This is a genomic window from Paraburkholderia sp. BL23I1N1 (assembly GCF_003610295.1).
Taxonomy (GTDB): Bacteria; Pseudomonadota; Gammaproteobacteria; order Burkholderiales; family Burkholderiaceae; genus Paraburkholderia.
Window position 1 is genome coordinate 172,054 of sequence record NZ_RAPV01000003.1, and the last position, 57,671, is coordinate 229,724.

The window sequence follows — 57,671 nt, forward strand, 5'->3', positions numbered from 1 at the left end:
CGCGATAGGCACCAGCACGGCCGTTTCTGCGCCGCGACGGGTCACTACCTGTGGCCCCTCACTGACACAGGCATCAAGTAGCTCGCTGAAACGGGCTTTCGCGTCTTGTACAGGCCAAGTGTGCATGACGAACCTCCAATAACTAGTCATATAACTAGTTTATTCGTGTGATCGCCAAAACGCAAGGGTTACGGAAGTCTCAGTTCGCAGAATGTTTTTGTCGAACACGACAGCGTGAACTAGCCTCGCCGCATCCTGCTGGCTGGGCCGAATCACGGCCTACCGAATGGCCAGAACCATCGTTGCGCAAATCAGCGTTCCAAAAAAAGGCCGCCAGCACGGAGGGAGTGCCCGGCGGGCGAGGGCCGAGGCCTGATCGCGCGGTCGCATCGCGCCATTGCGGGTGATCGGCCAGCGCCAGCGCAACGATGCTTTTGCCCACGCCGCCTTTGCTTCCGCCTATCAGATAGACGGGGTTGAGAGTTGTTGCCATTGCCGTCCTTTACAGGTCGTCGGTATCTGGTTTGATCGCAAATGCAAGCGAACCCTGCACCGGCATGGGTTGCGGTTTGACTTCTGCCTCTCCCCCATGCGGACGCGCTTCATTGCGGCCTTCCGTGCGCCCCTCGGTACGTCCGCCTGTATGCCCCTCAGTGTGTGGGCTGTTCACGCGCAACGCACCGCCCTGCGCCACTCCATGTGCGCGGGACAATGCCATAACCGTGCCCTGCGCAGGCGTCTTTGTCGCCGGATGTGCCGTATTGCCTGCGCTGTGTCCCTTTCCCGCAGGACGCAGCGCGTAACGGATCGTTCCAGCCGTGATATCGATGCCCGCCTGCCTTGCCTGCTCCGCGATCTGCTCCAGCGTGTAGCCCTTTGTCTGTGCCGTACGGATATGGCCACGCATATCTTTCATCGCGTCGCGAACACTCAGGCCGCGTTCGGCCTCCGGTTTTTCCCGCAGCGCATCGAGCGTCCGGGCCAACACCTCCCATCGCGATTTCGCATAGACCCTGGCAACAGGCATCGCCACCTCCAGCGCATATATCGGCACACACCGCCTGCGCACCATCCTGCTCACGCATAACGCACCTGTCAACGCCGTCCTGGTGCGCCGCAAGGCACCGTAGGAACTCAAGAGACACATGGGAACACGGGGGAATAACGCACTTTTTCCACATGTCGCAGGCACGCAACGCTTCCGCCCCGACGCATTGCCATTCATCGTCATTGCGCAGGCGATCTGCGCTAATCGTGGAGAGCTTGTCGCCGCGAGGCCGACGCCGTTAGGACAACCTGCTTGCACGTCCTTGTGACACCCTAAACGCGTGAGGTTTGCCAATCGTTCGCCATCTTTACGTGCGCATCACGCTTTTCTTTCGCCTTGTGTTACGCACGGCGCTAGCCACGTCCTCGTATCCGCCGTGCGCCGGCGATGCACTTTCGCCTGTTCTCCGGCTCGCAGGTGGAGCGCATTTCATTGGTCCACCAAAGTGCATTTCTAACGCGCGCAGTTTGCGCTTCATGTGACCACCTTGACGCACGCCGGTACGCACGAGGTAAGCATCCGAATTCCGATCGCAGCAGCATAAGCCAAATGCGCGTTTTGGCATCTCACAAATCAATCTCGATACTCGCCGCTTTTACGCTTGCGCAGTCGGCAACAAGGCAGGAGGCACAGGGCAAAAAAAATGTGCTGCCAAGGCAGCACATTTTTCAATCACAAGCGTCAAAGCGACGCCGGTCAAAGCTCAATTCGATACGCGAAAACTCAGCCCGCACGCATCAGCAACAACGCGTTGGTACGCTTCACAAAGCTCGCCGGATCTTCCAGCGCGCCGCCTTCAGCAAGCAGTGCCTGATCGAACAGCAGATGGCACCAATCGTCGAAGTTCGCGCTCTCCGCATGCAGGCCCTTGACCAGCGCGTGCTCCGGATTCACTTCAAGGATCGGATGGAACGACGGCGCGCTCTGGCCGGCGGCCTTCAGCATACGTTGCAGATAGCCGCTCATTTCGCCGTCGTCAGCCACGAGGCAAGACGGTGAGTCGGTCAGGCGGAACGTCAAACGCACGTCTTTGGCCTTGTCCTTCAGCGCTTCTTTCATCTTCTCAACGAGCGGCTTGAACTCCTCGCTGACCTTTTCTTGCGCCTGCTTTTCTTCGTCGTTCAGCGCGCCCAGATCGAGATCGCCGCGCGCGACGCTTTGCAGCAGCTTGCCGTCGAATTCGTTCAGGAACGACAGCATCCATTCATCGACGCGGTCTGTCAGCAGCAGCACTTCCACGCCCTTCTTGCGGAACACTTCCAGGTGCGGGCTGTGGGTCGCGGCCTGCCAGGTGTCGGCGGTCACGTAGTAGATCTTCGATTGCTCGGGCTTCATCCGCGCGACGTAGTCGGCGAGCGACACGGTCTGCTCCGGCGATTCCGTATGGGTCGACGCAAAACGCACCAGCTTTGCAATACGCTCGCGATTGGCGAAGTCTTCGCCGATGCCTTCCTTCAGCGCCTGACCGAATTCCTTCCAGAAGCCGGCGTACTTTTCGCGGTCGGCGTCGTTCTCCGAGTTGGCCAGCTCTTCGAGCATCGATAGCGACCGCTTGGTCACGCCTTCGCGGATCGCCTTCACATCGCGGCTTTCCTGCAGGATTTCACGCGACACGTTCAACGGCAGATCCGCCGAATCGACCACACCCTTCACGAAACGCAGATACCCCGGCAGCAGCTGTTCGGCGTCGTCCATGATGAACACGCGCTTCACGTACAGCTTCAGCCCCGCGCGATGATCGCGGTTGAACATGTCGAACGGCGCATGCGTCGGCACGTACAGCAGTTGCGTATATTCGCTGCGGCCTTCGACGCGGTTATGCGTCCACGTCAGCGGATCCTGGTGGTCATGCGAAAGGTGCTGGTAGAACTGCTTGTACTGTTCTTCCGTGATGTCGTTCTTCGAACGGGTCCACAGCGCGCTCGCCTGGTTGACGGTCTCGTCTTCGTCCTTCGTGACCATCTCGCTCTTTTCGGCGTCCCACTCTTCCTTCGCCATCAGAATGGGCAGCGCGACGTGATCCGAATACTTCTGGATGATCGACTTCAGACGGTGCGACGACAGCAGTTCGTCTTCATCGGCACGCAGATGCAGCGTGATGGTCGTGCCGCGCGCGGCGCGCTCAATCTGCTCCACCGCGAAATCGCCCTCGCCCGCGCTTTCCCAGCGGACACCTTCCGAGGCCGGCAAACCGGCGCGGCGCGTCTCGACCGTGATCTTGTCCGCGACGATAAAGCCCGAGTAAAAACCCACGCCGAACTGGCCGATCAGTGCCGCATCTTTCTGCTGGTCGCCGGAGAGCTTGCCGAAGAATTCCTTGGTGCCCGAGCGCGCGATCGTACCGAGGTTGGCGATCGCTTCGTCGCGGCTCATGCCAATGCCGTTGTCGTCGAGCGTGATGGTGCGCGCGGCCTTGTCGTACGAGACGCGAATCCGCAGATTCGGATCGTTTTCGTACAGCGCGCTGTTTTCGATCGCCTCGAAGCGCAGCTTGTCGGCCGCGTCGGACGCATTCGAAATCAGCTCGCGCAGAAAGATTTCCTTGTTGCTGTACAGCGAATGGATCATCAGGTGCAGAAGTTGTTTAACTTCTGCCTGAAAGCTCATGGTTTCTTGTGCCATGGTCGGACTTCCTCTCTGTTACGAATGACGAATAGGGTTAAACATCGCCCGCGTAATTTGGGGCAAAGCGGCGCGGTTTCAAGAGGCGCGTCTTGCGATGCTGTCCAGATAACGGCACAGGAACGTCGACAGTTCAGGATCGCCGCAATTGGCGATATTGAAGCGCATCCACGTAGTGGGCGATTGCTGCGGAGAAAACAGGCTCCCGGGCGTCAGCAGGAAGCCGTCTTCGTGGCCCGCAGCCGCGAGCGCGCTTGCGTCGACGCCGGTGTCGGCCCACAGGAACATGCCGGCGGTGGGCGTCAGGAACAGCTTCATGCCGGTCTTCTCGAGCATCCGCACGGATTTTTCGCGCACGCCGTCCAGCCGCGCGCGCAGCCGCTCGACATGCCGGCGATAGTGGCCCTCGGTGAGAATCTTGTAGAGCACACGCTCGTTCAGTTCGGGACTCGTCATGCCGACCAGCATTTTCTGATCACTGACGGCTCTCGCCACCTCCGGCGCGCAGGCGATAAAACCCACGCGCAGATTGGGCGCGAGCGTTTTCGAAAAGCTGCTTAGATAGATCACGCGCTTCAACTGGTCGAGGCTCGCGAGCCGCGCGCCCGGGTGGGCCGGCGGGCACAGATCGCCGTAAATATCGTCTTCGACGACGATGAAGTCATACGCTTCGGCAAGCCGCAAAATGCGGAACGCCTGCGCGGCCGTGAGCGACGTGCCGGTCGGATTTTGCAGCACCGAATTGATCACCAGCATTTTCGGCCGCCAGGTCTCGACGAGCGACTCGAGCGCGTCGAGGTCCGGCCCATCCGGCGTGTACGGCATGCCGACCAGCCGCGCGCCTTGCGACGCGAAACGCCCGAACATCTGGAACCAGGCCGGATCGCCGACGATCACCGCGTCGCCCGGCTTCACGTAAATCCGCGAAATCAGGTCAATGGCCTGGGTAATGCCGGAGACCATGACGATCTGATCCGGCGACGCGCCGATTTCCAACTCCTCCAGCCGCGTCTGCAACTGCTGGCGCAGCGGCAAAAAGCCCTGCGGCGTGCCGATGCCGAGCATCTGCGCCCCGCTTTGCCGGCCGAGCGTACGCAGCGCGTTGGTGATCAGGTCGCCGTCGAGCCAACGTCCCGGCAGGTAGCCCAGACCCGGGCTGCGCTCGGGGCGCGCGCCCGTATGCAGCATATTGCGCAGCAGCCACACGACGTCGATCGTGGCCGGCGCGGGCGCCGCGGCGGCAATGGTGCGGATCTCAGCCGTCGGCGCACCGCCCAATCGTTCGCGCACATAGAAACCGGAACCGCGCCGCGACTCCAGATAGCCCTGCGCCACCAGCCGCTCGTACGCCTCGACCACGGTGAAACGCGACACGCCCTTGTCCAATGCCAGTTTGCGGATCGACGGCATGCGCATGCCGGGACGGAACACGCGCTCCTCAATGCGGCGGCATGCCCACTGAACAAGCTGCTCGACCAGCGTCAGCGACGCCGTATCGTGAGGAGTGGGAATCTGGGCAAGCGGGACGGACATAACGGGCTCCAACTGTACCGAACGGTATCGAGTCGATTGTACCGTTACTGTGCAGGTCGTCGCCGTTACATTTAAGACTGCATCTAAGATAAGCAACGGATGGTTAAACGGCTCGGGGCGGCATGCACCGCACACGAGCGACCTTGGGAAAGACCTGCCCAAACACCATCCACCTGGCCCGCCGACCCGGCAAACGGTTATGCTTACGACCCCGGCCACGCTGCTGCCGCATCCGGCGCGCGTTCCGGCTTACCGCAGAAACCGCTTTCCTGATCCGCCATGAATGCCCATTCGCTCCGCCTCGATCACCTCGTGATTTCCGCCCGCACCCTCGACGAGGGCACGCAGTATGTCGCCGACACGCTTGGCGTCGCACCGACCGGCGGCGGCGCCCATCCGCTGATGCGCACGCACAATCGCCTGTTGAATCTGTGGGGCGGCGTGTACCTGGAGGTGATCGCGGTCGATCCGCAGGCTGCGGAACCCGCGGATGGCGCCGCGCCCCGTGCCCGCCTGTTCGCCCTCGACGACCCGGCGACGCACGCGCGGCTCGAAAAAGGGCCGTACCTGTCGCACTGGGTCGCCCGAGTCGACCGTCCGAAGCAGCTCGCGGCTTGGCAGGCGCAGTATCCGCAGCGCATTGCGCCGATCGTGCCGATGACACGCGGCGATTTCAGCTGGAGTCTGTCGGTACCCGAAAACGGCGCGTTCCCCGCATGGCAAGGTGCCGGCGACGGCGTGCTGCCGTCGCTGATCCAGTGGGATACGGCGCGGCATCCATCCACCGCGTTGCCGGAAACGGACATCGCACTGAAAGCTTTGAAAGCAGCCCATCCGCAAGCCGACGCGATTGCCGCGCAATTGCACTGGCTGGGCGCGGCGCGCCTGATCGCACTCGAGCCCGCGGAAGGCGCCGCGGCGCTCGTCGCCGAGTTTGAAACACCCGAGGGTCTACGGACCCTTAAATAAGCAGCGCGCGTGGGTCACCAACTCGCGCGATAATTGAAGTTTTGACCGGTTCCAGAGATACCAGCAGAGGAGACCATGGACCAAAGCGACTTGAAAGCCCCCACGTGGCAACTGTCCGAACGCGCACGCAAGCTCACGAGCTCGGCGATTCGCGAGATCCTGAAGGTCACGGAGCGGCCCGAAGTCATTTCGTTCGCAGGCGGCCTGCCCTCACCGGCAACCTTCCCGGCCGAACGCATGCGCGAAGCCTCCGACCGCATTCTGCGCGACGCACCCGCCGCGGCTTTGCAATACAGCGCGACTGAAGGCTACCTGCCGCTGCGCGAATGGGTCGCCCAACGCTATTCGGTGAACGGCGCGCAGATTCGCCCTTCGCAGGTCCTGATCACCACCGGCTCGCAACAGGCGCTCGACCTGCTCGGCAAAGTGCTGGTGTGCCCGGAGAGCCCCGTACTGGTCGAAACGCCTACTTACCTCGGCGCGCTGCAGTCGTTCTCGATGTACGAACCGCGCTACGTGCAGGTGCCAACCGATGAGCAAGGCCTGATTCCCGAGGCGCTCACGCCCGAACTGACGGCCGGCGCGCGCCTCCTGTACGCACAGCCGAACTTCCAGAATCCGACGGGGCGCCGCCTGCCGGTCGAACGCCGCCGCGCACTGGCTGCGTTTGCAAAGACCGCTCCATTCCCGGTGATCGAAGACGATCCCTACGGCGCGCTCGACTACGCGGGTGAGCCGCTGCCCACCATGCTGTCGATGGCGCCGGATCACATCGTCCATCTCGGCTCGTTCTCGAAAGTGCTGGCGCCGGGCCTGCGGGTCGGCTACATCATTGCGCCCGAAGAATTGATCTTCAAGCTCGTGCAGGCCAAGCAAGCCACCGATCTGCACACGCCGAGCTTCACGCAGCGTATCGTGTACGAAGTGATCAAGGACGGCTTCCTCGACACGCACGTGCCAACCATTCGCGAGCTGTATCGCGATCAATGCGCGGCGATGCTCGCCTCGCTCGAACGCTACATGCCTGAAGGCGTGAGCTGGAACCGTCCGGAAGGCGGCATGTTCGTGTGGGTGAATCTGCCCGCGCAGATCGACAGCATGAAACTGCTCGAAGAAGCCGTCGCACAAAATGTAGCGTTCGTGCCGGGCGGTCCGTTCTTTGCGAACGAAGCCCAGCACAACACGCTGCGCCTCTCGTTCGTCACGGTGCCGCCTGCCAAAATTGACGAAGGCGTGTCGCGGCTCGCCGCACTGATCCGCGCGAAGGTCTAAGCGCGAACGTTTAAGCGCCCCCGGCCGCCGCGCCGGGTTACCGATTTCCACTACCGATCGAGGACACACCATGGCTCAAACGAACGTGTACGACAAGCTTAAGGAACTGGGCATCGAACTGCCGAGCGCAGGCGCGCCCGCAGCCGCCTATGTAATGAGCGCGCAAAGCGGCAACACGGTGTACCTGTCCGGCCACATCGCCAAGAAGGACGGCAAGGTGTGGGCCGGCAAGCTCGGCGCCACGCTCACCACCGAAGAAGGCAAGGTCGCCGCACGCTCGATCGCGATCGACCTGCTCGCCACGCTGCACGCGCATGTGGGCGATCTGAACCGCGTCACGCGCATCGTCAAGCTGATGAGCCTCGTCAACTCGACGCTCGAGTTCACCGAGCAGCATCTGGTCACCAACGGCGCGTCCGAACTGATCGCGGACGTGTTCGGCGAGCGCGGCAAGCATGCGCGTTCGGCATTTGGCGTGGCGCAGATTCCGCTCGGCGCATGTGTCGAGATCGAAATGATCGCAGAGGTCGAATAACGCGCGTCAACAGGGTCGGCCGCCGGGTTCACTGGCAAGCCGTCCTGAACGCACTGAACGCGTCGCGAGGTGTCTGTCACCTGCGGCGCGTTTTGCCTTTGTGGCGAGGTGGATCGTTCCTTTGCCACCAGATAGAATCCGCGAACCCTATCCCTCCACTGGATTCGCCGGATCGCGCCCAATGCCCGCCAACATCGTTCGTTTTAAACAGGTCGACGTGTTCACGTCGGTGCCGTTCAAAGGCAATCCGCTTGCTGTCGTGTTCGACGCCGATGCGCTCGATGCGGATCAGATGCAGGCGATCGCGCACTGGACCAATCTGTCCGAAACCACCTTCCTGCTGGAGCCGACCGACCCGGCCGCCGACTATCGCGTGCGGATCTTCACGACGCATGGCGAATTGCCGTTCGCCGGTCATCCGACACTCGGCACCGCGCATGCGTTGCTCGAAAGCGGCTATCAGCCGAAGCAGGCCGGCAAGCTCGTGCAGCAATGCGGCGTGGGGCTCGTCGAATTGCAAGCGCTTACTGAATCCGGACCAGCCGGCAAGGCACAAGGCGGATGGGCTTTCGCCGCGCCGCCCGCGCGCGTTACGGCGCTTCCCCAAGATCAGTACGCAGCGCTGGCTACGGCATTGCGTAGCGACGCGATCGACTTCAGTGCTACGCCCTGCGCGGTCGACAATGGGGCGCCATGGCTCGTGGTACGCGTCAATTCAGCGCGCGACTGTCTCGCGCTCGAACCCGATGCCGCAGCGCTTGCCGGCATCGTGCATGCAATGAACACCCACGGTCTCGCCGTCTACGGACCCCACGGCGCAGGCCGCCCGGCCACCTTCGAGGTGCGCTGCCTGATGGCGGGCGGCCGCTTCGGCGTCAGCGAAGATCCGGTAACGGGCAGTGCGAACGCCGCGCTCGCGGGCCTCCTGAGCGCCCAGCAGCTACGTCCGGGCTCACACTACACGGCTCGCCAGGGTACCGTCCTGGGCCGCGCCGGCGACGTTTCGGTGCACTACGACGACGCAGCCGGCAAGACATGGATCGGGGGGCTGTCGGTGACGATCGTCGACGGCACGTTCCGGTTGGCATGAACCGCGCGGTGCTCGATTGCATGCCAGCAACGGCCTGCTTGCCGCTGAATGCCGCCTGTGTCTTGCCGCTTCGGGCCGCGCTTGAGCATAAAAGCCCTACCGTTCGCACGATTAATGCGCCATGCATTGCGAGAGGCCTGGCACACCTGAATTCCGGATCCCGATGAAATATTCGAAAACGAGTGCCAGGCTGCGGCCCCAAGGCTGGCCGCGCCGGCTGCGAATTCAGCCTGCCGGAGCGGTCTGTCGCGCCCGCGTATACCCGATGCGCGGACTCTTCCTTAATCCACTGGCATTAAGTAATATCGAAACGTACCCGATGACCTGCGGATGGTCAGGCACGACGCCACGCTCCCTTCCCCTGCGCAGCAGTTCCGGCACCTTGGTCACCATGCAGCCACCCATGAAATTAGCGCAGTCGATGCTCGCGCAGTTGCAACTGGCCGGCACCAGGGAACGGGCCGCCCGATGAGCCAGTCCCGCTTCTCCGACCAGCGCGAAGCCAAACCCCGTCGCGATCCTGCCGTGTCGCGCCGTCGTGCCTTGCTTGCCATTCCCGCGCTCGGCGTGCTGGTGCTGATCCTGCTTTGGACCGTGATCTTCGCGCGTTTGTCGGTTGAGAAAGAAGCCACGAATCGCGAAGCAATGGCCTCCGCCGCGATTCTCTCCGCAGCGCTGGAGCAGCATACGGTCAAGGCGATTCACCAGGTCGACCAGATCACCCGTTTCGTCAAATACGAATTCGAAAAAACGCCGAATCATTTCGATCTCGCCAGCACGGTCGAAAAAGGCGTGGTGCAAAGCGAAACACTGGTGCAGGTGTCGCTGATCGACGAGCACGGCACGCTGATCGCCAATACGGCCGAACTCAATCCCAAACACATCGACCTGTCGGACCGCGAACACTTCAAGGTCCACGAACACGAAAACGACGACCAGCTGTATATCAGCAAGCCGGTGCTCGGCCGTGTGTCCGGCCACTGGACCTTGCAGATGACGCGGCGTCTGAATCATCCCGACGGCTCGTTCGCGGGCGTCGTGGTGGTCTCCGAAGACCCAAGCTATTTCACCAGCGACTTCTACAACAACGCGGCCATTGGCCGTGAAGGCGTGATCGCGGTGATCTCCGACAACGGCACGGTATTGGCGCGCCGCACGGGCAGCACCGACACTGCCAGCGGCTCGTTCTCGGCGAGCGGCTCGTATCCGACCTCTGAACACGTGTCGGGCACCTACGTCGATTCGATCGACAACGTCACGCGCATCGTGTCGTACCGGCATATCGACGGCTATCCGCTCGGCGTGCTGGTGGGCCTGTCGCAAGCCGAAGAATTCGCCGACTACAACCACACGCGCAACGTCTATCTGCTGATGGCCGGCTTCATCTCGCTCGCGATGTTGAGCTTCTTCGCGGTGGCCACCGGTTTGATCGGCAAGCTGCTCGGGCGCGAGCGCGAGATGACGCATCTGGTCGAGTACGATCTGCTGACCGGTTTGCGCAATCGCTATGCGACGCTGCAAACTTTGCGGCACGACGTGGCGCAGCCCTCCAATCTCGGCCGCCTCGCGATTCTTTTCATCGACCTCGACAACTTCAAGACCGTCAATGACACGCTGGGCCACAACGCCGGCGACATCGTGTTGCAAATGACGGCCTCGCGCCTCGCCACCGCGGTTGGCGACGGCGGCACGTTGAGCCGCATCGGCGGCGACGAGTTCGTCGTGGTGATCAAAGGCGACGACGTCGAGAAGCGCGCGGTCACACTCGCCGAAGCGGCGGCCGACGCGTTCGCCAAGCCTTTCGAAGTGCGCGGCAGTTCGTTCGTATTGCACGCAAGCATCGGCATCGCGCTCTATTCGGTCGCCAACGAGAGCGAAATCGACCTACTGAAAAAAGCCGACCTCGCGATGTACAGCGCGAAGGACGCGGGCAAGAATTGCTACCAGTTCTATTCGCCGCAGCTGTCGCACCGCGCGGACCATTTGATGAAGTGGGAACAGCAATTGCGTGTCGCGCTCGCCGAAGGCCAGCTGTTTCTCGCCTATCAGCCGAAGATCGATCTGACGCGCCGCTGCATCGCCGGTTTTGAAGCGCTGGTGCGCTGGAACCATCCGCAACACGGCCTGATTCCGGCCAACGAATTCATTCCGGTCGCCGAATCGACCGGCCTGATCGTGCCGATCGGCGACTTCGTGATCGAAACCGCATGCCGCCAGTTGGCGGTGTGGCAGCAGCAGGGCTACGACACGCTGTCGCTCGCGGTGAACATCTCCGCGGTGCAGTTCTGGCGTGGCGATCTGTACGAAACCATCTCGCATGCGATCGAGGAAAGCGGCATCTCCGCGCGCCGCCTCGAACTCGAAATCACCGAGACGGCGATGATGGAATACCCCGAACTCGTTTCGGAGAAGATCGTCGCGTTGAAGCGCCTCGGCGTGCGCATCGCGCTCGACGACTTCGGCACGGGCTATTCGTCGCTCTCCTACCTGAACCGCTTCTCGGTCGACACACTGAAGGTGGACCGTTCGTTCGTCCAGGCGATACCCGGCGACCGCAGTGTCTGCGTGATGGTCACCGCCATCGTCAACCTCGCGCGCTCGCTCGGGCTCACGGTGGTGGTCGAAGGCACCGAGACCGAAGAGCAGATTGCGTGGCTCGCCGCACTCGGCCATATCGAGGCACAGGGCTTCCTGTTCTCGCGCCCGGTGCCGGTCGACGCGATTCCGGCGCTGCTCGAACGCTTCGGCGTATGCGGTGTAAAGGGTCACCACCCCGCGCTTGAAACCGACAGTACCAGCAGCTTGTCCAGCACAAGCACCAATAGCTGAGTGCACTGCGCCGGTGCGGCGCTTGTCACGCATCGGCGCGCTCCATACAGCCTATCAGCGTGCAAGCGGCGCCCCACGCTTATCCAACCGCGGCATCGCAAAACCGGCTACATTCACGCTGTACCGAGTGACAGCGCGAAGCCGGTTGCCGATCGCGCAAGCACACACAACGATGATCCAAAGGGCGGGCCGCCCGCGTACCGGCGCCCGCGGCGCGATGCAGACGATCACAAGCCAGAATGCCGCCAGACGAGGGACACGGGAACCGCTATGGACGCTGTTCCGGGTCGTGTTCGGCCTGTCGGCGCTGTCGTGGGGCGGCCTCGCGCTGATGGCGCAACTTGAAAACCATTACGTGGAGCGCGAGGGACGGCTCTCGCGCGTGGCCTTTTCCGATCTGATCGCGCTGGCCTGGATGGTGCCCGGCCCGGTGGGTTGCAATGTCGCCGTGCAACTCGGCCATGCGTTGCGTGGACGCGCCGGCGCCTGGGTGGCGGGCGTCGCAAGCGTGCTGCCCTTTTTCACGCTGATGACGCTGTTCGCCATCTTCTATCGCACGCCGCTCGTGCGCGCTGCCGCCTCTCAAACTTTGCTCAATCATTTCAGCGTGGTGCTGGCCACGCTGATCGCGATCACCTGGTACAAACAAACACGCGCACTGGTGCGCGGCAAGCTCGAATGGACCGCGGCGGTGCTCGGCTGTGTGGCGCTCTTCTACGCGCACAGTCCCGCGGCCTACGTGGTGATGCTTGGCGGGGCTTTCGGCGCCGGCTGGCTGGTCAGTCCGGTTCGCGATACGCGCATCGTCGTGTCGATCGCTCGCGGCGACCGGCATATGCTGGCGGCGTTGTGCGTGCCGCTGGTGATATTCGCACTGCCGTTGCCGCATCGTTATGAACTGGCGCTGCTATGGCCGCGGCTGGCCGGTGCGGGCATGACGTTATTCGGCGGTGGCTTCTCGGCGTTGCCGGTACTCAAGACGCTGTTCGTCACGCCGGCGATCGGTGTGTCGGATAACGACTTCACCCTGGCCTTTTCGCTATCGCCGTTATCGCCGGGACCGCTGTTGAACGTGGTGCCGTTCTTCGGCTATCTGGTGGATGGTTGGGTGGGCGCGCTGATTGCGACGCTTGCGTTGTTCGTGCCGTCGGGCTGCCTCGTGGTGCTGGCGCAGCGGCATCTGCATCAGTTGAAGGCCAATCCGCGTTTCGAGCACGGCATGCGGATGCTGCGCGCGGTCACCACCGCGTTTCTGGCGGTGGCCGTAATACGCATCGCCGGGCATGTGCCGTTCCAACCGGTCTACCTGGTGACGGCGCTGTTCTCCGGCATGTGCTTCGCCAAACTCAAGACGCCGGTGTACGTGGTGTACGGGACTGTGGCGATCGTGTGTGGACTGTGGCTTGCCTACGGCGCTACGCCCTAGACAAGCCGCACCCTGGATTCACAGGGGCGATGTCAGAACCCGCGCGACAGCACCGCCACACCGATCGTCACCACGCCCAGCACGATATTCACCAGCACCAGACGCCGGATCGTGCCGACCGCCTGCGCGCCATCCGGCCACTTCTGCGCCTGCACCGCACGGCGAATGCGCGGGAACACGGCGAAGCGGATGTGTCCGAAGATCAGCGTCATCACGACGCCGAGGCCGGCCATGGCATGCAACGGCCAGGTGGCGTGACCGCCGCCGAATTGCATCAGCAGAAAACCACCCGTGAGGAGAATCACCAGCACGGCTGCGGCGACCCAATTGAAGAAACGGCTGAACACCGATTCCCACAAAGGCAAGCGCAGTTGCGGCGAAAGATCGGCAATGGCCGGGCGCAGACAGAAATGCGCGAACACCATTCCACCCACCCACACGGCGACCGCGAGCAGATGCAAAAAGAGTGCGAGTTCGATAGCTTTGTTCATGTTGTTTTCCTCTCCCGACGACACCACACCGCTTATGACGAGTGATATTAGTAGCGGCTATTGAGCGCATTCGACCGCGCGCTATGCGTGCAGTTCCATGTACTGGCGGCGTCTTAACATTCTTTGTAGTTCTTATTGCAACGCGCCCAATGCCGCGACGACGTTACACCCCGGATTTTTTGCTACGCGCGGCGTGCGCTTTAACGCACACGCCGCGTTCATGCCTGGCCCTACCCTACTTCCATTTCCTTCTTTTTGCTATTACGCGGCGAGCACCGGACGCATACCGTCGAGCTTCATCTTGCTCTCAGGCGCACGCCCCTTGCGCGCCCGTTTGCCGATATGCGGGGTGAGTGTGGCGCCGCTCAGCTTCTCTTCGTCGACACGGCCGCCGCGACGCGTGCCGATCAGCACCACGCCTGCCTTGTCGATGGACAGCGCTTGCAGCAGCGTTTCGTTGTCGTCGAGCGCCATTAGCGTGACGCCACGTCCACCACCCGAAAGCGTCTTCATCTCGTCGATGCCGAACACCAGCAGGCGTCCACCTGAGGACAGACACGCAATGTGCGTCGCGGCCGGCAGCATCGGCATCGGCGCGAGCGGCGCAGCGCCCGCGTCGATCGTCATGAACGACTTGCCGGCCTTCACGCGGCTCACCATGTCGCCGACCTTGGCGATAAAGCCAAAACCGTTGCTCGATGCGAGCAGCAATGCCTGATCCGCGGAAGCCGCGTAGTAATGCATCAGATGGCTGCCCGATTCGAGCTCGATCAACGACGTGACCGGCACGCCATCGCCCCGCCCGCCCGGCAGCATCGCAACCGCCACCGAATAGACGCGGCCATTGCTGCCCCACGCAACCAGCGTATCCGGCGTGCGGCACTGGAACGCCGCGTAGAGACCGTCGCCGGCCTTGAACGTGAAGCCCGCCACATCCAGACCGTGGCCCTTCAGCGCGCGTACCCAGCCCTTCTGCGACACCACCACCGTTACCGGTTCGTCGACCACGCGCGCTTCGAACGTGGCGCGCTTTTCCTGCTGGATCAGCGTGCGGCGCTCGTCGCCGTATTGCTTCGCGTCGCCTTCGATTTCCTTGATGAGCAGACGCTTCATCGCGGATTCGCTGCCGAGCAGTTCTTCGAGCTTGGCCTTCTCGTCGCGCAGTTCGGACAGTTCCTTCTCGATCTTGATCTTCTCGAGCCGCGCCAACTGACGCAAACGGATTTCGAGAATGTCTTCGGTCTGGCGATCGGAAAGACCGAACGCGGCCATCAGTGCGGCCTTCGGTTCGTCCGATTCGCGGATGATGCGGATGACTTCGTCGATGTTCAGGAAGACGATCATCCGGCCTTCGAGAATATGAATCCGGTCGTCGACCTTGCTCAAGCGATGACGCGTGCGGCGCGTGACCGTCGCGAAACGGAATGCGATCCACTCGTGGACGATCTCGCTCAAGCCCTTCTGACGCGGCCGGCCGTCGCCGCCCACCATCACCATATTGAGCGATGCGTTCGACTCGAGGCTCGTATGTGCGAGCAACGTGTTGACGAAATCGGTCTGATCGATGCGGCTCGACTTCGGCTCGAACACGAGACGCACCGGTGCATCCCGGCCCGACTCGTCGCGCACGGCGTCGAGCAGTGCGAGCATGGTCTGCTTGGTCTGCAACTGTTCGGGCGTGAGCGCCTTCTTGCCGAGCTTGATCTTCGGGTTGGTCTGCTCTTCGATTTCTTCGAGCACCTTCTGCGCGGCCGTGTTTGGCGGCAGTTCGGTGATCACGAGCTGCCACTGGCCGCGCGCGAGCTCTTCGATCTTCCAGCGGGCGCGCACCTTCAGGCTGCCGCGGCCGCTTTCGTAGGCTGCGGAAATCTCGGCGTCGCTCGAAATGATCTGGCCGCCGCCCGGGAAGTCCGGCCCGGCGATGTGTTGCATCAACTCGGCGTGTTCGATCTTCGGATTGCGGATCATCGCGACGGCCGCTGCCGCCACTTCGCGCAGGTTGTGCGACGGGATTTCCGTGGCAAGGCCCACGGCAATGCCGGATGCGCCGTTCAGTAGCACGAAGGGCAGGCGCGCGGGTAACAGCTTCGGCTCTTCGAACTCACCGTCGTAGTTCTTCATGAAGTCGACCGTGCCCTGGTCGATCTCATCGAGCAACAGCTTCGCGATCGGTGTCAGGCGCGCTTCGGTGTACCGCATCGCCGCTGCGCCGTCGCCGTCGCGCGAACCGAAGTTGCCCTGGCCGTCGATCAGCGGATAGCGCATCGAGAAGTCTTGCGCGAGACGCACCAACGCGTCGTACGCCGACTGGTCGCCGTGCGGGTGGTACTTACCCAGCACGTCGCCGACCACGCGCGCCGACTTGACGGGCTTGGCGTTGTCGCCGAGACCCATGTCGTTCATGGCGAACAGGATGCGGCGTTGCACCGGCTTCTGGCCGTCGCATACGTCCGGCAGCGCGCGGCCCTTGACCACGCTCACCGCGTAGTCGAGGTACTGGCGTTCCGCGTAATTGCCGAGCGTCAGGAAGTCGCCTTCCGGGGGCGGCGGCTCGGTGAAAAGGTCGAGAGTGTTATCGTCGTCCATCTAGATTCCGTATCCGTGTTTGGCGTGAAGTTTTCGTGCGAAACGTGAGCGCTTTAAAAGACGCTCAGATATCCGCTTCCACTTCGTTGCCCTTTTCTTCCAGCCAGCTGCGCCGCGACGCCGCTTCGCCCTTACCCATCAGCATCGTCATGCGCGCCACCGTAGCGTCATAGTCGAGCGCGCCGAGCGCCACCGGCGTCAGGCGCCGCGTGTCGGGATTCATCGTGGTGTCCCACAACTGCTCCGCGCTCATTTCGCCCAGGCCTTTGAAGCGGCTGATGGACCATTGCGTGTCTCGCACGCCATCTTTGCGCAACTTGTCGAGAATCGCTTCGAGCTCGCCTTCGTCGAGCGCGTAGAGCTTCTGCGCCGGCTTCTTGCCGCGCGCGGGCGCATCGACCCGGAACAGCGGCGGACGCGCCACGCACACATGCCCACGTTCGATCAGCTGCGGGAAATGCTTGAAGAACAGCGTGAGCAGCAGCACCTGGATGTGCGAACCGTCGACGTCAGCGTCCGACAAGATGCAGATCTTGCCGTAGCGCAGATTCGACAGATCGACCTTGTCGTCCGGGCTATGCGGATCGACGCCGATCGCCACCGAAATGTCGTGCACTTCGTTGTTGGCAAACAGGCGATCGCGCTCGGTTTCCCACGTGTTCAGCACCTTGCCGCGCAACGGCAAGATCGCCTGGTACTCCTTGTCGCGGCCCATCTTCGCCGAGCCGCCCGCCGAGTCGCCCTCGACGAGGAACAGCTCGTTGCGGCCGATTTCCGTCGATTCGCAATCGGTCAGCTTGCCCGGCAGCACGGCTACGCCCGAGCTTTTGCGCTTCTCGACCTTCTGGCCGGCACGCGTACGCGCCTGGGCCTGTTTGATGACGAGGTCAGCGAGTTTCTTGCCATGCTCGACGTGCTGATTCAGCCACAGCTCCAAAGCCGGCCGCGAATAGGACGACACCAGCTTCACCGCGTCGCGGCTATTCAGGCGCTCCTTGATCTGCCCTTGGAATTGCGGATCGAGCACCTTCGCCGACAGCACGAACGAGACACGCGCGAACACGTCTTCCGCCAGCAGCTTCACGCCCTTCGGCTGCAGGTTATGCAGCTCGACGAAGCTCTTCACCGCCTGGAACAGACCGTCGCGCAAACCGGATTCGTGCGTGCCGCCCGCGGGCGTCGGAATCAGATTGACGTACGACTCGCGCATCAGCGTGCCTTCTTCGCTCCACGCGACGACCCACGCGGCGCCTTCGCCTTCGGCAAACGTCTCTTCGGTGGCACGCGCGTTTTCGACATAGCGCTCGCCTTCGAACAGCGGAATCAGCAGATCGCTGCCGTTCATGCCTTCGAGCAGGTAGCCGCGCAAACCGTCTTCGTATTTCCAGGTTTGCTGCTCGCCGGTTTTCTCGTTGATCAGCGTGACTTCGACGCCCGGCAACAGCACCGCTTTCGAGCGCAGCAGACGTTGCAATTCGCCGAGTGGCAGGTTCGGCGAATCGAAGTATTTCGGATTGGCCCACGCGGTGACGCGCGTGCCCGACTTCTTGTCGCCCTTCGTGGCGGGCCGCACTTCGAGTTCCTTGGCGACGTCGCCATTGGCGAAACTCAATTCGGCGATCTTGCCCTCGCGCCACACGGTGACGTCGAGGCGCGTGGACAGCGCGTTGGTGACCGACACGCCGACGCCGTGCAGGCCGCCCGAGAACGTGTAGGCGCCGCCGGCGGCTTTATCGAACTTGCCGCCCGCGTGCAGGCGCGTGAAAACGATTTCGACGACCGGCACGCCCTCTTCCGGATGCATGCCGAACGGAATGCCGCGGCCGTCGTCTTCGACCGAGACGGAATGGTCCGCGTGCAGCGTAACCGTAATTTGCCGGCCGTGGCCGCCGAGGGCCTCGTCCGATGCGTTGTCGATAACTTCCTGAATGATGTGCAGCGGATTTTCGGTGCGGGTGTACATCCCGGGCCGTTGCTTGACCGGCTCCAGGCCCTTCAACACCTTGATCGACGCTTCGCTATACGCGGCGTTTGGCTTTTTCGTAGACATGGTTGACTCGGGTGCGTCGGTTCATCGTTGTCCACAGGTCCTGTGGACAGGTCCGTGGACAATGCGTTGAGTTTTCAAAAAAAGCGAAACGAAACAACGGGGTTAGGTGGGGTGCCCGCAGTGCGGGCAAGCTGTTTTTATCGCCTGGCTTCCCGCAGGCGCGCTCGAAGGCGGCTCGACGCCGGTTCTACAGTCCGGCAACGGCCAGCCGGTGCGAACGCCGGGGGAAGCCTATTCGCGGGGTATTTTACTGATTTCGATACAGGCGGCAATTCACGTTGTGCGGAAGTGGCCGTTTGGATAAGGGCCGGCGCTCGGGTGCGGTCTATTATGAGACCGCGATAAGACCGTTGCGGGACCGTGAAAAAGCCGCGACGGGACCGCTGTGCAGCCGCGGCCCCCGACCTCGGCGTGAGATCGGCGCAACCTCTCGGATCGCGCCGCCCCATCCGTCACCTGCGTTTGTTTTCCAGCTCGTCCCAGCGTTCCAGCGCGATCAGCAGTTCCTCGTCGATCGCGGCGTAGCGCGCGGTCAGACGCGTGCCTTCCTGCGCGTCTTTCGCGAAAATCGAACCATCTTCCAACTGAGCGCCAATGGTTTTCTGCTCGGCTTCGAGTGCGGCAATTTTGGCTGGCAACGCCTCGAGTTCGCGCTGATCCTTGAACGACAACTTCGCGGCGCGCTGCGTATTGCGTGCCGCCGCGGCACCGCTGTCTTTCGACGCCACCTCCTTGGCGGCTTCTTTTTGCGCGTCCTGCGCCATCTGCTGCGAACGGTCGCGCTGAATCTGCCAGTCGGTAAAGCCGCCAACGTACTCGCGCCACTTGCCGCCGCCTTCCGAAGCGATCACCGAGGTCGCGACGTTGTCCAGAAACGCGCGATCGTGGCTGACCAGCAGTACGGTGCCGTCGTATTCGGTGAGCAGCTCTTCGAGCAGTTCGAGCGTCGGAATGTCGAGGTCGTTGGTGGGCTCATCGAGCACCAGCACATTGGCCGGACGCGCGAACAGACGCGCCAGCAGCAGGCGATTCCGCTCGCCGCCCGACAGCGACTTGACAGGCGAACGCGCGCGCTCCGGCGCGAACAGGAAGTCGCCGAGATAGCTCATTACGTGCTTCTTCTGGCCGTTGACTTCGACCCACTCGCTACCCGGGCTGATCGTATCGGCCAGGCTCTTTTCCAGATCGAGCTGCGCGCGCATCTGGTCGAAATACGCGACCTGCAGATTAGTGCCGATCCGCACCGTGCCTTCGTCCGGCGGCAACTCGCCGAGAATCATCTTCAGCAGCGTGGTCTTGCCTGCACCGTTCGGACCGACGAAACCGATCTTGTCGCCACGCATGACCGTGGCCGTGAACGTGTCGACCACCGTGCGCGAACCGTAGCGCTTGGTGACGTCGGTCAGTTCGGCGACGATCTTGCCGGACTTCTCGCCCTGGCCCACGTCGAGCTTGACGTTGCCCTGCACATTGCGGCGTTCGGCGCGTTCATTGCGCATCTCCACGAGCCGTGCGATCCTGCCGACGCTACGCGTACGGCGCGCTTCCACGCCCTTGCGAATCCACACTTCTTCCTGGGCGAGCAGCTTGTCGAACTTGGCCGCTTCCACTTGCTCGATCTCGAGCTGCTGCGCCTTTCTGGTCTGATAGGCGCTGAAATTGCCCGGATACGACAGCAAACGCCCGCGATCCAGTTCGACGATGCGCGTGGCGACGCGGTCGAGAAACGCGCGATCGTGGGTGATAAAGAGCAGACCCGCGCGCAGCGAAACCAGCAGTTCCTCGAGCCAGCGGATGCCGTCGAAATCGAGGTGATTGGTTGGCTCGTCGAGCAGCAGCACGTCCGGCTGCACAACCAGCGCGCGCGCCAGCGCAACGCGCTTTTGCATCCCACCCGAGAGTGAGCCGACCCGCGCCTCGCCATTCAGACCGATCTGCTGCAGCGTGGTGGCCACGCGCGTGCTCCAGTTCCAGGCGTCCGAATGGTCGAGCTCAGATTGCAGCGTGTTCATGCGCGACATCAGCGCGTCGTGCTCCGGGCCTTCCGGTTCGTCGGCAAGCTGATTGGCGACCGCGTCGTATTGATCCAGCAGCTCGCGGGCGTGGGTCAGGCCGGCGGCGACCGCTTCGAACACCGTGTCGTCCGTATCGAACTCCGGCTCCTGCGGCACGTAGACCGAGGTCAGACCCTGCTGGCGCGTGACGAGGCCATCGTCCGGCTTGGATAGATCGGCGACGATTTTCAGCAGCGACGACTTGCCCGCGCCGTTACGGCCGATCAGCCCAACGCGCTCGCCCGCTTCGAGAGAGAAATCCGCGTGATCGAGCAACGCGACGTGACCGAACGCCAGTTGCGCCCCGGTAATGGTGTAAAGCGACATGGAGAATTGGAGAAGACAGCGATGAGTCGGAACTGCTCATTGTACCGGGCGCACGGGCGGGTGCCTGTATGCCGGAAGAGATAGGACGAATGGCCGGCTTGCAAAACGGATTCAGAGCGGCTTCTGGACAGACTGTAAGCAGACTCCGAGCGGGTATCGAGCAGCAAAGCGCGGCCGGGCGGTGCGTGCACACACCCGACCGGCCCTTCAGCCGTGCGACGTGCTTACTTCACGTGCACCGTGATGGTCTTGCTCATTGCCGGACCGTACGAGCGATGCGCGCCGTCGCCGAATTGCAGCGTTAGCGTATGGTCGCCTGGCGGTAGCGTCAGATCGGTTTCGGTCTGGCCCTTGCCGAAGTGAAGCGATTTGTCGGTGGCGGGAATCACTTCGCCCTTGGGAAGCGGCTTGCCGTCGATCAGCAGATGATGATGGCCCGTGTCTTCCGTCATCGTGCCGGCCGGCGCGACCGTCATACCGTCGACGCCGAACACGACGTGCACCGGATTGCTGACGGTTGCACCGTCCGCGGGCTGCACGAAAGACACGCCTGCGGCTTGCGCCGCGCCCGATACGGCGAGCAACCCGGCCAGTACCGTTCCGGCCAACCATTTGTTCCTAAACATCGTTTTTCTCCTTTTTGGGGAAACGAAAGTCATGCGCGGGCCATGCAGGCGTCGATGGAGGCATCAGTCGCCTGAGGCCGATCGTCGCAACGCATGCCAGGTGCCCGCTGCGCCTGTCCAAAAAATGAGCTGCGGATCAAAGCATACACGCTGTGTATGACGGGGTCCGTCATGCGGGTGCGGACGCGTCTGACACGCATTGCGGTGCTGCCGCATCGGTAATTGGCGGTCCGTTTGACAAATTCCGGTAATATTGCGGGTCGCCGCCGTGCCCAAAAAAGGGGCAGACTGGGCGGATCATTGCATTGGACCAAAGAAGAGTACGTCGTGAGCGAAGTAATTGAAGTGACTGAATATAAGAGCTGGGTCTGCCTGATTTGCGGGTGGATCTACAACGAAGAAGAAGGCCTTCCCGAAGAAGGTATCGCCCCGGGCACGCGCTTCGCCGCGATTCCGGACGACTGGCGCTGCCCGCTGTGCGATGTAGGCAAAGCGGAATTTGCGGTGGTGGAATTCTGAGTGAGCTCGATTGAACCGGAGGGGCGCTGCCTGATGTAATGCGGTAGTGCGCCGTGCGGTTCGCGCGGCCCAGCGGGTGATGCCCGCTGGGCCGTTTGCTTTGTGGGACGTGCGTTGCAGCCCTCCTCGCGGCTGGGCGTGTTTGATATACTCTGCGCCTCGCTGGCGAATTTGGACTCGCCGGGTCCCGGCCGGGGCTGTTCGTCGGTGGGACTGCAGCGATTGTTGTGGTTTGGTCCTCTCCCCGTAGTTCAGGGGGTGGAATGACAGGCGCAAGGCCCGTCAAATATGGATTGCTACCAATGCTGTAGCAAATCTGTAGCACACAAAATTTCCCTCTTAGAGCATCAGCCGGCAGTTACACAGTTCGGCTAGCGCGCTCATCTGACGACAATCGGCCAGTCTGAGACGTTCGACAGAGCCGCATAGATCGTCAACAATGCAATGGCTGTCTGGACGCTACCTATTGCATTCAACTTGATGTAACCGATGGCGTCGTCGATTTGCTTCAGTGTCGATATCAGGATTCACGTATGTCCCGCTCCGAACGACTCCTTCATCTCCTGCAAGTGTTACATCGTTATCGACGTCCTGTGCGTGGCCAAGCCCTGGCCGAGGAGCTCGGCGTGAGCATCCGCACGCTATACCGGGACATCGCCAGTTTGCAGGCGCAAGGAGCAATGATCGAGGGGGAACCGGGCGTTGGTTACGTTATGAAACCGGGTTTCATGCTGCCGCCCATGATGTTTCGCTCAGAGGAACTCGACGCCCTGGTTCTTGGCATGCGCTGGGTGGCCGATCGCTGCGACAAGCCGCTATCATCCGGTGCGCTGAGCGCGCTTGCGAAGATAGCCGCCATACTGCCCACTGAACTGCGTCGCGAATTGGAAGAGTCTTCGCTGCTGGTCGGCGCGCCGTTGAAGAGACCTGCCCACAAAGTCTCGCCTGACCTTCTGCGTGCCGCAGTCCGAGAAGAGCAGAAGCTCAATATTACCTACGTGGACGCCAGTGGTATTCACTCGCAGCGTGTCGTTTGGCCCTTTGCCCTGGTGTATTTCGACCAGGCGCGGGTCCTGATGTGTTGGTGCGAGCTTCGAGCTGATTTTCGGAATTTCCGTTCGGACCGGATCTCGAACGTCGAGCAATTGGAAGAGCGCTACCCCAAAAGACGGTCAACACTGCTTCGTGAGTGGCGCAGGCTCAATCACGTCGCGAGCCGCACAATACTGCCAGAATCTGACAGTATCGACCATTAGACTGAGCTTCCTTTCTTGGCGAGGAGCTCAAAATGAAGTTCGCATCGGTTCGTGTTGTTACCCGGGATATCGATGGGCTGGTGGAGTTTTATCAAAGGCTTTCAGGTATCGAGGCTGTACGTCCGGCTGATGGATTTGCCGAAATGCGGTTCGACGGAGCGACGCTTGCGATTTCGTCTGAGCACCTGATTAAGCTTTTTAATGTCGGTGCTGCCACAGCGGCTGCGAATCAGTCGGCGATCCTGGAGTTTGAAGTGGAGGACGTTGACGCGGTGTTCGAACGGATGAATGCGTCCGGGACAAACATCGTGATGCCGACGGCGGTGATGCCGTGGGGCAATCGCTCGCTCCTGCTGCGCGACCCTGACGGGAATCTCGTCAACATATTTTCTCGCCCCAAGCGTTGAGAAAACCCGTCGTCACGGCTGCCCGCCGCGTCGTTGTTCGTTCGCGAACGGCCGCATCGGGAAGACCCGGGCGGCTCCTTCGGGTCGGCAACGTATCCGTCAGCGTAACCCGTTAGAAGTGGGGATTTAGTACGAGACCAACAACGCCGCGAGATATCAGGACGAGGTGAGCGAGATCCCGCTGCGACAGTGCGACGGCTCTCTGGATGTCAGAACGCGTAACCTTGATCGTGCCAGTAGTGCCAGTCAGCGACGGCGAGTCGTGTCGGTTTGTCGCTGTTCACCGGGACGATCTGAGCCAGGGGTGCCACCACGTCACGTTGGCCCCACCGGGCCCAAACGAAGATGCCAACCCGACATAGGTCTTCATGAGCGAGTCCGGCGACCGAGACGTGTTCACCCGGGTGCAGTGGTGAAGAGGCCATTGCCTGGCGAATGCCGGCCTCGAATGGAAACGTGAGCTGCTCTTCCAGATAGCAGTACCACGACGTCGCCCGCTCTTCCTCGGTATAGGCGTCGACCACCACTTCCATCTCAATGCGATGTTCACGTTTTGCGTCGATCTTGGGCTTGGCCATGATGTTGTCTTCCGACCAGAGTTGATAGGGCTATAGATCAACGATACGCCGCAGCAGACCATAGGAAACGCGCCAGTGACCCTCGGAATCTGTCACAGCAATCGAGGCCGTTTTCGAGTTGAGTCTGACGATGGTGCCGACACGCTCACTCAGGTGTTTGTCGGTGAAACCGACGGTGTCGCCGACGAGGAACTCTTCGCGTTGTGCGCGCGGTGGTGGCGGTGCCGGTTCAGAATGAATCGGGGCTGCGCTATCGGGAACGATCGCCGCGTACGGTAGCGCCCAGCGGCGCCGGCTCGCATTGTCCTGAACGACCGCCTGTGTTTGCCGAAGCTCAACGACGGTTCCCTGCAATGGAGGGGCCAGCGGGTTGTCTGCGATATAACTGATAGCCATGCCGAGGTGCAGGCGCTGCCGTACTTCCAGGATGCGTCGGGGATCATCGAGCATTTTTCCGACGGCGAGATAAAGGCGATAGAGTTCGGCGCTGGGCGCCTGCCGAAGTGAGTCGAGAATGTCCATGAATGTGATGTCGTTTAACGGGCGAGCGGCAACAGTTCGTGCACGCGATTGACAGGATACGATGGCAGCTTCTCGAGCGTGTCCTTGAGCCACGCGTACGGCTCGAAACCGTTCAGGCGAGCCGTGCCGAGCAGCGAATACATCGTGGCGGTCGCGCGGGCGCCGCGCGGGGAGCCCGCGAAGAGCCAGTTCGCCCTTCCGAGGGCAATGGGTCTGATTTGCCGCTCGAGAGCGTTGTTGTCCGGCAGCAGGATACCGCTCTCAGTGTAGCGAACGAGCGCCGGCCAGTGACGTAACGCATAGCCGAAGGCCTTTGCAAGCGGCGCCTGAGCCGGCAAACCGATGACGTTGCCTTCCAGCCATTGCCGGAACAGCACGAGTAGCGGCAGTGCCTCAGTTTGCCGCGCCGCATATTTGAGGTCAGGCGTCTGGTCCTTGATCCGCGACTCGATCGCATACAACTGCGTGATCCACTGCAGCGCCTGCGCCGCAAGTCCCGGTTTGCTTTGCGCCTTCGCGATTTCGAAGAAGCGTCGGCGGCAATGCGCCCAACATCCGACCTCGACGATATCTCCGGTTTCGTAGAGTGCGCCATGTCCACTGTATGCGTCCGCCTGCAGATAGCCTTTGTACTTTTGCAGGTAGCGCAGCGGATGCGAACCGGAGCGCGACTCAGCGAATTCGAACACGACCGCCGGCGGGTGGTCAACCCAGACCCCGTTCTCCTCGCGCTGCCCCGCACCCAGGTATCCCCATAATCGTGCGGTGCGCGTCGCCGTGCGACCCTTCTCGAGTAACGGCAGCGTTGTATCGTCCACGTGCATGCGCGGGGCCTGCAACTGGTGAGCCCGTAGCGGCGGCAGCAGCACTTCGAGCAGCTCGGCTGCCGCCAGCTTCCATTCACACAGCGTTGCCCGGGGCAGGTACACACCACGGCGCGCGTAGCGCGTCTCCTGGCGGTTCAAGGGAAGATGATCGACGTAGGTATTGACCAGGATGTTAGGCAGCAGGCTCGCGCTCGCATTGCTCTTCGGCAGCGGTGAAGGCTGGGCGCTCGCCGTCACGATGGTCGACTCACCATCCTTCTTCGCCGCGTATCTGAGGCGGATATGCTCAATGACGGTGAGCCTGGATGGCTCGTAGTGCAGCGTCTCGCTGCGCTCTTCGCCGATGCATTCGAGTGAATCGAATGCCGCCTTCTGTTCGTCGCTCAGATCGTATTCAATGCGCGTGCGCGGCAGGTCCTTCGGCAGGGCAGGACGTCCCTTCCGGGTGTGGCCCGCAACCGGAACCTCGTCCGGCTCGGGCGGAACCGGTAACTCCGTAGCGGCATCGAATAGTTCCGCCTGGGCCGCCAGCCGCTCGGAGCTGACCCCGAAGCGCGCGCGGTTCGCCTGGGCAATCTGGTGCTGCAGGATTTCCAGCTGCTCCCACAGCACGCATGCCAGCCTGTTCTGTTCGAGCGCGAAGGCTTGCAGCGCATCGGGCTCGACCGGCAAATCCGCGACAGTGATGGCGGTGGGCGGCATGGCTATCATGATGCCCAACTCGCGCGACGTTTACAAGCTCGGAGAGCGTTGTATCTGCGCAGGCAATAGCCAGTTCAGCTAACGCGCTTCACTGCGACGGCACGATGCGGCTCGCGCGCCGGGATCTCGATGCCCTCCAGCCAGGCGTTGAGTTCAGCGAGCGTGAAGCCACGTTGGGCGAGTGACGACGGTGATGGAAAATGTCCGTGTTCAAGCCGCTTGTACCAGAGCGCGAAACCGGTGCGGTCCCAATATAAGCACTTGACCTTCGTGCGGTCCCGACCAACGAACACGAACAGATTGCCAGAGGCCGGCTTCTGGGCTAGAAGCGGTTCGACCAGATACGACAGGGTGTCGATCGACTTGCGCATGTCGACCGGATCACGGCAGATGTAGGCACGAACGTCGGCGGCGATCAGCAACGCGCACCTCCAAGCTGCCCGAGCACGAAGCGCACGATGCGCTCGGCGTGCGCGCCCGTCAGTTCGATGCGAACGCCGGCGAGGGACAGCGTCACCCGATCACGCGTAGACGACGTGTCCACTGTCGGTGATGGCACCGCTGGCGGCGCCCCGATGCCCGCATGGGAAACGACGAACGCCGCGTCAGGGGTGACCGCCAGCGGACGCTCGGTTTCATCCTCCACGTTCGATAGTTTCGTGCGCCACAGATCGAACGTACTGACCGCAAGTCCCTGCTCACGGCAGAAGTGACGCTCGCCAAGTCCGCTTCCTTTCCATGCCATGAACATCTCTCGCCAGAACGCCTCGCCCCGCCGAGGCCGCCGCGTGCCCGTCGATACAGTCTCTCCCGTGGTGTTCTCCATCGCATGTGCTCCGTCGTTACGATGGCTACACCTTCGCACCGCGCGTATGTGCGTTCAAGACGGGATGCGCTGACGGATACTCGGCAACGGTCTCCGTTGAATCGCCGAGATCGGTGTTCGTTAACGCCGGTCTCGGCGATCGCGTTGCCGATCCGGTTGATCGCATTCGGCCAAATCCGTAATTTGATGGACATCCACCACGTTTGACGTCCATTATTTATGTCTCAAGAATGGACAGGATGCCGATATGAGCAGCCCGACAGCAGGGGCTGCTCAGCCTGTCCATTTTCTCCAACTTTAGGGTACGGCCCAAAGTGGAAATGCACAAACGAATGCTCAAAAAGGGATCGTTTGAGGTGCCGTTGATCGTGCCACGCGGAAGCGATCTGCATTGGATCGAAGGCTTCCATCAAGTCAACGCCGCGATTGAGGAAGGCATCACGGTTGTGCCTATTGGGACTTCGGTATCGCTTGCGCCGCAACTAAAGACGCTTGTTGGCGTGGCCCACCAGAACACGGACCCCAGCCCGTACGATTTCTCAGAGTGCGCAGCCATCGTGGTGTGAAGGTCCGTTGCTCCCGGCCGGTTAACAGGGGGCTGTAGTCAAGCTAATAGGATTGCGGGCAGGCCTTGCTGACCGATGAATCCTGAGCTGGAATCAGGATATTGGTGCCAGCCAGATACGCACATACAGCCCAACTCAGGACCTCTTGGTATCTTTTCTTGTGTGCCAAAGCGGAACGCTGCGGCTTTCCCAAATCGGGATAGGGGCAGGCCTCGCGGCCCGACCCCTCCCACACCACCGTGCGTACGGGTCCGTACACGGCGGTTCGGATCGGTTAATCGACTATGGCCTTAGTGATGGAAGCCCCAGCGAGCGAAGGTAGCGGTTTGACAAGGCGATGCCCAGCGCGGGACTGCAACTCAGCCGCCACGCATCGTGTGGCGAACCGACCGTCTGGGCAGCAAGGTTTCGGCTGACGCCGCGTACTGTCAGCTCCCGGAATCTTGTGCGGCCCCGTTTCCACTGCTTCCAGAAGAAGCAGCGGATGCGGCGGCGTATCCATTCATCCAGGCGTTGCAGAACGCTGGGCGTTTCGCAGAAACCGAAGTAGCCCCGCCACCCTGCCAGATAACGTTTCAGCGCGCCGATCATCTGGTCGACGCTGACCCCGCGCGTGCGTTGAGTCAGTTCCCGGACCCGATCCTTGAAGCGAGCCAGTGCCTTGGGCGCAATGCGCCGTTTGATCTGCTCCCGCCCCGAGAAGGTGAAGCCCAGAAACTTCCGCGTGTGTGGCCGTGCGACGGCGCTCTTCGCTTCATTGACCTTCAGCTTCAGCTTGCCGGTGAGGAAGGCTTTCAGCCCCGCCATCACCCGCTGGCCCGCGCGTTCGCTGCGTACATAGACGTTACAATCGTCGGCGTACCTCACGAAACGCAGCCCGCGTCGCTCAAGCTCCCGGTCAAGATCGTCGAGCATCAGATTGGATAACAACGGCGACAGGGGACCACCCTGGGGGGTGCCCTCGTCCGTCGCACCAACCAGCCCGTGCTCCATCACGCCCGCCGTCAGGAAGGAGCGAATCAGCTTCAGAACGCGTCTGTCACTAACCCGTTTTGCCACCCGACTCATCAAGATGTCGTGGCTCACGCGATCGAAGAATTTCTCCAGATCCAAATCTACAACCCATCGATACCCCGACTGGATGTAGCTTTGCGCCTGCGCCACTGCCTGATGCGCCGAGCGTCCCGGACGGAAACCGTAGCTGGAGTCCGAGAACGTCGGGTCCCACTGCCTTTGCAACACCTGCAAGACCGCCTGCTGGACGAATCGGTCAAGCGCAGAAGGGATGCCGAGCTTGCGCACGCCACCGCCATCCGGCTTGGGTATCTCGACCCGTCTCACAGGTTGAGGCTGGTATGTGCCGTTCAGCAGCGTGGCCCGTATCGACGGCCAATGCTCCCGCAGGTACGCCGGTAATGCCTGAACGGTCATCCCGTCCACGCCCGGTGCGCCCTTGTTAGCTTTCACACGCTTCAACGCCTGCTTCAGGTTCCCCCTTTCGCAGACTTCTTCCATCAGTCGGTCATATGCCGACGGGCTTTCAGACTCGGGGTTCGCCGCCATAGGTTCAGCCCCTCGATCAGCAGCCATCGGAGCTTCACCCCTGCCTCCGCTGTCGAGGACGCGATGCGTTTTCTGCTGCGCTCCCATGTCGAGTTCTCCGGCTTACTCGCCGCTCCTTTCCGTTCGGGCCTTCAGGCGTCGCCGCCCTAATATGCCCTCTGCTGACTCCTGCACGGTGGTCAACGGCCCTTGCGAGCCGCTCAGTCCTCATTTCAGGACGCCGTGCAGGCCTCCCGAGGTAAGCGCAACCGCCTTCCCCACACACCTGCCAGATCTACCACCCCAGCCCTTGATGGCTATGGACTTCGCAATCAATTGCTTGCTCGTCCGGCCAGGTAGGCCTCGCATCTGGTTTCTGTTCGTCAGGTCATGGCTTTGCTACACGCTTCCTTCAGACCCCGCCTCACGACGACGCCCTTGCGTTTCGCTAGTCCTTCACCACCATCAGGTTGGACAGGGGACTCACACCCCCAAGCTGTTGCGCATGCTCGGCGCACAACAAAAACGCCACCTTGCGGTGGCATTTTGCTCGGCCGGAAGAATATCGAACCGGTTACGATTCTGAGTCCGCAGTGCGCCTTGTCCGGACTCGCACCGTCGCGCGATACGTCTCGCGGGCGCTCTTCCCCGCAAGTGTGCCGCTCTCGGCCGCTGCCTCCGTACGCTGAAGGAGCACGGCCACCCCGCGTTTTTGCAGCGCAATCACCTTCGGGCGAAGCTTGCTAGATGCGTTCAAAGCCATAAAAACCTCCTTCGTCAGATGCCGGCCGGGTCACACAGCGAAACGTTGCCCCCATTTCGCCGCGCTCAAATTTCCTAGCCAGCCTATTATATAACGCGTCCAGTTTCCCAGTCTGAGGCATGTAGAAGTATTGGGCCGTCGCCGGGAAGACGTCGGCATGCGCCAGGAGCGCCATACCGAGCGCCTCGCTGAACTGCCAGATCATCGCGGGATCCGGCAGCGGCCATTCGTCCGGGTAAAACATGGTCTCACGGTCTGCCTCGGCACGAAAGAATTTGACCAGCCGTGAATCGGGGGCTGGCACAAAGCCTCCGTTCCAAGCAGCGGCGGTCTCCCTCACAAACTGCTCGTCGTGTCCCGCGTAGGTCATCACATCAGCGAAAAATACGAGGTGCCGGGTCCCATCAAAGTCGATTCCGCTGGCCTCAATGGTCGCGTCGACCTGAACCGGCCCGGCGATGCGCAATATCCCGGGGCCGCCCGCGTCAGCCGGAAAAAGCGCCGCGAGCAGCGCGTCGCTTACATATTCAATCATTGGGCTGCACGCCTCCACTCACCAGATGCCGTCCATTTTCGCATTGTACGGGCCGAGTCAAGCGCATGTCGCTCCAGGGGGCAATCTCGCTAACGCGACGTCGCCAATGCGCGCTGGCCGGCGGTAGAGTTCGCCCGAGCGGAACCGGACCGCCAGGTCAATACGCACCTTCGCGGCTCGGGTCGAAGCTTACTGTACGAGCACGTTGGCTCGACGCCAAAGTGCCCGCGCCGCTCACCCGTGTCTAACTCTTCTTCGAGAAGACGCCTGGCAACCAGATCAGATCGCCGACGCCTGGACGATCGCGCTCGCATTCGAGGCACCAGAAAGCCGGCGCGGTACGCGTGGGATTCCGCGACACGGGCGAAGGTTTAAAGCTGAGCCCCGCGTGAACCTCGGGAACCGAGACGACAAACGAACTGTCGTTAGCGATCCACTGCCATTTGACGGCGTAGGAGCCTTCCGGCGTCATCGCGTGAGTTCCCGATTCCCGTGCGACCGTCAGTGTGCCGTCGCCGCCGCTCGCATCCGGGCCGAAGCCGTTCAGCTTCAGCGTCGCTTTCAGTCCGGGGGGCGAGTTCTCGAGCGTGGACGTCGCCACAAGCGTGACCGGTCCGCGCGAGCATGCGCCGAGGCCAACCAGAATGAGAGCGAAGGCGAGCCGACTGAGTTTATTCGTCATCTATTTTCCATTCGATATTGAGGGAGAGCGGCCAAAGGGTGTCGCGGCCGATGACTGCGTTTTGGGTATCGGCGTAATGGCCGCTATTTGTAGAGAGGATTCAAAATATTTCGCGAGGCGCCGTCGGCGCGCCGGCGCGGCTGGCGCTTGCAGATCGTGATCCACAACTTGCCCATGCAAGCGCGCGTCGCTCACGCAACTAAAGTTGCATGCACGTTTCCGGCCGCGACAAACCTCGCCTGGCCAGACGGCACGGGCCCTCGCGAGCGATTTCGGCTTCAACTAAAGTTGTGTCTACTGCGCCGGAAATTTCAAGGAAAGCTGTAACTTAGTGTGCGATTTCAACCAAAGTTGTGTCGCAATAGCAGGCAATGCGCTACTGGCGGCAGGTCCGCAGTCGTACGGAGCAGCCCAGGGCGACCAGAGCTTGACGGGAATCCCGGCGCGACAGGCCTCTGCAACCTCGTATCGGCGCATCGCCTCGCCAGCGCACCAGACGCGGGCTGCTTCAACGGGCGCTGAGTTGCTCTCCGACGGACTCATCCCGGCCAGTTTCGATCCTTCGCGCTCTGCCAACGAACGTCTCCTGACGAGCGATGAGCCGCCAGTGCGCAAAGCGGGGGGCGGGCGATTCGAGAGACGAGCCGGATCCACTTTAAGCGCTATAGCCGTTTGGGTTGGCGCGCCCCTTTGTCTGTTTCACAGGTCGGTGTCGCTCGCGCCACGCCGGCCGCGCCGCGAGCTACGGTCGAAGTTGGGTGAAACACCGGTTCGCGCTTCTGCTGGAAGGCCATTACGACCTCGACAAGGGCGACATCGCGCCGCACTCGCCCTGCAATTGTGTTTCGAACTCGAGCTGGGTGGCGAGGTCGTTCTCGTGCCACTGCCGCAGCGCGGCCTTTGAACTGAGCATTGACGTGCGCGGGACTGGCAGCCAGCCGCGCCGCGAGGCGGATGCTTCAACGGACAATGCATGTCGTCCACTGCACGCCAGATCAGGATCACCCAGCAACGCGAGCGCCGTGCCACGGAAACCCGACGATGCGCAGTTGCCACGTGACGCTGTCCGGAAGGGAGGGTGGTCTCCATTCCATCTCGGTCGGGTGCGGCCAACCACCGCTGGGCGGCGCGTCGCGGGTTACGGTCCCCGGCTCGCAGCCCAAAAAATTTGTTAGCCTGCGTCAGCATGTCGACCGCGCCGTAGTCAGCTGCGTCGCAGTGAGGATTCCGGGTTGTCGTCGCGATCTTTACCGCTTCGCCGATTCTCGTCAAGGTCATCACAATTGTCGACGAAGGGAGAATCGGTGTCGCTGCCGCCAGCGCGCAGCGCGGCGCGCGCTTCTTCGGCCAGTTTTTCGTAATGTTTGCGGAAATGGCTCAAGTCTTTCTCTTCAAGCTCTTCAAGATCAAGCAGTGCGTTATGCGCGCCCTCCACCGCACGGATCAGCTCGTCAAGCTTGATCTGCATTGCGGCCGTGTCGCGGTTCTGTGTGTTCTGGATCAAGAAGACCATCAGGAACGTGACGATCGTGGTGGAGGTGTTGATCACGAGTTGCCACGTGTCGCTGTAGTGAAAGACCGGGCCAGTGACCGCCCACAGCATCACAAGGCCGGCTGCCACGACGAAGGTGGCTGGTCTGCCGGTCATTGTGGAAAAGTAGCTTGAGAATTTCGAAAACCATTTGGTGCTCATGATGAGCTCCAGAAATCGGGTCAATATACGGGATGATGGCACAGACGGAGCAGTGTTTACTTTCCATCGGGGGTTTGCGCATGCGACCACCGGTTATGGTGGCTGTGCTTCTTCGCCGTTGACGGAGATGTGGGCTCCGCCTATTACCTCCGTGGGCGGTGCATGTCTTTCTGGCTCGCGAAGGTAGCCGCAAACGTTCGAGCGAGTTTCGGGAGAAACTGGCATGCCCTGAGTGAACGTTTCGGGCAGAGTTGACTGCCTCATAGGGCGAATTATGTCGGTCGCGTTCTCCGGCACACTCTCCCACTACAATAACGGTAGGGTGCGACACGCGGCATGCGTGGCTGCAATTCGAATAAACCTGCCCTCGAGATGGCAGCACGCTCTCTTAACGTTGCGCTCGCATATTCGCTGCGTACGCCAGCGTACCATCCGCCCGCGCCTGTTCTCGCGATACAAATGAGGTCTCACCAAAATTGCGCGGCCAGGCGGCCAGGCTGCCCACGAAGGCGTCGCCCCACAACGGGAGCGTTCCCCCGATTGAAGTCTGTCCCTGATTTGCGCGTAACATACGTACGCTGATCGGACCCTGGTATCCCAATTACACTTCGGAGACGCCTACATGCGACTTGCTGACTTCATCTCGCGCGACGGGGAACTGATTCTGGCGCAATGGGAGGCGTTTGCGGCTACCCTCCTGCCGGCGGCGGCAAACATGGAATCGTTGGCATTACGCAACCACGCGCAGCAGATCTTGCTAGCCGTGGCAACGGACTTGCGGACTTCACAAACCAGGGAAGCCCAGCGCGCAAAATCATTGGGGCGGGGCCCCGGTCTGATCGATGCCACTGAAACCGCCGCGCAAACGCACGCCCTTCTGCGGGCACGGGCCGGTTTCGATATCAACCAGCTCGCCGCCGAATATCGCGCACTGCGCGCAAGCGTGCTTCGCTTGTGGATGGACGATTGCCAACCCGAAGCGCCTGATCTGGACGACGCCATTCGCTTCAACGAAGCGATCGATCAGGCACTTGTCGAATCAGTCGCCTTTTTTAGTGCGCAGGTCGAGCAGAGTCGTAATCTCCTGCTTGGCATGCTGGGGCACGACATGCGCAGCCCGCTCCAGGCGATTCAGATGACAGCATCGTACCTTGAAGCGCTGAATGCCGGGGAGCGGGTATCCGAAGCCGCCGCCCGCCTGATACGTAGCGGAGCCCGGATGCAGGCGTTGCTTGATGACCTGACGGATTTCAACCGGACCAAACTGGGCTTGGGCATCAACCTAGCGTCCACGAGCGTCAATCTGGCGGATGTGCTTGCTGACGAGCTGGACGAGTTGCGCGCTGTGCATCCTGACAGGCAGATTGAGCTTCAGGTACGTGGCAATTTACAGGGAGTCTGGGACGGGCGGCGCATGCAGCAATTGCTTGCAAATCTGGTACTCAATGCCGTCAAGTACGGGGCACAGGACACTCCAGTGCGCGTGGTAGTTACCGGTGATGTAAGGCATGTCCGTATCGAAGTTAAAAACTCCGGAGCTGCCATCGAGCACGCAACGCTGGCGCGCATCTTCGATCCGCTGACGCGAGGGCCGGACCATCAGGGCGAAGCGGACCGGACGGATAGCCTCGGATTGGGGCTGTACATTGCAAGTGAAATCGCCAAGGCACATCACGGTGCGATCGAGGCACGGTCCGACGAGATGGAGACCTCGTTTTCAGTGTCTCTCCCGCGTGCGACTGAACCGTAATAGGCCGTTCACGGCCCGGCGTAACGAGGAGGGACGCCCCATTCGACATTGGTTATCGTGGGCACATGATGCGCGGAAAGCCGTCATTCATGTGTAGAGTCCAAATGGCACCTTTGGGTCGAGCTTGTGTGAAAACACGCTGATCGCCTAAACTGGATCAACTCATTCAGCATGGGTGACCGGATGAAGCGATTCATAGAAGGTGAAGATCGCAAGCAGGTGACGCTGCTTCCAGAGTGCCTCGATGACTTCGTCGCAGAGGACAACCCGGTAAGGGTTATCGAGGCGTTTGTAGAAGAGCTTGACCTTGCATCACTGGGCTTCGATGGCGCGATGCCGTCGACTACAGGTCGCCCGTCCTATCATCCAGCAGTGCTACTGAAGATCTTCATCGTCTTCCTGAAGCCCAGGATTCTCAGCACGCGCATGAGATTGTAGGCAAGTACGTTCAAGCTCATCTCGGTACCCACGTTGGGCAGCCTGCGCATCAGGAAGTGTGTGTAGCCCATCCAATGCTTGAACGTTCCGAAGACATGTTCGACGGTTCGCCTGCGCACGGTCATCGCATCAGGTGTCTTGTCCAGCCGACGTTGAACTGCTTCCAGCACCGACTCATGCTCCCATCGACTTATCCGTCGTTGGTCGCTGGGCGTGCACTGTGATTTAATTTTGCATTGCGAACAGGCGCTGCTCCAGTATCGGTGTAGCTGCATCCCGTGTTCCTCGCTGGTGTAACGGTAAATTGCCCGTTCTCCAGCTGGACATTGGTATTCGTCGTCCCGCGCAATGTAGATGAAGTCTGCCTTGTCGAATCGGCCGTGGTATTTCGCACCTGATGTTGTCGGCTTCGGCAGCATGACCGCAATCCCCGCATCCGCGCACTCCTTGATCTGAGGCCCACTGTAGTAGCCACGATCGGCGACTGCCCGCAGTCTGGTCTTACCCATCGCGTCGCGCGCAGCTTTTGCCATGGGGCTAAGCTGCGCCCGGTCGCTGCCAGAGTTTGTGACCTCGTGAGCGACGATGAGGTGGTGTTTGGCGTCTACTGCTACCTGTACGTTGTAGCCCACCATTCCCGAGCCTTTGCCGCTAGTCGCCATGGAGCGTGCATCAGGATCGGTCGTCGAGAGCTGACCGTCAGGCTCAGTCTTGAGTTGCTCCTTGATCTGCTCGAGGTTTCGCATCTGCTCGCGCAAGCGCGCGATCTTGTCCTTCAGCCGGGTCGTCTTTGCTTCCAGCTCAGCGGGTTGCGTACGATCTGCGGTCTCCAGCGCGTTCAGATACCGCTGAATGCTCTCCTCGATCTGCTTCTGGCGCTTGTCGACCTTACCCTCGGTGAAGTTGCGATCGCGCGTATTGACTGCCTTGAATTTGCTGCCGTCAATGGCGACCAGCGCTTGCGAGAACAGCTTCAGCTCACGGCACAGCGTCACGAAGCGCCGACATACGTTGCGGATGCCTGCGCCGTTGTCACGACGGAAGTCAACAATGGTCTTGAAGTCCGGCGCGAGGCGACCCGTGAGCCACATCAATTCAACATTGCGTTGGCACTCCCGTTCCAGGCGACGATTCGATTGAACCCGGTTCAGGTAGCCATAGAAGGCAATGCGGCTGGTGGGTGCGTGAGCGCCCCGTAGGTCCTGAAACAAAACCCTTAAGCTCATCTAAAACGTATCAGAGAGGTTCACCTTCCCGTCGTCGCCGTAATGGCCGCAAAGGCAGCCAAACGCGCCGCTGGGGGCAGCAGTCATGCGTTGTATTGTAATTCCATTGGGTTTCCACACAGCCTGGGTCGGGCGCGGCCGATCGCGTCGGACGGGTGTCGGCCACAAACCGCCATTCACATGCGTCGTCGGTCGGACGCTCAGGCGTCGGCTCCGCACCCCTAACCGGCCATCCGATTGTCAAAGACGAACGCTCCTTCATCGGCCTAAGCGGTCATCCATATGTTATCTGGTTTCGCGCCCAGCGATTGGCCGCTTCGCCAATTGTTGGAGCGGTGTCGTGCGCGCTGGCAACGTGGTCGGTCGTCGCGGATCGGCAGCCCTCGCAGCGCATTTTGTACAGACGCGGCATGGCGATCGACGGGTACCCCGACTTTCACCCGTGGCAGCAAGCGTTGCATTGACGCCACGTATACGTGGCAGGAAGATCGCAAAAAGTCTGCTGGCGCCCTACGAATTGATCAGAATCTCGCCGGCTGATATCGCCTGCCATCAGGCGGCCATTAAATAAGTCTGGATATTCGTGCGCAGGGCCGCAGATATAGCACTCAGGCGGTCTATAAAATGATCTTTCCTGCGCGCCGGCCGCACTGTTTTGCAGCGCATCTCATTTCGCTAGCATCACAGGTCATAGCCTAGACCTTGTCCTCAGAATGCGAAGAGTCGTCTGTTTCGATTAAGGATGTCGAACTTAGTGAAACCCTGAATCGTTCAAGGATCACCAGATGAAGACGCTCCAGGTTCCCTTCCTTGTCGCAGCCATCGGGTGCCGCCACGTTCTGATTGAAGACGAAGCACGCCTGCGGGATGCCGTCGAAACCGAACTCTGCAGGCTGGCGAAATGCGCGATCTCCCTTCACCCCTGCCTCCTTACCAGCCTAGCCGATGGAGCCAGCCAATTGGCCGCCGATGTCGCACTGAAGTTAGGCTGGAAGGTGATGGCGATATTGCCAATGGCCTTGAGCGACTATGAGCGCGAATTCGCCACGCCGGCATCTTTGGCACGTTTCCGGGCGTTGTTAGCGCAATGTTCCCAGCACCTCGAGCTGCCTGTTCCGTCCTCGATCGACGCAGACGTTTCGGGACAGCGCGCCCAGCAGTATCGTGATCTCGGGAGGTTTTTCGTCCGGCATGCGCAGATCGTCATCGCGCTGTGGGACGGTTGGGCCGAAGACGGCGAAGCGGGAGATCCGGCCGAAGTTGTGCGTTTTGCGCGTGAGGGTGTGGCCAATCCGGTTAGCGGTGGACTGCCCTCGGAAGACTGCGCACCGGTATCGCATATTCTTTGCCGGTCGCACTGGAATCCATCTGGCACAGCCCGGGAAGAAATTGACCTAGATGCCGGCGTTGTGGAGCCGAATCGGCGCGTGATTGATTCGATGCGGAAATTCGTTGGGTCTGCCCATGACTGTTCAAGGAAATGGCACGACGTAGTCGAGACGAGCAAGCAGCACTTGTTGGGCAAGCCGCCTCACGCGATGCGCCTGCCAGAGTCGCTTGAGCCGCTAGTCGAGCTGTACGGCCTTGCCGATACCGACGCGATAATGGCGCAATCATTACGCCGCAATTCTGTTTTCGTGATTCTTGGCATCGTCTTACTGGCAGTATTGAGTCACGAGTTCTATACCGGCCTCGTACCCACGCAGTGGATGGTGCTGGCCTATCTGGCCGGATTGCTCGGCGCATTTGCCGTGCACCGCTGGGCGTTCAAGCGTCGTCGTTGCGACGAACGCTACCTCGACTATCGTGCGCTTGCCGAAGGACTGCGCGTACAACTGTTCTGGTCCATTGCCGGAGAAGAGACCAAGGTCTCCGATCACTACTTGCTCCATCAAGCCACCGAACTCGGCTGGATACGCGTGACGCTACGTAATCTTGCGCTGTCGATTCCTCCGCCCACGGATTCCGGCAGCGAAGCGAGCCGGTTCGGCGAAATCCGCAAACGCTGGCTTGAAGACCAGCGCAATTATTTTGTCGGCCGCGACTCAAAATTGGGCAAGGCACACTATCACGATGCGCGGGCCAAGGGCTGGAACCGGGCGGCGCTCGCAGTCTTCTTCATTGGGCTCGTGGTGATATCGCCGTGCCTGATTAGCGATATCATCAAACTTGATCATCATGTGCGGGAATGGCTATTGGTAGCGTCGACACTCGCAATTGGCCTTGCCGGCATCTTCAAGGCCGTCGAAAAAGTGAATGCGCATGAAGAAACGAGTCTGCGTTACCTGCGTATGGGCCGGCTCTATGACCTTGCACTGAAAGAATTCAACGCGGCGATGAGCACTGCCGACTTGTCCAGAGCCCGGCACTGTTTGACCGCGATCGGACGTGAGGCGCTGGCGGAGAACGCCGAATGGCTACTGCTTCATCGGGACCGTCCGTTCGAGGTTCCGGTGGGGAGTTAATCCCCTTGCTCCGCGAATCCTGGTTCGGCAAGAAAGTCCAATAAAGTCGATGCTGCATGCCAACCTTTTGAGGCTGGGCACAATGGGAAGCCTGCACATGATGCTCAACGAGTTGCCTGATTCCGAGCCGCCTGGCCCGCTAACGGTGGAGGTGGGATGATGAAAGCCGTCAAGAAACCGATTCCGGTTCAGGTCGAATTCGCGTCGGCATCAGCCGAAATTCGAACCGAAGAAGGGCCGGTCCAGTGTGTGAGCGGCGACGCGTTGATGACAGGCGCGGCCGGCGAGCGTTGGCCGATCGAGCGCAGCCGGTTCGAAGCAACCTATGAGCCCGTTGCACCCACCCGAATGGGCGAGAACGGCGCATATCTGAAAAGGATCGAGACCGTCGACGCGCAGCAAACCGCTACTGAGGTGGAGATCGATCTTGGCCCGGGCCAGGGCACGCTGTGCGCGAAACCGGGCGACTGGATCATCACCTCAAACGACGGACATCGGTGGGTCGTGGCCAGCGACATCTTCCAGAAGACCTACGACATAAAGAGCTGATTGACGCATGGACGCCCTCAATCAAAGGAAGTTGCTCGCCATCGACGGCGGCGGCATTCGCGGATTGCTCGCCGTGCGCGTGTTGAGTCGCATCGAAGCCATTCTGCGCGATCAGAGCGGTCGTCCCGACCTCGTCCTGGCCGACTACTTCGACTACATTGCCGGCACCAGTGCCGGCGCCATTCTTGCCGCCGGTCTGGCGCTCGGAATGAGCATGCAACAACTGGATGCGCTTTTCACCAGCGATGCACGCGCGATGTTTGCGCCAACGGCCAATATCGTTAAGCGCATGCTGTTTGCCCGCTATGACGCTTCCGCGCTGCGCAATTGTCTGCAGGAAATCTTCGGCGTTGACACGACACTCGGATCGAACCGGCTCAGAACCCTGGTGATGCTGGTCATGCTCAACGCGCGGACGAACTCGCCGTGGCCAGTTAGCAGTAATCCGAAGGCCAAATATAACGACGCGCAGTATGGGGTGGAAAGCAATCTGAATTTTCCACTTTGGCAGTTGGTTCGGGCCAGCACCGCTGCGCCGTATTTCTTCGAACCGGAACGGATTCGCGTCGGGACTCAGGATTACCTCTTTTACGACGGCGCGCTGTCATCGCTAAACAATCCGGCTTTCAAGCTGTTCCAGATGGCCACCCTGCCGTGCTATCGGCTCGAATGGCTCACCGGCGCGGATCGGATGCTGTTGGTGTCGGTAGGGACCGGCCTTTTTCCCAAGGAAATACACAAGCAGACGCTGGCCGAAAAGCAGGTTGCGTCAACCCTCTTGATCGCCATGCAATCCCTGATGTTCGCCAGCACCACCGAGGTCGATATGCAATGCCGTGGCTTTGCACGTGTTCTGGCCGGCGACGACATCGACGGCGAGGTGGGAAACTTGAGCAGCGAGGCGCCGATCGGCGGCACGCCGCTTTTCTCCTACATGCGCTATAACGCCCTCTTGACCCCTGAAGGACTGGAAGCGATCGGCTGCGCGGACCTGGCAAACAATGCTTTCAGACTGGACGACGTCAACGCAATGGCAGCCTGTTCTGAAATAGGCGAGGCAGTCGGCCGGTTGCAGGTCAAACCGGAGCATTTTGCAAGTTTCCCGCCGACCGCTGAGGCTGGCGGCAGAATGTGCTAGCTGCGAGCAACACGACTGAGCGCGACTCGCCGCCTTTCGTGGAATCTGTGCTCCGATCGCCCCCGATCTTGCGTCACCGTCACCGGACTCACGTTTGCGCGGAAGGTGGCGCGCGCGTGATTTGCCGCGGACCGAGCGGCTCTTCAATACGGATCGTTTCCGCACTGTGTGATTCCTGCTCGACCTCGAGCGAGACCTCTTTCAGTTGCTTCTTGACCTCCTCGATACGCCTGGTGATCTGCTCTCTCGGGTTGCTGACGAATCCGTCGCCGTCGTCGGAAACTCTGGAGCGTTGCGCCAAAAGGTTTTTGAGTTCAGCGGTAAGGGCATCCATCTCGAGAACCGCGACGTCGCCCAACAGGGGATAGTGCACGGATAGCAGCAATGGGTGAAGAATCACACACAGCCCAAGCTGTTCGCTCATTCGCTGCGCGAAATGCGCAATGACGATTCGCCGGACGTCGTGCGAGTGGAGGGCGGCGCGCGGGGTGTTCATGACGATGCTTTTCAGTAGTTCCAGGCAATCTCTGAGCGTGGATTTAATCAGCGCTTTATGCTGTTCGACGTCCAGGCGTTTCGCGTTGAGGTAGAAACTCGTCCAGTTCTGCTGGTCCACCGATTCCACGAAAACCGATGCGTGCGCGTTGATGGTAATGGTGGTCTGGGTGCCGGGCCGCTGGATGAAAAGCGGAATCTCCTCGGAGAAGGGGAGGCGTGTCAGCTCATTCATCCGGTCTATGATGGGGTCCTTGCCCGGCTCGAGCCGGAACGTGATCGCCTCGAGTCCATAGGTTCTGGCGAGTACTTCGTTGACCGCCTGAAGCACTCTGGCGGGCAAGTCCACGCTGCGTGCGGGCTGCACCGCATCGTGAATCGATCCGTCTGCTTCCTTGGCCACCGGGACGCCGTTGACGTACGGCGAACTGTAGTAATCCAGCGCGCTCTCCGAACTGAGTGCAGTACGAACAGCGTCTGCAATCGACGTTTTGACCCGGTCTTCGAACTTATCATAGGCCGACAGCGCTCGCGCGAACGTGTCGCCACCTTGCTTATAAACGCGCACGTCTGCCTTGATCCTGACAACGGCCTTGATGGTCGGATCCTGAAGTCCGTACTCATCCTCGTCAATCGGGATGGGGTGACCCTGAATAAAGTCGATCTGGGGAATCGCGAGAATCGCTGCCACTGAAACGATTCTATAGCCCACCTGCGCGGCCGAGGCCGCGATGCTCGCAGTGATCGACCTGGAGAATTCGAGGTCTCCGTCCACGCCGTTAAGATAGTTTCCGATCACCTCCTCGAACCGTTTGTTCAGCAGGTACGCCTTCGAGGCTTCGGCGGCGTAGTTCGGCAGAAAATCCTTGGGTATGGGCGCGCCGTTTGCCTCCCAGCGGTCGCGGTCGATAAGCTTGTACTGGATTGCGTGCTCGACTTCGATGCCATCGCCCTTTACGCCGTTGACCGGGTAGTGCGCTTTGAATCTGATCGTGGTTTCGGCGGGCGCCGCCTCGGCATCCAGCACAGGATAAAGAATCAGCGTCTGTACGATGCGTCCGGTTCCGGGACCGAGCGCGAGGGACAGCTTTCGGGCCAGCTCGCTACAAAATGCCGGCGTCGCTCCGCAGATATTGACCCATGTTTCCTTCGACAGCTCCTCGGCAAGCAGCGCTCGAAACCACGCCTCGACAGGTTGAATCTGGTTGGGCATCCATGGATTCCTGAGCCGGGCGCCAGACTGACGGCCCTCGACCGTACCGTCGTAGGTTAGCCGTGCGACTGAGCTTTGCTCAGTCATACCCCATACAAGTCGCGCCTTATAGCCGATCCTGTTGCTCTGCAGCATGTCTGACGTGCGCACTGTCAGCGAATTGGACGGGTCGTTGAAATCGATGGATTCGCGCGAGTCGGCCACCACCGCCGTGATCAAAACGTTCTCAATCGGAAAGTTCTGTTCGGTCAGCGCGTCCTTGATTGCCGTGCACCACGGCCCCCAGCCCGGACGTTTGTCCCAGCGCCTCGCGAACGTATCCTGGATATCGCGGCCGTATCGTGCGGTGGCGTTGCCAATCGCCTGTTTGAACGTGGTGTCGAAGTCGAAATCGATCTTGAGCGCGCGCTGCAGGAACCTACGCGCCGCGTCGGGGTTGGATTCCACTACGCCTTCAAGGCGAACGATGCAGCGCATGACGCGCGTGGTCGACGTACTCATGTCCGGGACGTCGAGCTTGACCTCCGTGACGAACCGCCGGTTTGCGAATACGCGTACAACTTCCCGGTCCGAAAACATGCCAAGGATTGTGCCGATCCTGCGGGCCGCGCGCTCGATCGGGAATTGCCACTCATCCCGGGTCACGGACGGCGGCTTCTTCCCCTTCGGAACAAACTCGAACAGCGACTGGATATCCATGTTGCTTTTCTCTCGATGTGAAATGCTCTAGCCTGGGTCGCGCGAGCGCTGAAGCCGTCACGCAGCAGTCCCGGCCTTCAGCCCAACGCCTTCAGGCAATCGACGAACACCTTCAAGGTGGCCGTGCGATCATCCAATGCTGCTTTGGCCTGTTCCAGATCGACCTGCGGGAACTGGGTTCTTTTAATCCGATGCCAGTTCGATAGCAGTGGCCAACAGTCGTCCACGCGTTTGAGCAATGCCTGTGCGCGTGATTGCGATCCTTCACGAGTAGTCAGCCACGCGCGCAAGGTGTTCGAAAACACGAAGTCACTGGAGCTGGCAGCGCCTGCCTCCGGGTGCGCAGAAATGCGATGTGTCATCGCCATGAGAACTACCACAGGCAGCATCGCGAGTAACGGTCGAATGGCGGCGCTGAATCGAATCAGCCAGGGATGAGGGTCCGGGTCCTGTTTCACGAGGCCTTCCCAATACCACCCGTTTGAAAATTGTGGCGTCTCGGGATGGTTCGGGTCGAGGCCCATTTGCAAGGCGAGCCAATGACTCAGCGCATCGTGTTCGGCAGCGCCAAACGACCCACTGGCGAACACCACATCGGCGACCTGGCGTGTGATGTACCACAGCGTTCGCTCTTCAGCGAACACGTTGTCGTGGGTGTCCGTTAGCGAGCGTGCATTCAGATATTCCCGGTTGAGCCAGTATGAAACGTACGAGCTCGATAGCAGGCGAATCAGGCTGGTCTCGCGCTGTTCAGCCGCGACGTCGCCGGGTTCATAGGAGGCCCACGGTTCGACAGCCGACCAGTTCAGCCCCCACACGGCGCGATTCAGATAATGTGCACACGTTTCAGTGAGCAGGATCACGTCGGCATTCGTCGGCGGCTCAACCTTGATCCAATCGTAGCAGCGAACAATGTTGTCGATCAGGCTGACCAGCAGCGTGAGGCTGTCGAAGCCTGCTAATGGGATCGGCCATGTCTCGTTTTTCTCGCCAGGATGAAAGTGCTGGCGCAAGGTGTTCACGAGTGCCGCGCGCGCGTCGTCATCGTCGTGGGTCCGGGTACGGAACAGGCTTCGATACATCTCGAGTGTAATGCGGCGCGGATACTGCGTGTACAGATGCCAGAACAGAAGCGCCGTGCTTTCGGCGAGTAACTGGCGGGGCAGCACCACGTCCGGCATGGGGGCGGGCGAACACAGCGAACGGATCACTTCCAGCAGGCGGTCGTCAGGTGAGGCGCCCGCGAGTTCGGCGATCAGAGCCGGTGTCCGTCCAACGGAGCGCCGTAGCGCAAGTTCGTGGTGGGCTGCCTGGGCCGCTTCGGACACACCGGGCCGGGGCGTGCTCTGGCCTTGAAGGTCGCCATAGACGAGCCGCTTCAGCCGCTCGGCGGCCGCGGCCGGGTCTTCATGAACAAGTGTCCGAATCGCGCCAAGCTCGAGGTCCATGAATTGCTTGGCAATCGTGTTCGATGTATGGCCGTGTGCGAGCCGATGGCCGAGATGACGCATGTAGCGTTCGCGCAGCAACGGTGCCTCACGCTCGAACATTATCTGGAACATCCGGGCCCGACCGAGGCTGTCGACTTCCATTTCGCCGTCCCGATCCTGCGTTCCAGCCAGCTCCGCGATGGGGGAACCACGCCCGGCCGGTGTAAACCGGATGCTGCACTTATCGAGAATCCGGTCTGTGATGCCGTCGAACCTGCGAACGCGATTCGACGGATACCGTTTCGAAGGGGTTTCAGATGCGAGTTCGTCGCCGAGCTCGATGATCTGATCGGCGGTCATCTGCGGAAAATGCGAGACCAGAAACAGGCAGGCGGCTTCGCGGGGGGAGTCTTCGTCGCCATCGAGAACACACGCGTGAAAGAGCGCCGACGATTGCTCATTTTCCAGTGATTTCGACTGCCACGCCCGCTGGATGAATGCGACATGGCCTGGCATGTTCAGGCTCGTCAGTATGGCGTCGAGCGACCACGTCCGGTGCATGTTCAGAACCAGATTTTCAAGGCCACGTTCTTCGTCGAGATCGAGCGATGCCTCGATGCCGAGGTTGCGGATCGTCTGTACGACGATCTCGAATGCACGATCCGAGACGTTAAGCAAGATCGGCAATGAGTCGGCTTGCCCCTTCGTGCGAACATTGTCTGCCAGGGTCAGGCATATCAGGCCATGTCGCAGCGCGGGTGCGGGGGACGAAGACGCGAGCAGTACCCCGCTCGCGTGGTCGACGTTTTCCGCATCCCAGGCGAGCATGAGCAATGGGCCGTCCGGTGGGGTCAGCTCCTGGCATTTGCGAAGGAAGTCGCGTGGACGACGGTGCATGCGCGTCGCACTGCTCAGCCGCTCACTGCCCGACGGTGGCGAGTCGCGCGGCACATAAATTTCCGGCGACGCAAACAGTTCAGCGGCAGCAAACCCCAGCAGACGCTCGTACGCTGCGATGATCCCCGTGCGTCCGCACGTGAGGGGAGGATCGAGCACCTTGCGCAACGCGGCGACGACTGCGCGCCAAAGCGAGTCATCAATGCCGAGTCTGAACCGGAACGAAGAGAGTGCCTCGGTCGCGGAGAAGCTGGTGTACAGACTGAGAAAGGCACGTGCCTGATCGGACCCCGGACCCGCTGCTGTCGCGGGTCCCGGTCCCGTCCCTGCCGCCGCTCCCGCTCCCGCTCCCGCGCCTGCTCCCGCTCCCGCCCCTGCGCTCGCCGCCGGGCCGGCAGCATCTTTTGAACTATCAGGTGGCGCGCCAGTTGTCGATTGATTGCCGCCGGACGCGGTGTTACCGGCGGGTTTGCTCTCGTTGTGCGCTTGTGCGGCACTCGTTGATTCGTCAGTCATGATCGTGCCGTGTCAACGGTTCGACGAGTACGACCGCAGCGGCTGCGCTCCGCTCTGATTGTCGTGCTAGCTGACCGCCTTCATTCAGGTACCAGAAGTTCGACGCCCCGGCGACGAGACCCAGCTGATAGAGCGTTGCGCGCGGCAACGCATACACTTCGCGAAGGCGCTGCGCCTGTCTCGCGTCAGGAAGCGAGAGTCCGAACTGGCCAACCTCGTTTTGCAAGTGACGCACCGATGCTTCATCGACTGCCAGCGACCCCGCGTTGTCGGGCCGTGCCCCCCCGAGCGGCATGTACTCCTGCCAGAAGCTGGCCCGGGATGTCGCGAGCGGGCCGCTCGACACCCAGAAACCTTGCGCTGCATCGTCGCTGGGCCAGATCAGCGTCATGGGCAGCGCAAGGCTCTCGTTCTGGCAGATCGTTCGCCCCTCGGTCATCTGCCGCGCGAGGCTGCGTTGCTCGGCCCATTCTTGTGGAAGATCTCGCGCAGCCCAACCTTGCAGTGCGGCCGTCGAATCAATAGTGGGCCGTCGCTTGATGAACTGGTCGTGCCAGTAACGCTTGAAGTCCGGCAAATCCGTGGCGAGAAAGTCGAGCAACTCGGGGCGCTTGATTTTCAGCAGCTCAAAGATGTGCTCGTACTGCAGCTTCACGACCCTCATTGCGGCGTGGGCCGCGCTTTCATAAAACCCTGCGTCGGGCAACGCACCCTCCCGGGGAACGGAAAAGTCGAGTGGAGCAACGATATTGGAGAGGTCCCAATCACGATGGATCAACTGGGCGTTCGGACCGCTGACGCTTTGCCACTGATCGGGCGACATGGGGTGCCAGCGAATCGGCACGATCATGGATTTCCGCAGTTCATCGAGGGTGGCCTCAGAGCAGCCCTCGATGAAACGATTGGCGACGCGATCAACCCGGCTGCGGAACAACTCCATCTCGAAGATGCACATCGGGCTGAAGATCCATAGCGGCGACTGGTTCCAGAAAAACAGGATCGACGAGCCGGCTGCGCGGACCAGTTCCGCGCTCCAGTCGGCGCCTGGGCGAATGCCCCGCTCTTCATCCGTATCCTTGAAAATTGTGATCGAGGCGGGTAACACGACCTCGGCGAGCCGTCTTTCCATGGACTGGAATAACGCATCGAGCCCCGGTCCGCCGCGCTTGCGTGGATAACTCCAGAAGGCGGTGACGAGGTTACTCTGCGGCCGGTTCATTGGCTGGCTCCGGAGGACCCGTCAAGCGCATCGCACGCACCCGGCGCGGCGGGTGAAGAGTTTTCATCAGAGATAAGGGCTGGCTGACTGGCGACGTTGACCGTGAACTGATACGTCACGCAGCCGTGGTTGGTCGCCCCAGGTCGCGCGACCCGGAATAGAACGGTCACGCTTACCGCACACGTAGGCGACTGGGGATCGCACGTGGTGGTTTGAGTCGAGGGGACCGGCTTGTAGTCCCGCTCCGGCCACCGGTTGAAAAGATACGGAAAAAATACGTTGGGTTGCGAGTTGCGCTGGCCGCGGTAAGTCACCGCTGACGCCGCGTACAGTTTTATCACGTCATCCGGATGGCCTTGCGGCGCGTTGATCGCGTCGAACCATCGGCTAATAACGGCATCAGCGCGTTGGTCCGGCGTGCCGGCATCGCTGCCGGCCGATGCATGCTGCGAGCTCCTGAGCACGATGACGGCCAGCGCGCCCGCGGCGGCCACGACAAACGCAATAAACAGGCGGTTCTTTCGAGCCTGCGCCGGTATGGGGGGCCGCTGGGAGGATGCCTGATTTCCGGTCGTGTGACCGCGTTGCGCCGACGGCATGGGCGCCGCGTTGCCTGTTGCTCCGGTATGTGCAGCGGCTTCGGCCGATGGCCTGGCCGGCCGCGACGAGGCTTGTGGACCGCTGAATTCGGCCGAACCAGGCGCCTCGAGGGCCAACTCGCACCACGGACAGCCGCTCGCCATATCAGAACGGTATGTGTGCGTTTTCTCCACAGCGCACGTACGCATCGAGGATGCCATTGCCGCTAGCTCGCGCGACCAGCGTTCGGCATCCGGGCGCGGCGTGGAGCGTGTGCTGGAGGGATCAGTAGCCTGCCTGAAACACGCCACAAGGCCCGGTGACAGCATGTTCGCCGTAACGTGAAGCGTGGGGTGGGCGCGCCCGCCACGCGAGAGCTCCCCGTTGAAAAGCGCCGCCCAGTCGCCCACATCCTTTTGGGTCGGCTCGTCATTGAGGAACACGAGTTCAAAAATCAGCCGTGCCAGCGTGAAGTTGTCATGGTCGATCGTTCGCGCGGTGCTTTCGACCTGTCCGGTTTTCAGTTCAGGCGGCGGCCACTGCAGCGCTGCCGCTGAATCCGCTGGATCGATAGCTTCCCCTTCTAGGAGGAAACTGTCGCATCGCGTGAGTATCAGTTCGTTGTCCATGCTGATTAGCACGTTGTGCAAATCGAGGTCTCCGACCAGCATATTCTCGGCGTGCACGGCAGCAACGCATTGGGCCAGTTGCTCGGCGAAGCGCATCATGCCGCGCCAGTCGAGGTTGGGAAAACTCGCTTGACGCTTCGCCCGCGGTATCAGATGCGCGAGTGTCGATTGATGCGCGACGAACGGAACGATGACGGCGTCTCTATCGTGGAACGTAAACGTGCCCGCGGGCCAGGCACAACGCGCACGGAGCCGGGACGAGCCGGACGAGATCAGGCGATTAATGCGGTCCAGCCGGGTCTGATTGCCGGACGTCCGATACATCTTGAGCAGCGTATCGTCGTTCTCGAGACTATATAAATCGGACTGCCTGCCTGCACTCACGCGCTCGCGCAACTTCAGTTGTTCGTTATCAAACACCATACGCAGCGGCTCCGATCAGGTACTGATTCGCCTCTTTCGAACCACGGAACGACTATCAGGCAAGGTCTGGCTCCGGCGGCAGATACCTCGGGGCGCCAAGTCGGTCGACGTCGTTGGAGAATCAACATCGGAAACATGGACACAAGTCCGGGTTAGGGTACGAGCATCGGTTCGGTAAGCAATGTGCGGCAACCCACACAGAAAACCTTTAATAGATTCTCATCTCAGCAATGCCCGCGACTCGGGGGAAGCAAACGTACGCGAGCAAGCCCGACATCGCGGCTGAGCAGCCCATCTGTGGTCTGAACAACAATCACATTGGAGTTCGCGAGCCTGTGTACGTGTCGGAGACTTCGCCCAGAGCGAAGCGCGTGACGAAGCTACTACGGGCCTTGGAGAAGATCGCATTTCTCTTCATCGCCATGTCCCCAGCCTATAAGTCGCGCAAAAGACGGCCATTTTAAGGTTCGACCCACCCGCTCGCTCCGGGTCGATCGGGATTCGGGACTTCGCTCGTAAGCAACAATTCGTTGCGGACTGGCCACGAACGCCTGCGCCTGAAAGCAGCGGCCGACGATATGACGACCGTGTTCCGTGCTCGAATGTCCGTTGCCATTCGAAGCATCAAACAACGCCCAATTCAAGCTTTGCACCGATCGCGGATAAGATCAAATGCCGCCTGAAGCGGAACTACCCGGCAGCGGACATTCATCGGCAAACCGCGCCGACCGTCCGCTTCGCCCGAACTCCCGTCTCCCTACGCGAACCGACGAACGGCCGTTGTACCTTGAAAGCTGCCGTACATGTTGCGCTGGGTCGACGGGCTGCTATGGGTCGCTATGTAAACCTCTGCATAGAGCAGAGATTTTTTTGGTTGGCGATCGCGGCTACTGACGCGTGTACAGGCCGGTCGGGGCCAGTCCGCGATCGGTAATCAAAAAAATGTTTGTGCTAAACCGCTCCGCAGGCGCTGGCGTCTATGGGCATTGAATGATCGTCGCGGTGATTTGCGATACCCGGCGCGTGGCCATCGCACGCCGGAAGCGGGCGGGCTGACGGAGCCGGTTGCGCGAAGACAGCGGGAATGCGGACGTCAATGGGTAAGGAATGCGGAGTTTCGCGGCATTGTGATGGTGCGATGACGCCAAAGTACGAGTGGGTTCGCGCTGGCCGCGTGGGGGAAGACCAACGTGCTCGGGGTGGTGCTGATACCGGTCAGTGCACATGGCTCGGGTCAGGGGGAGCCCGCGGCAGGATGCCAGGCACACCGCCTTCGATACGGACCATGTGGCCCTTGCCGCACACGGGGCAATCGCGCAGTGACCTGCCGGTGAGCCGTTGGTAACGGTCACGGTAGTCTTTCGCGATGGCGGGTAACGCAGCGGCGGGAGGCTCGACGCCGAGCAGCCGCCGGCAGGTCGCCAGTCGCGCTGCCCGATGACAATTGGCGAGCCACCCGTAGCTGCGGATACGCTTGAAGCCGTCGGGCAGCACGTGCAGCACGAAGCGGCGGATGAACTCGTCAGCCGTCAGGGTCATGGTCCTGTGGCGGGCTTCGTGACGGTAGTCCTTCCAGCGGAACAGGACCGAATTGCCATCAAAGCGCAGCAACCGGTTATTCGAGATGGCGACGCGATGCGTGTAGCGGCCCAGGTAATCGAGCACCTGTGCAGCGCCGCCAAACGGTGGTTTCGCGTAGACGACCCACTCCGCGTGAGCAGCGGGCGCGAGCCAGGCGGCGAACGCTCGCGGGTCACGTAACGGCTCGAGCTGGCCATGGAAGCGCAGCGCGCCGGCGTCGAACGCGCGGCGCAGCTGGTCGAGAAAGAGCCGCCGGAAGAGCCGCGAGAGCACCCGCACGGGCAGGAAGAAGCCGGGCCGGCAGGCGATCCAGCGCTCGCCGTCCGGGGCAATGCCGCCGCCGGGTACGACGCAATGCACGTGCGGATGGTGCAGCAGGTTCTGCCCCCACGTGTGCAGGACCGTGATGAAGCCGATCTCCGCGCCCAGGTGTTTCGGATCGGCGGCGATCGTACGCAGCGTCTCGGCGCTGGTGCGAAACAGCAGATCGTAGAGCGTCTTCTTGTTCTGGTACGCGAGCGCGGCGACGGGCTCGGGGAGTGTGAAGACGACGTGGAAGTATTCGACCGCGGGAAGCAGCTCGGCGCGCCGGCGTTCGAGCCATTGCGCGCGGGCGAGCGACTGGCACTTCGGACAGCAGCGATGGCGACACGAGTCGTAGGCAATGCGCTGATGGCCGCAGGCATCGCACTGCTCGACATGACCGCCGAGCGCGGCGGTGCGGCACAGCTCGATGGCGCTCATCGCGCGGTGCTGGGCACGACTGAGGGCGTCGGCGTGGGTCTGCCGGTAGTGAGGGCCGCAGCGGCGGAAGATGTCCGCCACCTCGAGCGCCGGTCGCATCGCCGGCTTCAGAAGTACTCGGGCGCAGGCGGCTGGGAGGGAGTGGGTGCGGGATGCGGCAGCAGGTCGAAGGGACTGGTGGTGGCGCACACGGTGCTCGTCGCCAGCTTGAGGTACCGTGCCGTGGTCGCCATGCTGCGATGACCCATCAGCAGCTGGATCCGGCGTACATCGGCACCGGTTTCCAGCAGATGAGTGGCGAACGCGTGCCTCAGGGAATGTGGTGTAACGGGTTTCGTGATGCCGCTGCGCTCACGTGCAAGCTGGCATGCGTCGCCCACGGCATGGCGGCTGATGGGCCGCCCCGGAATGCTGCCTGGAAAGAGCCATTCCCTCGGGTGGGGCGTCCTGCCAGTAAAGTCGCAGGACCTCGAGCAGACGCGGCGAGAGCATTACGTAGCGGTCCTTACGGCCTTTACCCTGGCGGACACGGATCATCATCCGCTGGCTGTCGATATCGGTGACCTTCAGATGCACGACTTCGGAGACACGCAGGCCGGCCGCATAGGCCGTCATCAGGATGGCGCGCTGCTTCAGGCTGGGAATCGACTCGAAGAAACGCGTGACTTCCTCGAAGCTCAGGATGACCGGCAGCTTCACGGGCCGTTTGGGCAACGGGAAATCCTCGTCACTCCAGTCCCGCCTGAGCGTGATGCGGTACAGGAAGCGCAGCGAGCCTACGGCCAGTTGGACACTGGCTGGCGCGAGCTTGCGTTCGTTGGTCAGGTGGATAATCCAGGCACGGATCTCTTCGGGACCGAGCACCTCGGGTGAGCGCCGGAAGTGTCGGGCGAAACTGGAAACCTGCAGGAGATAGGTCTTCTGCGTGTTGACAGCAAGGTTGCGGATCTGCATGTCGTGCAGCATGCGTTGGCGGAGCAGTGTCATGGCGAACCTCCAGGAGACAGGGGATGGCATGCCCGGTCGGGCACCTCCATGCTGCTCCTGGCCGCCTGCTCGTCCCTTCCTCGTGCCCCGGCATCCGATAACCGTCCTGACCGAACGCCAGGCACTGACCCCCGCTTCCCTCCCACTACCGCGTCAGCGGTTTAGTACAGCGACCCCTATGCGCAGATCGAAACTATGCGCACCTACCGTCGGATTGACGATGACGAGAGCATCCGACCTCACGTCATCTGCACATAGTTTCGGCGTCGGGCAGTCCGGTGGCAGTTTGTCGGGCTCCCGATGTGAACCATATTGAAATCCGAGAGTGCCAGCGGCGGAAGCGCATTCTCCTTCATTAAAGGATTGATCTCGCTGACGCGTAAGTGTTCGTCGTGATTCTGGTAGAGGTCTGAGCGATTACGACCCGGTGTCGGAATGGAAACTATGTTTAGAACCACGGTTGTCAACTTCGCTGAAAGCCGCGTTGCCGCTGGTGTGGTTGCGGCCCTTCGGTACGAAATGCGCATAGTTTCGATGTGCGCATAGGGGTCGAGCGCCGCCGATCGCAGTCGTGCAAGGCGGGGGTAAGGATGCGCATTGCATGAGGCGGCACGCGGCCAGTTTCAACCCTTCGGAGAAGGATCACAATCGTCCGCTGCAGTGGGCGAGTTGGGACAATCGCACGATGAACTCTTCGCCTCCCGCTCGTTCCTATAGCTCGTCTAGCGCACGTGGAAACCTTGGGTCCCCGCAATACAAATGACCGCTCGCCGACGCCCTCCGACTTTATAGGGCCAGGCATGAATTCCCTTCGCGGGCGACGCTACACCAAACTTTCAACAGACGTCTATTGGCAGGGAGTATCGTGGCCTGGTTCAGATAAAATGGTAGCCGCGGTTAAGCAGACAGACAGCGATCTCGTCTATCCATTGAGCAGCCCTTCACGCGTTAATCGAATTTTAGTTTTACCGGGAGAAGGTCATTGAATCACGGAAATAACAATATGATTAGAAAGGATGTGTTGGCTGGCGCGGGGTTCGGTAGCAGGATTGCAGAGGATGAAGGCGATCATTTGCACTCTTACTTCGTTGAGACGGATCAATGGAGAAGGCTGCTTTCCGGCGAAGTCGACATTGTGTTCGGCGCGAAAGGTGCCGGAAAGAGTGCCCTGTACTCGCTATTGGTCGCTAAGAAAGATGAGCTTCGTCTGGGGAGACGCACACTATTTCTTGCAGCGGAAAATCCTCGCGGAACACCAGCGTTTCGTGATCTGACTGCTGAACCGCCGTTGTCGGAGGAGCAGTTTCGAGGACTCTGGAAGCTCTATTTTTTGTCGATTGCGGCCGACTATCTTCGACACCAGTTGACGTCGCAGAATATGAAGAATGCGGCCGCATTGAGCGTAATCCATGTCCTCACGGAACACGGACTTCTTGCGCCGGGTGTGACGTTGCTATCGCGGCTGAGAGCGGCACTCGGATATATGCGGAGATTCATACCCCATGTCGAAGGTGGCGTGACAGATCCACACTCGGGCCTGACCTTTACCGGCAAGATCACTTTGGGTGAGCCCACCAGCGAGCAACGGGGTGCTGGATATCGGTCGCTCGACGACCTGTTATCACAGCTGAATCTTGGGTTTCAGCAAGTGAACATTACCGTTTGGCTTGTGTTGGACAGGCTGGACGTCGCATTTGCAGAATCGGACGCTCTGGAGGGTAACGCACTACGGGCGTTGTTTAGGACATATCTCGATACACTCGCGCTCTCGCATATCAAGACGAAAATCTTTCTTCGGGACGATATCTGGAACAAAATTGTTGCCGGGGGTTTTAGGGAGGCGAGTCACGTAACGCGTTCGTTAACGCTTTCGTGGAGTCAGCAATCTCTTCTCAATCTCATTGTTCGGCGCATTCTCTCAAATGAAGCTGTTTGCACCTATTACGGCGTCAATCGTATTGAGGTTCTAGCCACCGCAGAGCTTCAGCGCGAATTCTTCTACAAAGTGTTCCCGGAACAAATCGATATTGGCAAGAACAGACCTAGGACCCTAGATTGGATGCTTTCGCGAACGGCTGATGGAAGCAAGCGCACGACCCCTAGGGAGTTGATCCATCTGCTTTTGGCCGCACGCGAAGAGCAGCTTAAACTCACTGAACTCGGCAATTCTGAGCCTGAAGACAACCTTCTCATTGGGAAGACTGCGATTCGTTTGGCGCTGCCCGCCGTTTCAAAGGCGCGCTATGAGCAGACGCTATGCGCAGAGAATCCAGGATTGCAGCCGTTCCTGCATAAATTGGAGCGGGAAAAGGCGCAGCAGTCGCTCGTTTCACTGGCGGCTCTATGGAACTGTCCGGTTGAAAAATCCTCCGAAATTGCGGAAAAGCTCGTTGAGGCGGGATTCTTCGAGCGGCGCGGTGCAAAAGATGCGCCGATCTTTTGGGTCCCAATGCTATACCGAGATGCGTTGGACCTGGTGCAGGGCGCTGCGTGAACTAGCGCAGACCGCACGGCTCTTGACTGACCGAAGATCAATGAGCACTAGATCCAATGGCCAGAAGCGACCGTCTCACACATGTCTGGAAGCGGCCGATCGTAAGTTTCCTGCGATCGGCCGCAATGGGTCGAAATGAGCCCGACGTATCAGGCAGCACCCGGCCATGAAGCGCCATTCGCTTCACCGTTGGTCAGACATTCAGACGTCGTTTCTAGTCAGGAACCGGCCATTCCACTCGAAACGGTGAAGTGTTGCTCGTCGTCGGAGGACCCCGCCAAGAGCATCGTCTTATACACAAGTCTGGCCTCCGCAACGGTAGGCCGGAACAAACCGTCGTCGAGCAATGAGATAGACCGGGGCTTGTAAACTTTCGGCGCGCCGCGTTTACTCTCGCTTTTTGCGTGAACGCCTTGGCCCTGGAAGCACCGTACTGGACGGAAACCGAATTTGCTGACCTCGACCTTGGCGACGCGCGCCTGAACAAGCGAGCGAGGACATTGATGGAACGATTGGCGGCCAAGCCGACGGCTGGCGTGCCGCAGGCGTGTCGGGGCTGGGGCGAGACGATGGCGGCGTACCGCTTCTTCGACAACGGCGAGGTCGAGTGGAGTGCGATTCTGGAGCCACACTGGCGGCAGACCGAGCAACGAATGGCCGCTCAGTCGGTCGTGTTGTGCCTGCAGGACACCACGGAACTGGATTTCAACGGCCGGCAGGCCGCGGGCCTTGGGCCACTGTCTTACGAGATGCAGCGCGGGATGTATTTGCACCCGACCTATGCGGTGACGCCTGAGCGGGTGCCGCTGGGTGTACTCGACGCGTGGATGTGGGCGCGTGAGCCCAAGGACGCGCAGGGCAAGCGCGGCGGCCTCAAGGAAAGCCTGCGCTGGATCGAGGGTTACGAGCGGGTAGCGGAAACGGCATCGAGCCTGCCGTACACGCGACTGGTGTACGTCGCTGATCGCGAGGCAGACATGCTCGCGCTGATGGTGCGGGCGCAGGAGTTGGGCACGCCGGCGGATTGGCTGATTCGCTCGACCCACGACCGCGCGCTGCCCGAGGGAGCCAAGCTGTGGACGGCGACGACAGAAGACGCACCGCTCGGCGAGATTGCCTTCACGATGGGCTCGCGTCACGGCGTGAAGGCGCGCCAGGTGCGTCAGCACGTATGGTTGCGGCGCATCGAACTGCCGGCAGGCGTGGGTCAAAGCGTAGCGGCCACGTGTCTGGTGGCGCGTGAGTTTGATGCACCAAGCGGCGTCAAGCCGATCGAATGGCGCTTGCTTACCAACCGCGAAGCCACGACGCTGAAGGAAGCGATTGAACTGATCGACTGGTATCGGGCACGCTGGGAAATCGAGATCCTGTTCAACGTGCTGAAGAACGGTTGTCGTGTCGAGGCGCTGCAACTGGGCGCGATCGAACGGCTCGAGCGCGCGCTGGCGCTGTTTCTGGTCGTGGCTTGGCGAATCGTCCATCTGATGCACAGGGGCCGCAGTTGCCCCGATCTGGATGCCGAACTGTTCTTCGATGTCGACGAAATTCGCGGCGCGTATTTGCTGACCGACGTCAAGCAGCCGGCCAAGCCCAAGCTCAACGAGGTGCTGCGCTTGATCGCGCGCCTGGGCGGATTCCTCGGCCGCAAGGGCGATGGCGAACCCGGCGCGAAAGCTATTTGGCTGGGACTCAAAGAGGTTCATGTCGCTGCCAAGACATTGCAGAAGTTACGTGCCGGCGGTCACGCTGGAGATTGTGTATAAGCCGATGCGCCAAGAGATGCAGCCCTTGGGCGGTCGTGTGCGGCTGTAAGCCCAACGAATAGGGATTTCTGTCAAATTAAACGATTCTTGAAAACCTGATCGGCGAGTGGCATAGTCCACTTGCCGATCAGTAACATCCGCTAGCCGATTAGACATCTAGGCTGTTTTTCAACGATACCCCCGCCTGAATGATAGAGGCCGGGTTGCCTGTACTTATCGCTGCTACTAGTGCAACAATCGAAGCCACCACGTCTACGGCATTCTGAATTTGGCTGGCAGTTGCCACCGCATCTTTCAACTCCTGAATGCTCGAATTAATTTCGGCTACTGCCTGATCGGCCTCGTTACCGGCAATAACGATTAGCTGGCCCTCCAGATTTGAAACGTAATTAATAAGTTCGAAGTCGTATTGGACTAGTTGCTTGAAGTTAGAATCGGCCTGTCCGGCAGGTGTTTTGAGGTATGATCTCAGATTTTGTTCAATCGAATTTATCTCGTCAACTAGATTCTGGATTGCGGCAGCTTCCTGCGCGGGATCAGACATGTTTGCCTCACAACGTTAGTTAATAAATGCCTTTCTAAAGCTGACTTGTACCGCATACGCCTGTTTTGCATAAGAGACAACTGAGTCGCTTATCTCGTGAAATGATGGGTTGACGACATCTGCTGCGGCCGCATCCAATGCAGTACCCATTGAAGCTAGCGCTTTGTTATATGCATCAACCGCTTGTCGGCGCTGGGACAGCGATGATTGAATATCAGTCATACGCAGTAAGTATTCTTGTACTGCGAGCCTCTCATTTGATGCGACGACGCTCACGGCAGTAATTGCGACATCATATGCTTTGCCCTCTTGCGCCAGCTGCGCATCATAGTCATGCACCGCGGAACGAATGGCCGCTGAAATCTCTTTTGCGGCCTTTACGTTTTGGGGTGATAGGGCGTCCGCGATCTTAGCGTGCCTGTACACCTCAAGTGCAGCTGTGCCAACAAAACCAACGATTGCTTCGACCGCGCTCTTTTGATCAGCGGTTACTGCAGTTAACTTCGCTGAGTTGAGGCTGGATAGAATGCCATCTACATCTTTAACTTCTCCGTTTACAGTCACATAGTTATCTTGAGATATTGCACTCAAAGCTGACGCGTAGTTTTCGAGGACGCTGTTGTATGCCAATATCCGCTTTGTTTGAGCTTCGGCTACAGAGCAGTCCGTTTGCGACGCTTCCGCCTCTGAGGCCGCCGCATCCATTTTTGCGACACGATAAAACTCAATTTCGGCGGCCATGCGCCGGGAGCATGTACCTTGATCGTCATTGAGTAACAGGGAAGTGGAGTTCGTTACGGTCGAAGTAGCTGAAGCGAAAGTCCGAACGCTAGCGAGATTTGAGCACGCACATATCCACGGTGCAAAAATCAATACCAGTACGAGATTTCTTTTCACAACAAATACTCCTTGAGGTTAGTTGGAGCGATCTTTCGGTGAAATGCTGTGAAAGCGAGTGCGCGTAAAACAATATATTCGCGGGACCCAAGTACACTTTGGCATCGCGACCAACTCGT

General features: G+C 60.7%; 42 protein-coding genes and 3 pseudogenes (1 of these 45 running past the window's edge). 17 read left to right on the top strand and 28 right to left on the bottom strand.

All coding sequences use genetic code 11. The features are described 5' to 3' along the window. The 5 genes from B0G76_RS39985 to B0G76_RS40005 all read right to left on the bottom strand — a co-directional run. Positions 1-126, bottom strand: the start of a protein-coding gene (locus B0G76_RS39985; RefSeq protein ID WP_120298430.1) for a type II toxin-antitoxin system Phd/YefM family antitoxin. It extends 129 nt beyond the left edge of the window; only the first 126 of its 255 coding nucleotides appear in the window; it begins with the start codon at positions 124-126; its stop codon lies beyond the left edge, outside the window. Positions 127-199: 73 nt separating this feature from the next. Then, positions 200-493, bottom strand: coding sequence for a hypothetical protein (locus B0G76_RS44680; RefSeq protein ID WP_310793978.1), 294 nt, complete (start codon positions 491-493; stop codon positions 200-202). Positions 494-502: 9 nt separating this feature from the next. Continuing rightward, the gene (locus tag B0G76_RS39995; protein WP_120298431.1) at positions 503-1,027 is read right to left on the bottom strand and encodes a hypothetical protein; all 525 of its coding nucleotides are present in this window, start codon (positions 1,025-1,027) and stop codon (positions 503-505) included. Positions 1,028-1,771: 744 nt separating this feature from the next. Beyond that, positions 1,772-3,670 carry a molecular chaperone HtpG gene (gene htpG / locus B0G76_RS40000; protein WP_120298242.1) on the bottom strand — a complete coding sequence of 633 codons (1,899 nt, stop codon included), beginning with the start codon at positions 3,668-3,670 and terminating at the stop codon, positions 1,772-1,774. Between the two features lie 78 nt (positions 3,671-3,748). After that, positions 3,749-5,203 (bottom strand): PLP-dependent aminotransferase family protein, encoded by a 1,455-nt coding sequence (locus B0G76_RS40005; protein ID WP_120298243.1) that lies wholly within the window; start codon positions 5,201-5,203, stop codon positions 3,749-3,751. Between the two features lie 279 nt (positions 5,204-5,482). Here B0G76_RS40005 and B0G76_RS40010 point away from each other — a divergent pair, with 279 nt between their 5' ends. From B0G76_RS40010 to B0G76_RS40035, 6 genes are all read left to right on the top strand, one after another. Further along, entirely contained in the window at positions 5,483-6,172 is a 690-nt protein-coding gene (locus B0G76_RS40010) for a VOC family protein (protein WP_120298244.1), read from the top strand. A gap of 75 nt (positions 6,173-6,247) precedes the next feature. Next, the gene (locus B0G76_RS40015) at positions 6,248-7,444 is read left to right on the top strand and encodes a PLP-dependent aminotransferase family protein (RefSeq protein ID WP_120298245.1); all 1,197 of its coding nucleotides are present in this window, start codon (positions 6,248-6,250) and stop codon (positions 7,442-7,444) included. A 70-nt stretch (positions 7,445-7,514) separates the two neighbouring features. After that, entirely contained in the window at positions 7,515-7,979 is a 465-nt protein-coding gene (locus B0G76_RS40020) for a RidA family protein (protein ID WP_120298246.1), read from the top strand. A 181-nt stretch (positions 7,980-8,160) separates the two neighbouring features. After that, a complete protein-coding gene (locus B0G76_RS40025) occupies positions 8,161-9,069 on the top strand; it encodes a PhzF family phenazine biosynthesis protein (RefSeq protein ID WP_120298247.1) in 909 nt (302 codons plus the stop codon). A 468-nt stretch (positions 9,070-9,537) separates the two neighbouring features. Beyond that, complete coding sequence (locus B0G76_RS40030) at positions 9,538-11,898, top strand: EAL domain-containing protein (RefSeq protein WP_120298248.1); 2,361 nt, start codon at positions 9,538-9,540, stop codon at positions 11,896-11,898. Positions 11,899-12,115: 217 nt separating this feature from the next. Further along, positions 12,116-13,324 carry a chromate transporter gene (locus B0G76_RS40035; protein ID WP_120298432.1) on the top strand — a complete coding sequence of 403 codons (1,209 nt, stop codon included), beginning with the start codon at positions 12,116-12,118 and terminating at the stop codon, positions 13,322-13,324. Positions 13,325-13,356: 32 nt separating this feature from the next. On the opposite strand, the gene B0G76_RS40040 is transcribed toward B0G76_RS40035, so the two are convergent. The 5 genes from B0G76_RS40040 to B0G76_RS40060 all read right to left on the bottom strand — a co-directional run bounded on the left by B0G76_RS40040 (position 13,357) and on the right by B0G76_RS40060 (position 21,458). Then, positions 13,357-13,815: a CopD family protein gene (locus B0G76_RS40040; RefSeq protein WP_120298433.1), complete on the bottom strand. Its 459-nt coding sequence runs from the start codon at positions 13,813-13,815 to the stop codon at positions 13,357-13,359. A gap of 261 nt (positions 13,816-14,076) precedes the next feature. Next, positions 14,077-16,401 carry a DNA topoisomerase IV subunit A gene (parC, locus tag B0G76_RS40045; RefSeq protein WP_120298249.1) on the bottom strand — a complete coding sequence of 775 codons (2,325 nt, stop codon included), beginning with the start codon at positions 16,399-16,401 and terminating at the stop codon, positions 14,077-14,079. A gap of 64 nt (positions 16,402-16,465) precedes the next feature. After that, complete coding sequence (locus tag B0G76_RS40050) at positions 16,466-18,451, bottom strand: DNA topoisomerase IV subunit B (protein WP_120298250.1); 1,986 nt, start codon at positions 18,449-18,451, stop codon at positions 16,466-16,468. A gap of 452 nt (positions 18,452-18,903) precedes the next feature. After that, positions 18,904-20,832 carry an ATP-binding cassette domain-containing protein gene (locus B0G76_RS40055; RefSeq protein ID WP_120298251.1) on the bottom strand — a complete coding sequence of 643 codons (1,929 nt, stop codon included), beginning with the start codon at positions 20,830-20,832 and terminating at the stop codon, positions 18,904-18,906. Between the two features lie 224 nt (positions 20,833-21,056). Continuing rightward, on the bottom strand, positions 21,057-21,458 hold the full coding sequence (locus tag B0G76_RS40060) for a DUF4399 domain-containing protein (RefSeq protein ID WP_120298252.1): 402 nt from the start codon (positions 21,456-21,458) through the stop codon (positions 21,057-21,059). Positions 21,459-21,785: 327 nt separating this feature from the next. Here B0G76_RS40060 and B0G76_RS40065 point away from each other — a divergent pair, with 327 nt between their 5' ends. The 3 genes from B0G76_RS40065 to B0G76_RS40075 all read left to right on the top strand — a co-directional run bounded on the left by B0G76_RS40065 (position 21,786) and on the right by B0G76_RS40075 (position 23,640). After that, the gene (locus B0G76_RS40065) at positions 21,786-21,977 is read left to right on the top strand and encodes a rubredoxin (protein WP_074285028.1); all 192 of its coding nucleotides are present in this window, start codon (positions 21,786-21,788) and stop codon (positions 21,975-21,977) included. Between the two features lie 533 nt (positions 21,978-22,510). After that, positions 22,511-23,233, top strand: coding sequence for a YafY family protein (locus B0G76_RS40070; protein ID WP_120298253.1), 723 nt, complete (start codon positions 22,511-22,513; stop codon positions 23,231-23,233). Between the two features lie 32 nt (positions 23,234-23,265). Beyond that, on the top strand, positions 23,266-23,640 hold the full coding sequence (locus B0G76_RS40075; RefSeq protein WP_120298254.1) for a glyoxalase/bleomycin resistance/extradiol dioxygenase family protein: 375 nt from the start codon (positions 23,266-23,268) through the stop codon (positions 23,638-23,640). 209 nt (positions 23,641-23,849) lie between these two features. Here B0G76_RS40075 and B0G76_RS40080 read toward each other — a convergent pair whose 3' ends face one another. From B0G76_RS40080 to tnpA, 5 genes are all read right to left on the bottom strand, one after another. Next, positions 23,850-24,218 (bottom strand): calcium-binding protein, encoded by a 369-nt coding sequence (locus B0G76_RS40080; protein WP_120298255.1) that lies wholly within the window; start codon positions 24,216-24,218, stop codon positions 23,850-23,852. 30 nt (positions 24,219-24,248) lie between these two features. Then, positions 24,249-24,740 (bottom strand): hypothetical protein, encoded by a 492-nt coding sequence (locus B0G76_RS40085; protein ID WP_120298256.1) that lies wholly within the window; start codon positions 24,738-24,740, stop codon positions 24,249-24,251. A 14-nt stretch (positions 24,741-24,754) separates the two neighbouring features. Next, a complete protein-coding gene (gene tnpC / locus B0G76_RS40090; protein WP_120298257.1) occupies positions 24,755-26,278 on the bottom strand; it encodes an IS66 family transposase in 1,524 nt (507 codons plus the stop codon). Between the two features lie 65 nt (positions 26,279-26,343). Then, on the bottom strand, positions 26,344-26,691 hold the full coding sequence (gene tnpB / locus B0G76_RS40095; protein WP_147394152.1) for an IS66 family insertion sequence element accessory protein TnpB: 348 nt from the start codon (positions 26,689-26,691) through the stop codon (positions 26,344-26,346). Then, the gene (gene tnpA, locus B0G76_RS40100) at positions 26,685-27,095 is read right to left on the bottom strand and encodes an IS66 family insertion sequence element accessory protein TnpA (protein WP_120298258.1); all 411 of its coding nucleotides are present in this window, start codon (positions 27,093-27,095) and stop codon (positions 26,685-26,687) included. The genes tnpB and tnpA overlap by 7 nt, the downstream gene beginning before the upstream one ends. Positions 27,096-27,427: 332 nt before the next feature. Between tnpA and B0G76_RS40105 the strand changes: the two genes are divergently transcribed. Beyond that, entirely contained in the window at positions 27,428-27,661 is a 234-nt protein-coding gene (locus tag B0G76_RS40105) for a hypothetical protein (RefSeq protein ID WP_259460977.1), read from the top strand. A 282-nt stretch (positions 27,662-27,943) separates the two neighbouring features. Here the strand turns inward: B0G76_RS40105 and ltrA are convergent, their stop codons facing one another. From ltrA to B0G76_RS40125, 4 genes are all read right to left on the bottom strand, one after another. Beyond that, complete coding sequence (ltrA, locus tag B0G76_RS40110; RefSeq protein WP_120292804.1) at positions 27,944-29,311, bottom strand: group II intron reverse transcriptase/maturase; 1,368 nt, start codon at positions 29,309-29,311, stop codon at positions 27,944-27,946. A gap of 635 nt (positions 29,312-29,946) precedes the next feature. Next, positions 29,947-30,501, bottom strand: a complete 555-nt coding sequence (locus B0G76_RS40115) for a hypothetical protein (RefSeq protein WP_120298260.1) — start codon at positions 30,499-30,501, stop codon at positions 29,947-29,949. Positions 30,502-30,745: 244 nt separating this feature from the next. Next, positions 30,746-31,183 (bottom strand): hypothetical protein, encoded by a 438-nt coding sequence (locus B0G76_RS40120; protein WP_120298261.1) that lies wholly within the window; start codon positions 31,181-31,183, stop codon positions 30,746-30,748. A 1,204-nt stretch (positions 31,184-32,387) separates the two neighbouring features. After that, on the bottom strand, positions 32,388-32,876 hold the full coding sequence (locus B0G76_RS40125) for a low affinity iron permease family protein (protein WP_183082320.1): 489 nt from the start codon (positions 32,874-32,876) through the stop codon (positions 32,388-32,390). A gap of 622 nt (positions 32,877-33,498) precedes the next feature. On the opposite strand from B0G76_RS40125, the gene B0G76_RS40130 reads away from it, so the two are divergent. Both B0G76_RS40130 and B0G76_RS43410 read left to right on the top strand, forming a co-directional pair. Continuing rightward, the gene (locus B0G76_RS40130) at positions 33,499-34,626 is read left to right on the top strand and encodes a sensor histidine kinase (protein ID WP_120298262.1); all 1,128 of its coding nucleotides are present in this window, start codon (positions 33,499-33,501) and stop codon (positions 34,624-34,626) included. A 183-nt stretch (positions 34,627-34,809) separates the two neighbouring features. After that, positions 34,810-35,052: pseudogene (locus B0G76_RS43410) on the top strand (IS5/IS1182 family transposase); the annotation flags it as partial. On the opposite strand, the pseudogene B0G76_RS40140 reads toward B0G76_RS43410, so the two are convergent. Continuing rightward, positions 34,989-36,236: pseudogene (locus B0G76_RS40140) on the bottom strand (IS1182 family transposase); the annotation flags it as partial. The pseudogenes B0G76_RS43410 and B0G76_RS40140 overlap by 64 nt on opposite strands. An 839-nt stretch (positions 36,237-37,075) precedes the next feature. On the opposite strand from B0G76_RS40140, the gene B0G76_RS40145 reads away from it, so the two are divergent. From B0G76_RS40145 to B0G76_RS40155, 3 genes are all read left to right on the top strand, one after another. Continuing rightward, positions 37,076-38,755, top strand: coding sequence for a hypothetical protein (locus B0G76_RS40145; RefSeq protein WP_120298263.1), 1,680 nt, complete (start codon positions 37,076-37,078; stop codon positions 38,753-38,755). A 156-nt stretch (positions 38,756-38,911) separates the two neighbouring features. Beyond that, entirely contained in the window at positions 38,912-39,304 is a 393-nt protein-coding gene (locus tag B0G76_RS40150; RefSeq protein WP_120298264.1) for a PGDYG domain-containing protein, read from the top strand. 7 nt (positions 39,305-39,311) lie between these two features. Beyond that, positions 39,312-40,442 carry a patatin-like phospholipase family protein gene (locus B0G76_RS40155; RefSeq protein ID WP_120298265.1) on the top strand — a complete coding sequence of 377 codons (1,131 nt, stop codon included), beginning with the start codon at positions 39,312-39,314 and terminating at the stop codon, positions 40,440-40,442. Between the two features lie 88 nt (positions 40,443-40,530). Here B0G76_RS40155 and B0G76_RS40160 read toward each other — a convergent pair whose 3' ends face one another. The 6 genes and pseudogenes from B0G76_RS40160 to B0G76_RS40200 form a co-directional block, all read right to left on the bottom strand. Continuing rightward, positions 40,531-42,849 carry a hypothetical protein gene (locus B0G76_RS40160; protein ID WP_120298266.1) on the bottom strand — a complete coding sequence of 773 codons (2,319 nt, stop codon included), beginning with the start codon at positions 42,847-42,849 and terminating at the stop codon, positions 40,531-40,533. Positions 42,850-42,926: 77 nt separating this feature from the next. Beyond that, on the bottom strand, positions 42,927-45,692 hold the full coding sequence (locus B0G76_RS43215; protein ID WP_183082321.1) for a hypothetical protein: 2,766 nt from the start codon (positions 45,690-45,692) through the stop codon (positions 42,927-42,929). Then, positions 45,685-46,911 (bottom strand): hypothetical protein, encoded by a 1,227-nt coding sequence (locus tag B0G76_RS40175; RefSeq protein WP_120298268.1) that lies wholly within the window; start codon positions 46,909-46,911, stop codon positions 45,685-45,687. The genes B0G76_RS43215 and B0G76_RS40175 overlap by 8 nt, the downstream gene beginning before the upstream one ends. Beyond that, positions 46,908-48,542: a hypothetical protein gene (locus B0G76_RS40180; RefSeq protein WP_120298269.1), complete on the bottom strand. Its 1,635-nt coding sequence runs from the start codon at positions 48,540-48,542 to the stop codon at positions 46,908-46,910. The genes B0G76_RS40175 and B0G76_RS40180 overlap by 4 nt, the downstream gene beginning before the upstream one ends. Positions 48,543-49,757: 1,215 nt before the next feature. Further along, complete coding sequence (locus B0G76_RS40195) at positions 49,758-50,966, bottom strand: IS91 family transposase (protein WP_120298271.1); 1,209 nt, start codon at positions 50,964-50,966, stop codon at positions 49,758-49,760. Positions 50,967-50,974: 8 nt separating this feature from the next. Beyond that, a pseudogene (locus tag B0G76_RS40200) lies at positions 50,975-51,884 on the bottom strand (tyrosine-type recombinase/integrase). A gap of 973 nt (positions 51,885-52,857) precedes the next feature. Between B0G76_RS40200 and B0G76_RS40205 the strand changes: the two are divergent. Together B0G76_RS40205 and B0G76_RS40210 are read left to right on the top strand one after the other, a co-directional pair. Then, positions 52,858-54,348, top strand: coding sequence for a P-loop ATPase, Sll1717 family (locus B0G76_RS40205; protein ID WP_120298272.1), 1,491 nt, complete (start codon positions 52,858-52,860; stop codon positions 54,346-54,348). A gap of 419 nt (positions 54,349-54,767) precedes the next feature. Further along, the gene (locus B0G76_RS40210) at positions 54,768-56,111 is read left to right on the top strand and encodes an IS4 family transposase (protein WP_120298437.1); all 1,344 of its coding nucleotides are present in this window, start codon (positions 54,768-54,770) and stop codon (positions 56,109-56,111) included. Positions 56,112-56,259: 148 nt separating this feature from the next. Here the strand turns inward: B0G76_RS40210 and B0G76_RS40215 are convergent, their stop codons facing one another. Continuing rightward, positions 56,260-56,655: a hypothetical protein gene (locus B0G76_RS40215; protein ID WP_120298273.1), complete on the bottom strand. Its 396-nt coding sequence runs from the start codon at positions 56,653-56,655 to the stop codon at positions 56,260-56,262. 15 nt (positions 56,656-56,670) lie between these two features. After that, positions 56,671-57,396, bottom strand: a complete 726-nt coding sequence (locus B0G76_RS40220) for a hypothetical protein (RefSeq protein WP_120298274.1) — start codon at positions 57,394-57,396, stop codon at positions 56,671-56,673. Positions 57,397-57,671: the final 275 nt, after the last annotated feature.

Bases quoted from the DNA above. Each gene is read 5' to 3' on its own strand.
- B0G76_RS44680 (WP_310793978.1), bottom strand. From the start codon at position 493: ATGGCAACAACTCTCAACCCCGTCTATCTGATAGGCGGAAGCAAAGGC.
- B0G76_RS39995 (WP_120298431.1), bottom strand. From the start codon at position 1,027: ATGCCTGTTGCCAGGGTCTATGCGAAATCGCGATGGGAGGTGTTGGCC.
- htpG (WP_120298242.1), bottom strand. From the start codon at position 3,670: ATGGCACAAGAAACCATGAGCTTTCAGGCAGAAGTTAAACAACTTCTG.
- B0G76_RS40005 (WP_120298243.1), bottom strand. From the start codon at position 5,203: ATGTCCGTCCCGCTTGCCCAGATTCCCACTCCTCACGATACGGCGTCG.
- B0G76_RS40010 (WP_120298244.1), top strand. From the start codon at position 5,483: ATGAATGCCCATTCGCTCCGCCTCGATCACCTCGTGATTTCCGCCCGC.
- B0G76_RS40015 (WP_120298245.1), top strand. From the start codon at position 6,248: ATGGACCAAAGCGACTTGAAAGCCCCCACGTGGCAACTGTCCGAACGC.
- B0G76_RS40020 (WP_120298246.1), top strand. From the start codon at position 7,515: ATGGCTCAAACGAACGTGTACGACAAGCTTAAGGAACTGGGCATCGAA.
- B0G76_RS40025 (WP_120298247.1), top strand. From the start codon at position 8,161: ATGCCCGCCAACATCGTTCGTTTTAAACAGGTCGACGTGTTCACGTCG.
- B0G76_RS40030 (WP_120298248.1), top strand. From the start codon at position 9,538: ATGAGCCAGTCCCGCTTCTCCGACCAGCGCGAAGCCAAACCCCGTCGC.
- B0G76_RS40035 (WP_120298432.1), top strand. From the start codon at position 12,116: ATGCAGACGATCACAAGCCAGAATGCCGCCAGACGAGGGACACGGGAA.
- B0G76_RS40040 (WP_120298433.1), bottom strand. From the start codon at position 13,815: ATGAACAAAGCTATCGAACTCGCACTCTTTTTGCATCTGCTCGCGGTC.
- parC (WP_120298249.1), bottom strand. From the start codon at position 16,401: ATGGACGACGATAACACTCTCGACCTTTTCACCGAGCCGCCGCCCCCG.
- B0G76_RS40050 (WP_120298250.1), bottom strand. From the start codon at position 18,451: ATGTCTACGAAAAAGCCAAACGCCGCGTATAGCGAAGCGTCGATCAAG.
- B0G76_RS40055 (WP_120298251.1), bottom strand. From the start codon at position 20,832: ATGTCGCTTTACACCATTACCGGGGCGCAACTGGCGTTCGGTCACGTC.
- B0G76_RS40060 (WP_120298252.1), bottom strand. From the start codon at position 21,458: ATGTTTAGGAACAAATGGTTGGCCGGAACGGTACTGGCCGGGTTGCTC.
- B0G76_RS40070 (WP_120298253.1), top strand. From the start codon at position 22,511: ATGTCCCGCTCCGAACGACTCCTTCATCTCCTGCAAGTGTTACATCGT.
- B0G76_RS40075 (WP_120298254.1), top strand. From the start codon at position 23,266: ATGAAGTTCGCATCGGTTCGTGTTGTTACCCGGGATATCGATGGGCTG.
- B0G76_RS40080 (WP_120298255.1), bottom strand. From the start codon at position 24,218: ATGGCCAAGCCCAAGATCGACGCAAAACGTGAACATCGCATTGAGATG.
- B0G76_RS40085 (WP_120298256.1), bottom strand. From the start codon at position 24,740: ATGGACATTCTCGACTCACTTCGGCAGGCGCCCAGCGCCGAACTCTAT.
- tnpC (WP_120298257.1), bottom strand. From the start codon at position 26,278: ATGATAGCCATGCCGCCCACCGCCATCACTGTCGCGGATTTGCCGGTC.
- tnpA (WP_120298258.1), bottom strand. From the start codon at position 27,095: ATGGAGAACACCACGGGAGAGACTGTATCGACGGGCACGCGGCGGCCT.
- B0G76_RS40105 (WP_259460977.1), top strand. From the start codon at position 27,428: ATGCTCAAAAAGGGATCGTTTGAGGTGCCGTTGATCGTGCCACGCGGA.
- ltrA (WP_120292804.1), bottom strand. From the start codon at position 29,311: ATGGGAGCGCAGCAGAAAACGCATCGCGTCCTCGACAGCGGAGGCAGG.
- B0G76_RS40115 (WP_120298260.1), bottom strand. From the start codon at position 30,501: ATGATTGAATATGTAAGCGACGCGCTGCTCGCGGCGCTTTTTCCGGCT.
- B0G76_RS40120 (WP_120298261.1), bottom strand. From the start codon at position 31,183: ATGACGAATAAACTCAGTCGGCTCGCCTTCGCTCTCATTCTGGTTGGC.
- B0G76_RS40125 (WP_183082320.1), bottom strand. From the start codon at position 32,876: ATGAGCACCAAATGGTTTTCGAAATTCTCAAGCTACTTTTCCACAATG.
- B0G76_RS40130 (WP_120298262.1), top strand. From the start codon at position 33,499: ATGCGACTTGCTGACTTCATCTCGCGCGACGGGGAACTGATTCTGGCG.
- B0G76_RS40145 (WP_120298263.1), top strand. From the start codon at position 37,076: ATGAAGACGCTCCAGGTTCCCTTCCTTGTCGCAGCCATCGGGTGCCGC.
- B0G76_RS40150 (WP_120298264.1), top strand. From the start codon at position 38,912: ATGATGAAAGCCGTCAAGAAACCGATTCCGGTTCAGGTCGAATTCGCG.
- B0G76_RS40155 (WP_120298265.1), top strand. From the start codon at position 39,312: ATGGACGCCCTCAATCAAAGGAAGTTGCTCGCCATCGACGGCGGCGGC.
- B0G76_RS40160 (WP_120298266.1), bottom strand. From the start codon at position 42,849: ATGGATATCCAGTCGCTGTTCGAGTTTGTTCCGAAGGGGAAGAAGCCG.
- B0G76_RS43215 (WP_183082321.1), bottom strand. From the start codon at position 45,692: ATGACTGACGAATCAACGAGTGCCGCACAAGCGCACAACGAGAGCAAA.
- B0G76_RS40175 (WP_120298268.1), bottom strand. From the start codon at position 46,911: ATGAACCGGCCGCAGAGTAACCTCGTCACCGCCTTCTGGAGTTATCCA.
- B0G76_RS40180 (WP_120298269.1), bottom strand. From the start codon at position 48,542: ATGGTGTTTGATAACGAACAACTGAAGTTGCGCGAGCGCGTGAGTGCA.
- B0G76_RS40195 (WP_120298271.1), bottom strand. From the start codon at position 50,966: ATGCGACCGGCGCTCGAGGTGGCGGACATCTTCCGCCGCTGCGGCCCT.
- B0G76_RS40205 (WP_120298272.1), top strand. From the start codon at position 52,858: ATGATTAGAAAGGATGTGTTGGCTGGCGCGGGGTTCGGTAGCAGGATT.
- B0G76_RS40215 (WP_120298273.1), bottom strand. From the start codon at position 56,655: ATGTCTGATCCCGCGCAGGAAGCTGCCGCAATCCAGAATCTAGTTGAC.
- B0G76_RS40220 (WP_120298274.1), bottom strand. From the start codon at position 57,396: ATGGCCGCCGAAATTGAGTTTTATCGTGTCGCAAAAATGGATGCGGCG.